The organism is Salinisphaera sp. C84B14, assembly GCF_040361435.1.
In the GTDB taxonomy this organism is placed as follows: Bacteria; Pseudomonadota; Gammaproteobacteria; order Nevskiales; family Salinisphaeraceae; genus Salinisphaera.
Genome location: NZ_APNL01000013.1, coordinates 57,672 through 114,610 on the forward strand (window position 1 = coordinate 57,672; position 56,939 = coordinate 114,610).

The following is a 56,939-nucleotide window of genomic DNA, read 5'->3' on the forward strand; positions in this document are numbered from 1 at the left end:
GTTCGAACTGCCGCTGGAACGCAAGATGGATTACTACATCGGCAAGTCCGATAACCATCGCGGCTATGTGCCGGCCGGTGAGGAAGCGCCCGACCCGTCCAAGGCCGATGCCAAGGAGGCGTTCGACCTGTCCTTCGAACTGCCCGACGATCACCCGGAGGTGCGTGCCGGCACGCCCATGCTCGGCGCCAACGTCTGGCCCGATCTGGACGGCTTCGCCGATGATGTCTATGCCTATTACCAGGACGTGTTCAACGTCGGCCGGGCGCTGATGGGCGGCTTCGAACAGGCGCTTGGCCTTAAGGCCAATACCCTGCTCGGCCAGGTCACCGAGCCGCCGAGCCAGCTGCGCCTGATCCACTACCCGTTCGACCCGAACGCGACCGACGCCCAGGGCATCGGGGCTCATACCGACTACGAGTGCTTCACCCTGCTGCGCCCGACCGCGCCCGGCCTGGAAGTGATGAACGGCGCCGGCGAATGGATCGACGTGCCCTATCGCGAGGATGCGCTGGTGGTGAACATCGGCGACATGCTCGAGATATGGACCAACGGTGCGTTTGTCGCCACCTCACACCGCGTACGCAAGGTCAAGGAGGAGCGCTACAGCTTTCCGCTGTTCTTCGCCGCCGACTACCACAGCCAAGTCGCGCCGCTGCCGCAACTGCTCAAAGACGGGGAAACGCCCAATTACGAACCGCTGTCCGCCGGCGATCACCTCTGGGCACAGACGATCCAGACCTTCAACTATCTCAAGAAACGGCTGGCCAACGGCGACATCGAGCTGCCCGAAGGCGCGCGCGGTGCCGGCACACTGGGCCAGCATGCACGCCATAAGGAGGACACGGCCTCGTGAGTCTCGTGCCGGCTATCTACCACGGCCTGTGGCAACGCACGCTCTACGCCGAACCGGCCGAGGGTGAACCCGAGCATATCGACGACGATACGCAGGTTTTCTGGCTGCAGGCCGGCGACTGGCATGCCGATCTGCGAGTGCCGGCCAACCGGCCCGACTTCGCCGGCATCGATTCGCTCGACGAATGCAGCCGCGATCAACTCGAGTGGCTGGCCGGACAGACCGCGTTTGCCGGCATCACCCGCGTTCAGGGCCCCTTCTGTACCTGGCATAGGCTGGTCGACCTGTCACCGGGGCTGGATAAGGACATCGGCGTGATGCGCTTCATCGACGACGACACGCTGGAAGAATGCCATCCGAGCGGCATCTATCGAGAAGTCTGGCGACGTATCAGCGCCGGTGACAGCCACGAGCCGATCGTTGAACGCGATGCGTCCGGACTGCCCCGATGGCTACAGTACGGCGATCATGCCATGGCAATCGACGCGGGCTCGGCAGGTGAACACGAACCCGATCTGCTGGCTAATCCGTTCGCGCTGAGCACGGCCGCTCTCAAGGCGCGCATGGCGGTCAATATCCGCTATGTGCGGCGCCGCGGCGCGACCTGGCAGGTTCGGCTATCCACCCGGCCCTGGCAGGAGAATCGACCGCTCGTCGCCTGAGCGATCGCCCCGGCATGAAGCGCCTTTCATGCCGAAGCGATCAGCGAGACTTACTGCCTGCTCGCTCGGCTTTCGCCCTTACCCGTCCATTCAGCGATGACATCCGGGTGCTTTTCAATAAACGCCTGCGCCGCCTGTTGGTAGGACGTCTGCTCGGCATTCAACAGCATGGTGTCGATCTGCTCCAGGCTGTAGTGCATGCGTTTCAGCATGGCGTGCACCTCGGGTTCGCTTTCGGCCAGCCCCTGACTTGCAATCGCGTCGACATGTTCGCGCGCGCCCAGTTCGCCTTTCGGATCGTCGAGATAACGCAGATCGAAACGCTCCCACATCCAGTGCGGGCTCCAGGCCGTGACCACGATCCACTCCTTGTCGTCGATGGCACGCTTGAGTGAGGCCGTCATGGCCGCGCTGCTGGCGGTGATCAGGCGATAGTCGTCGTCGAGACCATAGCCCTCGATGGTTTCCCTCGAGACCTGCATCAGACCCGCGCCAGCGGAAATACCCTGAATTTTACCGCCGAGTTTTTCGACCACATCCGGCTTTTTCATGTCGGCGATGCTCGCCAGCTGATCTTCCGGCACATAGGCCGGCACCGCCCAGCCCAGACGTGCGCCGTCGAACAGCTCGCCGAGGTTGTCGACCTTGTCGCCCACCCGATCCATATAGGCCCCGTGCGTACGCGGCAGCCAGGCGACCAGAAACAGCGAGCGCTCGTCGTTGGCCACGCCCAGAAATGCCGGCCCGACGGCCACCATTTTGAGCTCCACCGGGATATCGTATTCCGATTCGATGACACGCTTGGCCACATGGCTCATCACCTGGCCTTCGGCATATTCGTCGACATAGATTCGAATCGGCTCGGACGGTGCGGCCAGCGCGCTACCGCCCACCAGCGTCGAAAACGCGCACACCACGGCAACAAGAATTAAAGACAAACGTTTCACGACAGCGCGACCCCCAGGGTTATTCAGATAACCCCGAGTGTTCGGGATAAGCGCCCTCAGCGCAACAAAGCAGCGCAGGCGTACCGGCCGATCACACGACATCGCCCCGCGTGTGCGGCTGCGGCGTGCTTGATCGCTACCGCGTCAGACAAAGGCCCTTGGCGGGGCTGTTTGAACGCTGTCGCGGCCGGCTGAACCGGCACGCCCGCGCCGTCGTTCAGGCGCGTATCGGCCAGGAAAGCGGCTCATGCCAGGCCGCCTGAACAAAGAACCGGACTCTTGGTTGGGTATTAAACGCAGCGGGCTGTTCTCGATCAGGCAGGTTGTCCGCTAATGAACGCGACGACACGCAAACAAGTCAAAAGACCGATCGCTCGAAGCCCCGATGGGCTTATATTCACGCCGCATGCTGAACTTTGTACGTTCTCGGGCGCGGGCTTATTCAGATCACCCGCGAAAACCGGGCCGGCGTTTCGCGCTGCTTGAGATAGGCGTCGAAGACCATCGCGATCGGGCGTAATAGCAGCCGCCCGCGATCGAGAATGTCGATACCCTCGCCGTCCACGCGAATCAGCGCATCGTCGGCCAGTGTACGCAGGGATTCGAGTTCGTCCGCGAAATGCTCGTTGAAGACGATGCCGTGGCGTGCCTCGATGGGCGCGAAATCGAGCCGGCTGTGGCACATCAGCCCCTGGATGACGTCGCGACGCAGGCGATCGTCGTCGCTGAGCTGCACGCCGCGCTGGACCGGCAGGCGGTCCTCGGCCAGCGCCTGCTGGTAATCCGGAATGCTCTTGCCGTGCTGGCTGTAGCTGTCGGCCACGCTGGAAATGGCGCTCATGCCCATGCCCACGAGATCGCAGCCGCGGTGCGTCGAATAACCCTGGAAATTACGATACAGCCGGCCCTCGCGCTGGGCCACGGCCAGTTCGTCGTCGGGCAGCGCGAAATGATCCATGCCGATATATACATAGCCGGCCGTGGTCAGCCGTTCGATCGCCAGCGCCATGAGCGCGAGCTTGGTTTCGGCGCTGGGCATGTCTTCATCGTGGATCTGGCGCTGGGCGGAGAACAGCTGCGGCATATGGGCATAGCTGTAGAGCGCGATGCGATCGGGCCGGCGCAGAATGACTTCGCTGAGCGTGGCGTTGAAGCCCGTCACCGACTGGCGCGGCAGCCCGTAGATCAGATCGAAGTTGACCGACTGAAAGCCCACGCGGCGCAGTTCGTCGAGCACGCGCGCGACCTGATCCTTCGACTGGATCCGGTTCACGGCCCGCTGCACGTCGATATCGAAATCCTGCACACCCAGGCTGGCGCGATTGAAGCCGAGTTCGGCCATGAGCCCGATCGAGTCGGTATCCACCGTGCGCGGATCGATTTCCATGGTGAATTCACGCCCATCGCTGCTGTCGAGCTCGAAGTGCGTGTCCAGATCGGTCATGAGGGCCGTCATCTGGGCGGGGGTGAGATACGTTGGCGTCCCGCCACCCCAGGCCAGCTGCGACACGCGACGGCCCTCGTCGTATAACCCGCCCTGCAGGGCGATCTCGCGGCGCAGGGCGGTGACATACCGGTCGATGACCTGCGGCTGGCGCGTAATCACTCGCGTGCAGGCGCAATAGAAGCACGGGCTGGAACAGAACGGCAGGTGCAGATAGAGCGATAGCGGCCCGCCGACGGCATTGCTCGCCCCCGCGCGCTCGCGGTAGGCGGCTTCGCCGAACTCGGCCGCGAAATGCGGTGCGGTGGGGTAGGACGTGTAACGCGGCCCGCTACCGCTGTAGCGGCGGATCAGATCCAGGTCGAAAGACAGCGATGAGCCCATGGCGTACGTCCGCGATGATATGAGCTGCGCAGGTTAGCGGTGTCGACGCCGCCACAATTTGATCTCGATCAATTTTCAGACGGTGGCCGCCGGTCGCAGAGGGACATGCTCGGCCGCCTGGACACGATCGCGGCCGGCGTTCTTGCCTGCATAGAGAATGGCATCGGCCCTGCGCAGCACGTCGTCCACAGTCTGATCGTCTGGCTCGAGTTCGGTGACTGCCAGCGTGGCGGTCAGGCGAAGCCCCGGGGCAGCGTCGACGATACCGCGGCGAGCCAGACGAGCGCGGATGGTTTCGGCAACAGCGCAGGCCTGCGCATGATCCGTGCCGGGCAGAATGATCAGGAATTCCTCGCCGCCCAGGCGGCCGAAGATATCGCGTGCGCCGAGGATGTCGCGACACAGGTTGGCGGTGGCTACGAGTGCGGCATCGCCCGTGGCATGGCCATAGGTGTCGTTGACGCGCTTGAAGTGGTCGAGGTCGAGCATCACGAAAGACAATGCACGGCCCGATGCGCGCGACACGGCCATTTCTCGCTCGGCCGCGTCGGCATAGGCACGGCGGTTGCCGGCGCCGGTCAGGGGATCGGTACGGGCCTGCTTCTGGAGCTGAATCTCAAGAGCCGTGCGCCGATCGATTTCTGCTTCGGCCTGTTCCAGCGCCATGAATTCGCGCCGCCGAGTGGTCTCGAATCGCTGCGCGGCAAACCAGCCGGATACGGCGGGGATCAGCAGCAACTCGGCCAGGATGAGCATCCGTAGCGGAGCGGTTTCGCTGATGTTGAGCGCAACGCAAACCAGGGTGCCCACGATCGTATAGCCGGCCACGCCCACCGTGTAGACCACCCGGTTCGGAAAGAGCACGAACAGTTCGATGATCAAGGCCATGGTCACCGCCGCCAGCCAGCGGATATGTTCGTCGGGGCTGACAAAATACAGCCCGAAGAACGAGGTGATGCCCAGCAGCATGGCCGGCGTCATGATCAGCCCCGATGTGGCGAGCGCGGGGCGTCGCCGCACGAGTATCGCTGCACCGAACAGCGCACAGAACAGGCCGATTCGAACCGCCCACGCACAGCCGAGCATGAACGACATGCCGAACTGGTAGTAATCGCTCAGCCCGAAAAACAGCCACAGCACGCCCCAGACCACCAGCGCCCGGCTGACATAGACCGCAACCGACGCTTCGACATGGCCTCGATAGCGCTGCTCGGTCTCGCGGTCGATGAACTCCGCGCGCCAGAACGAAAGCCGATACGGCGCGGTCAGCGTCGCCGGTGCACTGCGCGGGGCAACGGACGCCGCTTGCGATGGTGCATCCGCCGAACGACTCGACGTATCAGGCGGGCGCGTACGGCTCATGTAGGCAGGCGTTCGAGGCAGGTCGATAACTATCGGCGTTACCGCGTCCGGACTTGAGTCATCCGCTCAAACCGCGCCGGCGGCCGCAGACGTTCGACGCAAGAACGACAGCCACGGGTCGCGGTTTTGCCGGCCGCTGGCCAGCGGGCGCACGACATGGCATACAGACGTTCTATGACGGATCTCTCGACCGGCTGTGTTGTGGTGCGCTTGTACAGGCACCGCCTTAAGGAAGCTCTGCATAACCTCTCGCGGTTCGCGTTCGAGTCCTCACAGACTGTGCGGCAAGGCGTCCGAGCGCAGCGCCTGCCTCATTGGCAGGTCAAGCTCGGCAACGCAGTCGCGGCGTCTGTGAGGCCGAACCCCTTCGGGCCGCCGGCTTTGCGCGCGCTTGATCGGCGTCAGTGTTCGCTACCGTGCCACTTGTTTTTGGCTTGGGCACGCTACGCTCTCACTTCCTTGTCAATCGCGCGCAAAGCACGCCGGCGCGACCGCGACAGGTTATGCAGAGCTTCCTTAATAGAATGAAAACGCTCGGCGCATGAAACGCGGGCTGCTCGTTTTCATTGCCGCGGTTGTGCTTGTGGCATCCGGCCCGGTGCTCATGCTGGCCAGCGACGAGCTGCGCATGGGCCAGAACTGGCGCGATGCCGATCGCAGCTCGGCGCAGCTGGCGCCGGCGCCTGCCAGCGAGCCGCGGGCGGTGGTGCAGGTCTACGGCGCCCGGGCATTCAGCTGGCGCGGCATCTTTGCGGTGCATACATGGGTGGCCACCAAGGCCGCGGATGCCGATCACTACACCGTGCACCAGGTCGCCGGCTGGAATCATCCTCCCTTGAGCTCGCGCACCGATATCCCGGACCGGCGCTGGGTCGGCGCCATGCCGCAGCGCCTGCTCGACCTGCGCGGGGCGCAGGCGGCCCAGGCGATCGCCCAGATCGAAACCGCCGTAGCCAACTACCCCTACGACGTCTATCGAATATGGCCGGGCCCCAACAGCAATACCTTCGTTGCTTGGCTGATACGGCATGTGCCGGCGCTCGAGGTCGAGCTGCCGCCCACCGCGATCGGCAAGGACTATCTGCAAGATACGGTCTTTGCGCGGGCGCCGAGCGCAACCGGCTATCAGCTGTCGCTGTTCGGTGCGCTGGGGGTGCTCGCTGCCTGGGACGAAGGCATCGAGATCAACCTGTTCGGTCTGGTCTGGGGCATCGACCCGGCCGACCTGGCGATCAAGTGGCCCGGGCTCGGGCGGATTGGCTGGCACGACCCGGAACCGGACGCGCGCTAGTACGCCCTCTTTCGAATTGCGCTCAAGCGCCCCGGGGTCGGCGTCGCGGCATAGCCTGGGGGCCTAAACCCGGCGCCCGCATGGATGTCGCCCTGGTATCCCGCGCCCGTTGCGCAACTTCGCCTATCACGCCGGTGCTCGATTCTTGCCGAGCTGGCTCGCAGGCCCAGCTCGACCCGCTTCATGCGCTGCTTCCAGACCGCACACCGGAATTCAACGAGCGCTGCTCAACTGGCGCTTACCGACGGCTCGAACTCGCGGTTTGAAAGCCGATCCTGCCCGCGCTAGTCGGCACGGCGCAGGCTGGCCAGCGCCTGCGCACGTAGACGTGCCCGTATCGCCTGGGCGTTCTGGTCGGCCGCGTCGAGATCGTGTTGCTCGCCTGTGCCCGGCAGCACAACGTCGGCAAGCGGCCGATCGCCCGGCTGCTTCATCGCCGCGCGCGCATGCAACGTGGACGCAAAGCCGGCACGCATCGCGCTATCCCCGTGGTTGAGAAACACCGTCGCCGCCGGCGCCGGCTCATCGATTTCGAATACGAACCGGCACAGCGCATCGATATCGCCGTGGCCGGAATAGTAGTCGCCAAAATCCACGAGGCGGGCCTGAATACGGGCCGGGTCGATACGGGCTTTGCCGAGCACAAGCGGCGTATCGCTCGGCCAATCGCCCGCAATCAAGCGTCGCAGTCGCCCCGCACCGGTTTCGGGCGGCGCATAGCCGCAGAGCACGATCGTGGCCGCCGGGCCACCGATCTGATCGGTAATGAAATCCACGATGCGCCCGCCCTCACACATACCGCTGCCCGCCAGGGCAACCACGCGCGACAGCTCGGGGTCATGCATCGCACGCAACGTACCGCCGGGGGCCCGATTGCGGCCCACCCGCGCCCATAGGTCCACGAGATACCGATCGACCGCGGCCTCATCGGCCAGCCCCAGCCGGTCGGCCAACGTCGGATTACGCCAGGGCGATTGCTCGCCCTGTTCGTTGCGCCGCGTCAGCAGCTCGGCATAAACATCGGTCATACGCGCTGCCAGCGGGGCATCCATCGACAGCCAGCGCGGCCGACCGGCCGCATCCGGCGCGCCGGCCGCGGTATGTCGCAGCACCCGATGAAGATCGAACCACAGCTCCTGCGCCCGATGGATCGCAAAACAGGGCACCACCACCGGCCCGCCGCCACGGGCGTCGCTGTCGGCAAACACATCGGCCCACGCCTGCTCGCGACCGGCGGCCGATTTATAGTGCGCCGGTCGCGCCGGCTCGGCGCCGCGGGTGGATTCCACCACCATATAATCCACCGCGCCGGGCGTTTGCTGACCGGCCAGCAGCGATTGATAAGGATTGCCCGGCGTATTACCGCCGATATCTCCGCTGAAACAGATCGAGCGCCGCGTGCTTGTGCGGCTGCGCCAGGCAATCGTAAGCGCCACCGCGCCGAGAATATGCGCGCTGCGATGAAAGGTAACCGCGACGCCGTGCAACCGCATGGGCTGGCCGAACTTGAAATCGGCCCGGCGATCGAGCGGCTGGAAGTCGATCATCTCGACATCGTCCGCGTCATACTCGCGCGAAAATTTGGCGGCATCCATCAACGCGATACGCGTCATCGCCGCCGTGGCTTCGGTGCAGTACACCGGCCCGCGAAACCCGGCCCGATGCAGCTGCGGCAGCCGCCCGCAATGGTCACGATGGGCATGGGTCAAAAACACACAACTCAGCGCCCGCGCATCGAAACCCAGCTGCGGCGCCCCGTCGGGCCGCATCAGCTCGCGCTCGGCATGGGCACCGCAATCCACAAGCGCACGCAGCCCCAGACGCGTATCCGTAAGCAGGCTGGCCGAGCCCGTGACACCGTCCGCGCCGCCAATGAAGGTCAATTCCATTGGGCCAGTATGCGTGCTCGCACAAGTTCGGTTTCAGTGGACGTGCCGCTGGGGCTATGGCGAGCTATGCGCAGCCTACGATTCTTTGCGACTTGTTGGCGTTGCCAGCATCTCTCGGCGCCGATTCACGCTTGCTGATAGGTGCGCGGTTCACATCTGCCTCTCAGCATTGTTAGAGCGTCTGACAAAGACCCTTCAGGCGCAGAACACACCCGTTAAACGCTTTTGAATGCGCATCACAATGCGCATAGCATGTATAAAACCGTAATGCCGCCTGTGGAGACATTTATGCCAGAGCTCTACGATAAAGCCGCCCCGAGAAACGCCACCAACCTATCGGTCAATAGCGACCTGCTGACAAAAAGCCGAGCGTTGAACATCAACCTCTCAGCGACCCTGGAAAAGGCCTTGAAAGAAGAGCTTGCGAAACGCCGGGCGTGTCAATGGGCAGAAGAAAACCAGGCCGCCATTAAAAGCTACAACGAATTCGTTGAGCAACACGGATGCTTCGGCGACGACTTCCGGGCGTTCTAGTGGCCCAGTTCGAGGTCTACGCCACCCAAAGCAAAACGAGCAAATCGTTCTATCCGTACTTGGTGGACTTCCAGAGCCCGCACCTTTCAGAACTGGCACACGCATCGTGATCCCACTCGGCAAGCGTGCGTCGTTTCAAGATAACGCGATGCAAGGCTTGACGCCTGAAATCGACTTCGAGGACGAGAAACTACTGCTGCTGACGCCGCAAATCTCCTCGATACCTGCCATACAGCTCCAAAATCCAGTCGGCTCACTAGCCCATTTTCGAGATCAGATTCAAGGCGCGCTCGATTTCGCGATCACCGGTGTTTAGCACCGATGCTCGTTTAGGATGCCCGCGTACAACACATTCAGCCCCATAGAACGCTAAGCGCTTGCTCCACGGCTTAGAGCCATGCCGAAAGTTCCAAATACTGCCCCCGAATCCGCAACGCCTGAGCTCAGTTGACGCCGGAGCAGCCGGAGGCTGCGAAGGCAACCTAAAGCGCGTCAGCGCTTTAGACGGTCAAATGCAGCGATCGTTAGGTTTGCGGCCGGCTATCATATTTAGCACAAATCTTTTCAATCAAAGGTTTTAAAGCTTGCACCACGCACCACGATAAGTCGGCTAATGCGTGCAAACTGGCATCTATTAACGCGGGTTGAAATGAATCGTCCAACTTCAAAAGTTTTGCCGAAGAACCTGATTTCGGGCTGTCAAAATGAACTCCGCCCTTTGTATTCGCGCACACATCTATCACTTCTCTAACCGTGAAATCGATATCGTCGCCCCGGACTGCAATCAGTGATAAAAATTGGTCCCAGCTCAGCAAACAAACGTCATCTTCAGCAGCGAACAAGGGTGATAGGTTTATGTACGAAAATACCGACTCTACAGGCAGGTTATCGACATGATCGCGAACTGCAGGAAAAGCAAGTCGACATCGATATTGCCTGTTTACACAATGAGCAAGAGGATGCGCATCCAATAAAATTCGACGAAGAATTACCGATGCTTCTAGTATGTGGATACGGTCTGGAAGACTTATTCTTTCTTGGAGTTCAATAACCGATCGAGCGAGCCTTTCTTCTTGTAGGGATAATCCATTTGGAAGCTCGAAGTCTAATTGCTTACGCAACCCCGTAGGCATATGGTTAAGTGATGAAATTTTAATCGGCTCTTGAGACACCAGCCGATCATTAAACAAAGTACCGTTTATTGCCGCTGATGGGCCACATTCTCCGCCCCAACCGAAGGCAACCTTAAGGCTGGCATGATTAGGCATATCGATAACCGGAGTTAACAGCTCGTGAGTCTCTTCATTATGGATAGAGGAAAATTTGAGAGTTGCATCTGGACTGATGACTACGCTGATTCTGGCGCCTTTAAACCTCCCGCGATAAACCAAAATTTCGTGATCCGGAGGCCATGTGCTTGGAACTGTTAATTCGAAAAGGACTGTTCCTGTCGAAGCGGTCATACTGTGAGAACCTAACGCCGAAGCTCAGTTGCCGCCGGAGCGGCCGGAGGCTGCGTAAGGAACCCAAAGCGCCGCGGTGCTTTGGGCGGTCAAATCCAGCGATTCGTTAGGCATCAATCGCCTTCTCCTCACCACGGACCTGACAAGTATGGTTACCGTGCCAAATTTGACCGTAGAGGGTATAAGGAAGAATTACCGTATCCGCCACAAGGCTAAACGGTATATCCCAGAATAAAAAAGCACCAATTTGGCCGCCGCGCGGTAAATCTTTACCCACTGCGTACAAATCTAGAGCCGTGCCGCTATACACACGTGGTAGAGACACACGCTCGTCCTGAGCACAATCTTGTTCCCAAAGTTCAGCGTTCTTTGACATCATCGTGCCGCAGCCGGGAGCCAGCGCACACGTAATAAGAACAAGTGCAAAATTTCTATTCATTATCTAACGCCTAAGCTCAGTTGCCGGCCGAAGCGCGGAAGCGCTTTGGGCGGTCAACTGCAGCGACCTGTTGGGTGCCTTCTTGGCGAAATTGGTGGTCACGCATCTCCAGCCTTATATGCGTGACGGGAACAATATTCAAGCGCTCTACTCGCCGACGGAACTGCCGTTTTCATGTCCCTTGGCGCTTGTGCTGAAAAGTTAGCACCACAAACCTTTATTTCACCGATGAGACTTTCTGCAATATCTCGAAGCGCCGGATCATTAGAATGCGAAGCTACAGCATTGAGCTTGTTCACTATCCGGGGTTTCGGCGCCATCATTCCGAGCGCCTCGATAGTTTCCCTGTACCACTTCTTATTCATTAGACCCAACGCCCAAGCTCAGTTGCCGACCAAAGCGCGGCAGCGCTTTGGCCGGTCAACTGTAGCCGTTTGTTAGCCATCGTCTAATTTTTGCTTCAATTCATCCCAAGCAAAAATTATGATATTTGAGGGCACGGGACTCTGTGAACCTTTATGCATCATCCTATCTATAGTCCGAATCCATCTATCAGCGCCATCACGATTTGGGACGATGAGCATTCCCCAGCGGCCTGCAATAGCTGCGGCGAGAAGGCTACCAAGAAGATATTTGGATGAATTATTTTCAATTTCGACAGCGATGCCGAACAGCGGGTTCGGGTTAGGTGCCTCAGTCCAGCTTTGAATTTGAGACCTACCCGCCGGAAACAAGGAGACTTCAGCTAATTCTCGAATGACTGGATCTATCACTTCAGATCCCGATTCAAATAGCTTTCTGTCCTCACAAATTTGTTCTGGCGCTCGATTGCCTTTAGTTCCACAGGGACCGATTGCCAAATCAATTTCAAATGATCGTTCGGCTGCGTCGTCGGCATGATCAAACGCGTTGAGCTTTCCAAGAGGGTTAAGCCCGCGGTCTTCGAAGAACTGCTTAAGTGCTTGTGAGACTTCCGCTTCAATCATTGGATTTCCCGCTAACGCCAATTCGACGAAATTTGTCTACCTAACACGCAGCCGCTTTGTTACCTAACGCCACGCTGCGCCGATTAATATCAATAGCTTGCGCAATGGTCGCATCATAGGCCGACATATTAGGTCGCACAGATCATCGATAGATCGTCCGTCACGCGCCTGGGTTGCCAATGCCGCCCTGCATTGAATATCGCACGGACGGCGGTCGCGAGAAATCGCTCGATAGTCGAAGCTGGCGACGAGGGCCTCTTGGTTTGTCGCGAGCGTCACAAGCTCATACGCTGCCGATGACAAACCTATCCCCTCTCGCCGATGACACTTACACCAATCGCACTTACCGGCTCACCCGCCGCTATGGGCGCCGCCCACGGCAGACGCTATCGCGACGCCATTCAGCACTTCGCCGGGGAACGCACACGTATGCTCGGCTCGGCTTATTGGGTGGGGCGCGAGTTGGAGCGGGAGGCGGTGCTGGATATGGCCGCACAGTGCCTGCCGGCCCACGAGCGGCTTGATCCGGCGTTGACCGACGAACTCCGGGCCATGGCCGATGCGGCCGGGCTGGATATCGCCGAGCTGCTGGTGGTGAGCGGTTTCACCGATCTGGTGGATACGGTTTACAACAACCCGGCGAACACATTGGCCGCGCCTGCGCCACGGGCCGCCGATCAATGCACGGCGATGCTGGTGCCCGGCCAATGCTGTACCGATGGCAACGCGCTGTTCGCCCAGACCTGGGATATGCACGAAAGCGCGGCCGAGCATGTGGTGATGATCGACGGGCGGCCCGACGATGCCCCGGCCTTTACGGCATTCACCAGCATGGGCTGCCCGGGCATGATCGGGATGAACGAGCACGGCATTACCGTGGGCATCAACAACCTGGTGGCCGTGGACGGCCAGCCGGGCGTGACATGGAATTTCGTGGTGCGCGCGATTTTGCGCCAAAGCAATATCGAGGACGCCCTGGCCTGTATTACCGCTACGCCGCTGGCCGGCGCCCACAACTATCTGATGCTGGATGCGAACGGCCGTGGCTTTAACGTGGAAGCCATGCCGAGCCGGCATGCGATTACCCCGCTCGAAGACCGGCCAGTGGTGCATACCAACCACTGCCTGACCGAGGCGACGCAGGCGGTCGAACGCCAACGCTTGCCAGGCTCTCAGGCATCCAGTGAGAAGCGTCTGGCACGTGCCAAGGCGCTGCTCGACGATACGAGTTCACACGATATCGACACGCTGGCCGCAATCACCCGCGACCCCGAAGCGATCTGTGTACAGGCCACGCCCAAGGTGCGGGAAGCCACCTGCGGTGCGGTGATCGCCGACCCGGCCAAGCGCACGCTATGGGCGCTGCGGGGCCTGCCGTCGGAGCAACAATACGAGCCGTTTCGACTGGCGGACTGACGCGCTGGCCATCGTGCGTTTTAGTTAATCAATCGCGATACGCCGGAAAGGCCGGCAACGACCGAAAGAAGTCGAAGTCGTGGTTGGGCCAGAGCTCGGCGTTTTCGGTTGTGCCCATCTGCTTGATACGACGGATGCTGGCCAGGGCTTCGGCTTCGCGATCCTTCCAGCAGTAACCGGGGGCGATTTCGTCTGCAAGGTTTTCGGTGAGGTCGGCGGCGTCGCCGCATAGAATCACCGGCGGGCCCTTGGGCAGCTCGATGAACAGGGACATATGGCCAGCCGTATGGCCTGGCGTTTCGAAGGCATGCACGCCGGGGGCCACATCGTAATCGCCGTGCTGGATTTTCCAGCGATCGCGATCGGCGATCTCGTCTTCGAAGATACCGCTGACTTCGCCGGTATCGGCGGCCGCGACTTCGGCGTGATGGATATGTACATCGCAACCGGGCACGTCGCACAGCCCGCCGGCGTGGTCGAAATGCAGATGGCTCAGGAACACCAGATCGATATCGGCCACGCTCAGGCCCAGCGCTTGGAGATAGTGCGGGATGCGCTGGGTCTGCGACATCTGGGGCACCTCGAACGTCGGCCGCATGGGCTCGAGATATTGCTCGCGCAGTTCGGGCGTGACGATCTTGTGATAATCGCAGCCCACATCAAAGAGAATGCGCCCGTTCGGCGTTTCGATCAGATACGCCGGAATCGGCGCATCGATATATACGCCGTAGCCGCGATGGCGCGTAGAGACGGTCTTTTCGTAGCGGTGGGTCGCCGTGAGTAATGGATAAATTCGGGTTCGGTTCATAAGCCGGGCCCCGACTTGCGCGGCCGCCGCTCCAGCCGGTGTCGTTCTGGCGGTCTGAAACACGTGGGCTTTCGTTCTCTATCCACGCGCGATATAAAACAATAAACCGGCGACCACCACGCCAAGCACTGCCGACAAGCCCTTCCAGAACCGGTTGGGGTCGCGCTCGATCAGCGGTAGCCGATGGTCGGACACCAGCCCGCCGCGCGGGTGGCGCAGGTCGTAGACGAATTCGGCGACTTCGGCATAGCGCTGGTTCGGATTCGGGTGCAGGGCCTTACGCAGGGCGCCGTCCACCCAGGCGGGCACATCGCTGTTGTAGGCGATCGCGCTGGGGTAATTGAGCCGGTTCAGATCGGCGCTGCTGCGCGCCCGCGATACGTTCGGCCCGTACGGCAGGCGGCCAGTGAGCATTTGATAGGCGATCACGCCCAGCGAATACACGTCGGAGCGGGTCGTGCCCTGCCCGCCGATGAAATATTCCGGCGCGGCGTACTGGCTGGTGCCGAGCACGTCGTCGCTGCCATGGCGCCCGGCGCTTTCGCGGATGCCGGCGACCTCGACGGCGCCGAAATCGATGATCTTAACCGTGCCGAGCCTGTCGATGAGGATATTGTCGGGCCGCAGATCCTGGTGGATCATCTCCTGGCGATGAAAGGCGAGCACGCCCTTGCCGATCTGCTCCACGATGGGGCGCACGCTGGCCATATCGGGGCGGGGATGATCGATCATCCACTGTGTGAGCGTCTGGCCCTCGACATATTCCATGGCCACATAGACATGCGCCGGCTTGCGCCGTGGCGGCGAGGCCTTGAGCACGTGCGGGCTGTCGATACGCCGGGCGATCCATTCCTCGAGCAGAAAGCGCTCCAGCAGCAGCGGGTCGGCCTTGAGGTCGCTGGCCGGCACTTTGAGGGCCACCGCCTGCCCGCTGTCGTTGTCGCAGGCCAGAAACACATGGCTGCGCCCGCTGATATGCAACGTACGCACGATCTCGTAGCCTTCGAAGGTCATGCGGGGTTCGAGCGTGGGCGCGAACGCCAGATCGGTGAGCCGCTCGGCGATATCGTCCGGGTCCTGTTCGTCGAGGCTGTCGACGCGCACGATCTGCACGGTGAGGTTGTCGTGGCTGCCGTGTTCGTAGGCCATGTCCACGATGCGTTGGGCCGCGGTTTCCAGCGCATCGCCGTGGCAGGCCACGGTATCGATAAGGGTGGCATCGTCCGTGTATTCGTAGACGCCGTCGGTGGCGAGGATGAACACGTCGCCCACGTCGATCGCGAGGCGCTGGTAGTCGATTTCCACCTGATTGTTAATGCCCAGCGCCCGGGCCAGATAGCTTTCATGGCGCGACATGCGGATACGATGATCTTCGGTCAGGCGTTCGAGCGCGCCATCGCGCAGGCGATAGATACGCGCATCGCCGACATGAAACAGATAGGCGCTTGCGGCCTTGAACACCACGGCGCTGAAGGTGCACACATAGCCGCGATCCGCATCTTCGCGATACTGGCTCTGGCGCGTCTGGGCATAAAGCCAGGCGTTGATGGCGGTAATGACGCGCTGTGCCGAATTACGAACCGACCAGGCATCCGAGGTGCAGTAGTAGTCTTCGAGAAAACTCGACACCGCGGTTTCGCTGGCGATATGGGCCACATCGCTGCTGCTGATACCGTCGGCGATGGCCAGGGCAATGCCCTTGGACTGCAATGCCGTCCCCTCGGGTAGGCGCAGGCCGTGAAAATCCTGGTTGCGCGGTTTGCGGCCGGCCTGAGTGGCCTGACCGGCGGTGATGGCAAGCGACGTGTTCACGACCGCATCACTCGCTGGCGCAACGCGCTCGATACGGGATCACGGGGCGAACCGGTGGCCCGCCCCGTGAGTTGCCGGCATAAACGCGCGGCGATCAAACGATCTCGCGCCGTGCCTGGGTACGCACGTGGGTGGAATACAGCGTCAACCCGGTGAGCGAAATGCCGCCGACGATATTGCCCAGCACGGTTGGAATCTCGTTCCAGAAGATGTAGTCCCCCAGTGTGTAGCTGCCGCCCAGAATCAGGCCCAGCGGGAACAGGAACATGTTCACCACCGAGTGCTCGAAGCCGAGATAGAAGAACACCATGATCGGCATCCACATGGCTGCGATCTTGCCCGTGGCCGAGGTGGATACCATGGCGCCCACCACGCCCATCGACACCATCCAGTTGCACAGACAGCCGCGGATGAACAGCGTCATCCAGCCGCCGAAGCCGTGCTCCTTGTAACCCAGCGTACGGCCTTCACCGACGTGCGCAATCGTCTGGCCGACTTCGTTGACCGGTACGGAAAAGCCGTAGGTGAAGTTGATCGACATGATCACGGCCACCGTGAGCGCGCCGGCCAGATTGCCGAGAAACACCAGCCCCCAGTTTTCCAGCACCCGGGGGATAGTCACGCCCGGGCGCTTGTCCAGCCAGGCCAGCGGGGTGAGCATGAACACCCCGGTGAGCAGGTCGAACTTCATCAGGTAAAGCATGCAGAAGCCGACCGGGAACAGCACCGCGCCCAGCAGCGGGTTGCCCGTGTTCACGGTGATGGTGACCGCAAAGACCACGGCCAGCGCCAGGATCGCGCCGGCCATATAGGCACGCACGATGGTGTCGCGTCGGCCCATATAGATTTTGGATTCGCCGGAATCGACCATCTTCTTGACGAATTCCGCCGGTTCTAGATACGACATGGGTTCTCCCTGAAACGAGGTGACTGCACCGGAATAGAGCGCTGCATCGCGGTGCTACCAGCGCACATAGGGCAGGAACTTGCCGTTCATGACGATCTTCACGCGATCCCCCTTGGGATGTTCTTCGCGCGCCACGTCGATGGTGAAATCGATGGCGGACATGATGCCGTCGCCAAATTCTTCGTGAATGCACTGCTTAACGCCCGGGCCGAATACCGACAGAATCTCGTAGAAGCGATAGAGCAGCGGATCGCTGGGGATGGTCTTGTCCATCCATTGCCCTTTCAGAGGGCATTCCTGCAGTGCGTCGGCGACGTCGTCGCCCAGGTCGAGCACGGCCGTGATCTTCTGGGCCTGTTCTTCGGTCGCCGAAGCTTCGCCCAGGCAGGCAGTGGCCGTCCATACCGGCGCCATGCCGATCTCGGCGGCGATTTCATCCCAACGCAGCCCCTTGGCTTTCTTGGCATCCAGAATGGCCCGGGTCATGTCTTTCTTTTCCACAGTGTTCCCCTTGATGACGTGAGTTTCTGTCGCCCGGGCGTTGTAACGCGCGCCCCGCCGCGTACCGGTGCGACATTGACAGCGCTCACTGCAAGATACTTGCCATACCCGTCGCGATTGGTCGGCGCGACACCCGGCTGCAAACGACGCAGTCGGCGGGGCGCCGCTGCGCTTGTGGGCCACCGCGCAGGCCGCTACGGTCGTATCATCTGTATGTCATCGGCTTTTTCGGGGTATCGATAACCTGCATGTATAAACGTCTGGGCGCGGGCATCACGGCCCTGCTATTTGTTGCCACCTGCGTTGCGGCTGCGGCTGCCCTGTATGGCTGGTGGCGTACCGATCACTGGAACGGACTGCCGATCCCCCAAATTGCGCTGACGCTGGCCACGGTTCTGCTGGCATGGCTTGCCAGCCGCTGGACCGACCGACTCGCCACCGGCCTCAATGAAGGTCATCGCGTATGGCAGCGCCGTCTGCGGCGCTGGCTCAACGTGGAGGACGGCGAACGCTTTCGCGAAGCCGACCTCGTCGCCGCGATGCTGCATCTGGCGATATGGCTGGCCGTGCCGCTCGCCTTACTGGGTATCTGGGGGCTGTCCCGGGCCAGCTTCGACATGCTCCGGCATCTCGCCTGGACCGGGTTCAACCTCGGCCAGGTCCAGATCGTGCCGGCCCAGCTGATCATGGGTGCCCTGTTGCTGGTACTGCTGGCCACCGTCATCCGCTGGCTGACCGGGCGCATGGAGAACCAGTGGCTGGCGCGCACGCCCATGGAAACCCATACCCGCGAGGCGGTGGCCACGATTACCGGCTACGTGCTGTTCGTGATCGCGGCCCTCGTGGTGCTCAGCTATGTGGGCCTCGACCTCACCAAGCTGGCGTTCATCGCCGGCGCGTTGTCGGTGGGTATCGGCTTCGGGCTGCAGACGATCGTGAACAACTTCGTCTCGGGGCTTATCCTGTTGTTCGAACAGCCGGTGCGGCGCGGCAACTACATCACCGTGGGCGAAACCGAAGGCTTCGTCCGCCGGATTCGTATTCGTGCGACCGAGATCGAGACGCTGCAACGCACGACCGTGGTCGTGCCCAACTCCGAGCTGCTGACCCTGCACCTGAAGAACTGGAACCTGCGTGATCGCTACGGGCGAATCGGCTGCCCGGTCGGCGTGGCTTACGGCAGCGACGTGCGACTGGTGGAACGGCTCCTGATGGAAGTCGCCGACGAGCACAAGGACGTCATCAGCGATGGGCGTGGCGGCGTGCCGAAGCCGGTTGCCCTGTTCCGCGGCTTTGGCAATTCCACCCTCGACTTCGAGCTGCGCTGTTTCATCCGCGATGTGACCCGGCGCTTCTTCGTGGTATCGGACCTGAATTTCGCTATCGACGCCGCTTTTCGCGAACACGATGTCACCATCGCCTTTCCGCAGCTCGACGTTTGGCATCGCAGCCTACCGCCCACCCCACAGCCGCCCGTTGATAGCGGCGACGACGCGCCGGACAACACGCGCCCGGACTGAGCCGGGCCTCGTTCCGTGCCCGGTACCGGCTAGGGGCGACCCTAGGCCGGGCGGCCGAGACGGATCGGCCCGCGCGCGTTGCGAATATCCACCGGCCGGCCGCCCTGCGTGGCAACGATTTCGCCTGTATCGATCAGCCGCGCGGCCGCTGCGCGCACCTCGTCCATATGACCTCGCCACTCGTTCGCCGACCACAGGCCCCGCGCGACTTCGGAAGGACAGATCGTGGCACCGCGCCGACGTGCGTCAACGCCCTCAAGAATCGCAGTTTCGATCGCGTTGTATGCAGAATCGGTCATGCTTAAGGGTCCTGCGCGGCGTCGCCGGCGGGCTCACCCTGGCGTAGACGCAGCAGCAGATCGGCGATCAAACGCTGGTCGTGGCGGCCGGCGAACGTTGTCTCCACGATACGACGCAGCGCCTCGCGCGTTCCACCGTGCCGAGCGACGATCAACGGCAGTTCGGAATCCCGCGCCGAGGGGCTGCCGTGCCAGGAATGATAAAGCGGTGCGAAATAATAACGCTGGGCCGGGTCTTCGCGATCGCCGTTGTGTGCGACCAGAATCAGATCGCCGGCGCGATCACCGTGCGGGCCCACCGTCAGGTCGTGCAGCCTTTGCGGCATATCGACGTAGGTCGGATGCGGATGGGCGGCCAGATAGTCCGCGATCGGCTGGGTCTTGCCGTGCCCGGTATAGACCTCGAAGACCTGTTCGGCGTCGCTGTCGGACGCCGCGGTACGAACCAGGATCATGTCCAGCGTATCCCGCATTTCCGGTACGAGCAGGCCGTCTTCGTTGTTGCGATAGAACGCCTCGGCCGCGGTTTCGATATCCGCGGCGCGCGCGGGCTGGGTCCAGTCGCAGGGCGTATCGCGGGTGGCACAGGTGGTGCGATCGGCCACGTATACATAGGCCAGCGCGCCCTGGTAGGCGATCACGGCATCGAAGAACACGTCGTCATCGACATCCAGCGCATAGGGACGCAGGGTAAAGCCGGCGGCTTCGAGCACGTTGGGCGGCTCGCCCGCACCGTCGGTCGAAAGCGAGTGCGCGTCGTCGTGCAGCACGCCGGTATGGCCATGGTCCGAGGTGATCACGATATAGCGATCGTCGAGCTCGCCGGCCTCTTCCAGCGCTTCGTAGAGGTCGGCCATCATCGGCTCGAGGCCTTTCTTGAGGTAGTCGCGGCGCGAAACGTCCGGATCCGCGTCGGTGATATGGGCATAGTGATCCAGCCCGGGCAGATAGATCGTGATGACATCGGCGGCCAGTTCGTCCTCGATGAGGTCGTCCATGTTCTCGATGACCTCGGCGTCCAGCTCCTCGAACAGCGATAGCGACTGCGCGCCGGTGAGCTGGCCGGCCACATGTTCGGCAAACAGGCTCTGAAAGGCATCCAGCATGGCCGTACGGTCGGTGAGGATCAGACGATCAGCACCGCGATAGAACTGATGCATGCCCACCCAGATACGCGCACCCGGGTCGGTTTCGCGCAGGCGTTCATAGATGGTCGGCACTTCCAGCAGATCGTTCGCATAGCCGTCGGTATAGATCTTGAATACCTGCGTGGCTTCGGGAATCGTCACCGGCACGGGCGCGGCATACTCGCCGGTCGCACGAATGAAGTACTCGTTGCCGGCCACGCCGTGCTCGGCCGGATTGGCGCCGGTGACCGTGGTGGCCCAGGACACGGCGGTCGATGAGGGCAGCACGCTGACGATCGAGTCCTCGAACCAGGCATGGGCGAACTCGTGGCTGCCCTCGTCGCCCAGCAGGCGCGCCATCTCGGGCAGCTCGCCGGCGCGCAGCATGTCGTAGAGCAGGGGCCGATCGATGCCGTCGATGGCCACCAGCAGCAGCTTGGGCGCCTCGCGGGCGGCCGGTCGTGCGTCGGCATCTGTGTCGCGTAGTTCGACCTGTTCGCCCGCCACCCAGAACTGGGCGGCCTGCCAGGCGCAGCCGCTGGCCAACACGGCCGCGCAAGCACCCAGTACCAAGCCCGCGGCACGTGCCCGCCGACTGTTTGCTATTCCCACGCTCTGACTCCTTGTTCGCGTTGCTCGCGGCGACGCGGCTTTGCCCACGCGCAGCGGGCCACGCCCATTTTCGCGCGCAAAAAATAAACGAAACGGCGCCGCACCGCCTGCGTTTACTCCCAGATCGCCGCGCTGTCGGCCCACGCGGTCATTGGCCTGTACATGCTTGACGCCGCACTAACACCGGCCGTCGCAAAGTAGCGGCTCGTACGAGGCAAGTGGTCGACCGGGACATATCGCAGGCCACGAAAAAGGAGTTGTTATGCCCTTATTGTGGATGTTTGCGGGGCTGTTGGTCTTTGTGACCGGCTCCATGTTCTATGTGTACCGCCTTCGCGGCAACGTACGATACGACAGCTTCAAACAGTATCTGCGCAAGGGCTGGCCGATTTTCAGCCCGCTCAACTGCCTGTTGTATCTGTTTACCGAGCCCCGGGCACAAAAGCCGATCGCCGATACGGCGCGCTTTCCCGAGCTGGACGTGATTGAGCGTAACTGGCCGGTGATTCGCGAAGAAGCCCTCGCCCTGTATCGCAGCAACGCCTTCGAAGACACCCAGTCCACCGAGTCGGCGGCCTATTACGACATCGGCTTTCGTACCTTCTACAAGTACGGCTGGCGCAAGTTCTATCTGCGCTGGTATGGCACCACCCACAACTCGGCCCAGCGTCTGTGCCCACGGACCACGCGCCTGCTCGAAGGCGTGTCCTGCGTGAATGGCGCCATGTTCTCGGTGTTACCGGCCGGTTCCAAACTCACGCGTCATGCCGACCCGGCGGCCTGTTCGTTGCGGTATCACCTGGGCCTGGCCACGCCCAACGACGACGCCTGCTATATCAATATCGACGGCGAGGATTATTCCTGGCGCGACGGCGAGACGCTGCTGTTCGACGAAACCTATCTGCATTACGCCCATAACGATGCCGAACAGGATCGCGTCATCCTGATGTGCGATGTCGAGCGGCCGACGCGCGTGGTCGGCCCGGTCGTGAATTTCTTCTACAAGGCCATCATGCGCGCCACGCTCGTGCCCAACACCGCCGAGGACAAGCGCGGCCTGGCCAATCGGGTATTCGCAGGCCTCGCACCCGTGTTGGCGAACACGCGCGAACTCAAGCACACGCATCCAGCGCGTTACACCACCATCAAGTACTGCGTAAACGCGACACTGGTCATGCTGGCCGGCGGCCTGCTGCTGGGCGCCTGCATGGCCGTGTATTCGCTGGGCACCGCGCTTGCCTGATCGCCGCGCCGGTACCGGCCGGGGCCGGCCGGGCGCGCCCGACATCGACGAGGGCTGAAATCCTGCGTCGATGCGCGAACGAATACGGGCCGGCGCGTGCTCGTTCGAGCCACGCTGCGGTCATAATGGGCGATACCCCCCTTCGCAGGGGCGAACGTCACATGCGGGAGACGCCTGGCACGGATTTCGCTAACTGACAGCTGTCGTGAGTGAAAACCGGATCGGGCGCTTCAAGCATCGCGGCGCCCGTACCGTTACCGCGGAGTCCGCGTACGTGAAACGTATCGAATGCTAGAAAGTCTGGATACCCCGGCCGGGCGCTGGGCGCTGGCGCTGTGTACGGGCGCCGCCTCGGCAATCGTCGTGACCATCGTCTATGTCCTGCTGATCAAGGTGGCCTATCGGCTGACCCTGCGGCATACCGTCGCCCGGGAATTCCTGCGCCAGTGCGACAAGCCCGGCGCGGTGGTGGTGTTCTTCCTGACCCTGCAGGCGGTCTGGCATGCCAGCCCGGACGATATCCCCTGGATCGCGGCCATTCGGCATATGAACAGCCTATGCCTGATCCTGGCACTGACCTGGGCCGCGCTCTGTGCGATCACGGCCATCGGCGATCTCATCGTCAGCCTTAACCCGGCCGTGGAAGGCCGGCACCACTCGGCGCGCAAGCTCGAGACCCAGGCGCGTTTTCTCACCCGCGGCCTGACGGTGCTGGTGGCGATCATCGGCATCTCCACCGCGCTGATGACCTTTCCCTCGATTCGCCAGCTGGGCACCAGCCTGCTCGCCTCGGCCGGTATCGGCGGCCTGATCATCGGTTTTGCCGCGCGGCCGGTGCTGTCGAACCTGCTGGCGGGCTTGCAGATCGCGTTATCGCAGCCCTTTCGGATCGAAGACGTACTCAAGTTCAAGGACGAATGGTGCTGGGTCGAGGAAGTGACCATCACCTATGTCGTGCTGCGCACCTGGGATTTGCGCCGCTTGGTGGTGCCTTTGCAGTGGTTTATCGAAAACCCCTTCGAGAACTGGACGCGCCGGCCCACGAGCCTGATGGGCTCGGTATTCATGTGGCTGGACTACCGCATGCCGGTGCCGCCGCTGCGCGCCGAGTTCGAACGCCTGCTCAAGGCCGACAGCGCCTGGGACGAACTCATCGGCACCACTCAGGTGGTGGAGGCCGGCGAGCACGCCATGCAAATACGCTTTTTGATGAGCTCGAACGATTCCATCGCGCTGTGGCATCTGCGCTGTCGCATGCGCGAGGCGCTGCTGGATTTCGTACAGCGCGACTATCCGGACTATCTGCCGAACGTGCGGGCCCGTATCAACGAAGACGAAGTGCCCGAGCCGTCACGCCCACCCGACCCGACGCCCGATCAGGCCTGATCAGCCCTGGTCAGCCCTGTTCGACCTGCTCGGCCGCGATCTGGCGCAGGGCATCGGCCAATGTCTCGGGCGGCTGGGCGCCGGCCAGCAGATACTTCTGGGCGACGATGAACGACGGCACCGAAGATACGCCCAGCGACTGCCAGTAGCCGATTTCGTGTTCCACCTGCTCGGCATAGGCATCGCCGGCAACGATTTCGCGGATGCGCCCGCCATCGAGCCCCAGCGATTCGCCGATCGTGGCCAGCAGCGCTGGGTCCGTGGGGTTTTGCGCGCGACCGAAGTAGGCCTCGAACAGCGCCCGGTTGAACCCGGCGTCGCAGCCCTGCTCCTTGGCGTACGCCAGCACGCGATGCGTTGCGAACGTGTTCCACGAACGGCGCTCGAGCGCCTTTTCGAAATTCAGCCCCAGTTCGTGTGCCGCGGCGGTGATCTCATGCTGGGAGGCTTTCATCTCGGCCTCGCTACGGCCGTATTTGGCGCTCAGATGCTCGAGAATATCGCGGCCTTCGGCCGGCACGTCCGGGTTGAGCAGAAACGGATGCCATTCAACTTCCACCGCGAGTTCATCAGTCAGCAGCGCCAGCGCCTGCTGCAGGCGCGCATCGCCGATGGCACACCAAGGGCAGACCACATCGGACACCAGATCGATCTTGAGCGTTTGCATCGCTCGGCTCGTGACAGGATTTATGTACGGATAGTGCCGTTGCTTACGCCGGTTTCAAGCCGGTAACCGCCGCCATAGCCGCAGCTAGCCGCGGCGTCTACCGGCGGTGTCGTCGTCCGTGCCGCGCGACGCCGTGCTCTGCTGGAACTGCACCGCCATCGTGAGCGCACTCTCGCAAAACGCCATGACCCGCTCGAAATCGGCCTGGGGCAGCTGGCGCGCGGCTTCGTTGCCGCGATAAATATTCATCCACTGGCGATCGCGTTCGACCATGCCGGGCAACCGGCCCACGCCCCAGTCCTCGGCCAGAGCCCACAGACGCGGGTTGAAACCACGCACCAGCTGGATGAGAAACGGAATCGGATCGTTGCGGGCCAGCAGCGATGTCAGCCGCAGGATGAGATCGAACGACACCGTCGCCGAGCCCTGCTCCATGGCCTGCAGCACGGTCTTGTCCTCGAGGTCCAAAGCGTTGGCAAGTTCGTCGAGCGACAGCCCCGCGGTCTGGCGGGCATCCTGAATTGCCTCGCCGGCGCGTTTCATCCAGGCGCGCTGCTCGTCGGACAACAGCCGCCGCTGGGCGCGATCGAGAATGATGGTGCGCCCGATATCCAGCGTCAGCCCGCCCACGCGGCGGGTGAGCGCGCCCAGCGCCTTCTTCGACAGGCTGCCGCTGAGGCTCGCGAACTGCCCCAACAGATTGCTGCGTGCGCTTTCGCCTTTGTCTGCCATACGATTCGACCATCCGCGGCTGTATTGCAGCGCTGATCATGCACGCCCGGCGTGCGGTGCGCGAGTCGAACCGAGCGCGTTGTCGATTCGTCGGGCATGCGGTCGCGCCAGTCGAGGTCCAGGCGCTCACTACAAACGGCGGGACTTTCGATCCTCGAATCAGACCCAATCGACGGCCATTGCCAGATCGGCAACGAAACGCGCGTATTCGCTATGGTTCGCCGCAGCCGCGCCGCGGCGCAGCAGATAGGACGGATGCACGGTCAGCAGATAGCGCCGACCGTCGTGGTCGATGAACCGGCCGCGATCACGGCTGACGCGCACGTCGGCACCGAGCAGCGAGCGCCCGGCGGTGGCGCCCAGGCAAATCACGAGCTCCGGCGCCACCAGGCCGATCTCGGTGTCCAGCCAGGGGCGACAGGCCATGACTTCGGTTTCACTCGGGGTGGCATGCAGGCGCGTCTTGCCGCGTGGACTGAATTTGAAATGTTTGACGGCGTTGGTCAGATACACCCGCTCACGCGCGATCCCGGCCGCTGCCAGCGCGCGATCGAGCAGCTGGCCGGCCGGGCCGACGAATGGCCGGCCGGCAAGATCTTCGCGATCGCCGGGCTGTTCGCCTACGAGCATCACGCGCGCATGGGCCGGGCCTTCCCCGAACACGGTCTGGGTGGCGGGCTGCCAGAGCGGGCAGCTGCGACAGGTCGTCGCCTGCAGGGCGAGGCGTTCCAGCGAGGCGGGCGCGCTGGCTTCAACCGCCGCGGCATTGTCGGTGTCCGGGCTCGCCGGGCGCGGCCCGCAGCGCAGTTCGTCGCTGTGCCTGCGGTTGGCCTCCATGGCCTGCACGCGCCGGTCGGCATCGCGCAGAAGCGATGGAATGAGATGCGCCTCGGGCATGTTCTTCCAGTACTTCTGCGGCATTTCCGACTGCATCGCGCGAATCTTGACCCGTGCGGGGTTGAATATGCTGCGGTAATAGGTCTGCCAGGCAGCCTCCAGCCGATCGCCCTCGGGCGCGGCCGACTTGTCGGTGCCGGGCGAGAACCAGACATCGCCCTCGCCTTCCCAGTGCGCGCAGCCGAACGGGGTGAGAATTGACCAACGCATGTTGGCGAATCGGCGTTTGAAAAAGCCGCTGACGTACTCGACGATGAAATGCTCGGGCTCGAACCAGGCGACATAGCGCGGCTCGGCATCGGCAGCGCCCGGCTCATCGACTTCGCGAAAACGAACGAACGCCTTCATCTTGTGCACGTCGCGCCGTACGGCCTTGGCATAGGCCGTGAGGCGCACCACGTCGCGATCGCCGCTGAGCTGCAACAGATGGCGTTCGCCGTGGGTCAGCCGCCACAGCAGCCGATACAAAAGCGCCCAGCGATCATCGTCAACATGGCAGGCCACCGCGCGGGCCTGGTCGACGAAGGCCCTGGGCACCCGCCCCGCCGGCCGCGCTGGCGGCTTGTCGGCAGGCAGCGAGACTTTCGTATCCTGTGATTGCGCGCTCGGCTGCCACCAGACGCGCTCCGGCGGCGTATCGTCGGCCAGCAGCTGGCGCGCCCGGCCCTGCCAGCCGGCGAAATCCGGCGTAAAGCGTGCGACGACCTGATCCTTGGCGGTGGATGCGGCGTCGAATAGCGAAACCTGGAAACTCATCTAGAAATCGAAGGCCTGTTGCGCGGCCCGGGCGGGCGCAAAACGGGCTCGCAGCACGGCACTGGGTGCTTCGGACAAGGCCGGCTGGTGATTGGCGCAGACCACGAACGGCATGGCTTTCTTGACCCCGGCCTTCAACGCGACCAGATCTTCGAGGCGTATCTTCTGCCAGCGTCGAATCTTGAGCAGCTTTTGTACCGATTTGACGCCGAGACCGGGAACTCGCAGTAGCTGTTCGCGTGGGGCTCGGTTGAGATCCACCGGAAAATAACCGCGGTTGCGCAACGCCCAGGCCAGCTTCGGATCGACATCGAGATCGAGCATGCCGGCGGCCGCGAGATCGTCACTGCCGGCCGTTATTTCGTCGTGGCCATAGCCATAGAAGCGGATCAGCCAGTCCGACTGGTACAGCCGGTGTTCGCGCATGAGCGGCGTACGCCGGGCCGGCAGCTTGGCCGAGGCATCGGCAATAGGCGAAAAGGCAGAGAAATACACCCGCTTGAGCTTGTAGGCGGAGTACAGATTCGCCGTGGTGGACAGGATCTGGGCATCGGTGGACGGCTCGGCACCCACGATCATCTGCGTGGACTGACCGGCGGGCGCGAACCGGGGCGCGGCGATTCGCCGCGGCGACAGACTCGACGTTCGACGCGCCTCGCGCCGGCTGTCGGCATATTCGTCCTGGCGCGCCCGGATACGCGCCATCGACAGCTTGATGGTTCGATGGTCCTTTTCCGGCGCGAGATCGGCAAGCGCGATCCGCGTGGGCAGTTCGACGTTGATCGACAGCCGGTCGGCATAGGTGCCAGCATCGGCGAGCAGCTGGCCGTCGGCGTCCGGAATGGTCTTGAGGTGGATATAGCCACGAAAATCGTGGTCGATACGCAGCCGGCGCGCGACTTCCACCAGCTGGCCCATGGTGTAGTCCGGGCTCTGGATCACCCCCGAACTCAGGAACAGGCCTTCGATATAGTTGCGCTTGTAGAAGTCCAGCGTCAGGCGCACCACTTCGTCGACCGTGAAGCGCGCCCGTGCCACATTCGACGAATTACGATTGATGCAGTAGCTGCATTCGTAGACGCAGAAGTTGGTCAGCAGGATCTTGAGCAACGAAATACAGCGCCCGTCCGGCGCATAGGCATGGCAGATGCCCGAGCCTTCGCTCGAACCAACGCCCTTGCCGTCCAGCGAGTGTCGCCGGCGGGTGCCACTCGACGCACAGGAGGCATCGTATTTCGCGGCATCCGCCAGGATTTCGAGTTTCTTGAGCAGCTCCATAAGTGTAACTATATACAGCTACACGCGGTTTGGATTCACCTACCGGTGATTTTCGCCAGCATACACGGCGCGCAGTCGAGCCTGCTTCAAGCGATCGCCTTGTACCGGGCGGACGACTCGCCGCACACGCGCTCCTGCGCCGGCGCGGCACCGCCCAGCAGCTGTGCGGCGAGCGATTCCAGGCAGAACAGCGACAGAAACTGTTTCCTCTCGCCTTCACCGACCGACGTCAGCCGATACTGGCGCTCGGCCAACGTCGGATTGGGCTTGTTCACGCCATAGCGATGCACGTGCAGGCTATCGGCCGGCGCTTCGATGTATTCGATATCGCTGGCGATATCCACCATGAAGCCAATACGCCCGCCGGGCGCGGCCACCACGAGCACCTGGCTGGCGGCTCCTGCCGGTGCCTTGTCACCGATCAGCCGACGCAGATCCACGAGGGTTACGAGCTCGTCGAGGTGGCGGAATACGCCCTCGAATACCCCCGAACCACCCAACGGCGCATAGTGTTCCGGCATCGGCAGAACGGCGTCGAGTTGATCCATGAAAACCACGAATTTTCCGCCGGCTTGGAAGTGCAGGAAAGCAAAACGCCGCCACACGACGCTGCTTCGCTCGCGCTGTTCCGTGTCGGCGTTGAGTTCGGCGTGCACGCGCGCAATGTTGGCCAGCTCTTCACGAGCGAAAAGCGCGGTATGCGATACCAGCAGTGCATCGGCCGTGCCGGGGCGAGACAACAACCCGGTAACGCAATTGTCGGTCGATTGATCGGAAGGCATGGCCAGGGTCAGGCAATCCTGCGGCTGGTATTCGACCATGCTCATGATGTGCTCGACGGCCAGCGCCAGATTGCCCTGCCCCGTATCCAGCACCACCATCTGTTCAAGTCGACTCGCCGACGGCGCCTGGCCAAGCAGCACCCGCGCGTCGAACACCGGCACGATGTTCTTACGCAGGCGATGATTGCCCAGATAGCCGGGTAGCGCCAAAGCCGGCTCGATCAACGTATGGCAATCCGCGATTTCGCGCACCACGTCGGCATCGATAGCGAGCGTCAACGCCCCCGAACTCGCGATCACCGCACGCTGGCGGGCAGCCCCGCGCGCGTACCAGCCGGTACGGGCGGCGCGGGCGCCACGCCCGGCTTCGTCACCGACATGCACCATGCCTTTGATATCCAGCATGGCGTCGATATCGAGAACATAGACCGGGCTGTCACTCCCCGAACGGCAGAACACGCGATTCGCAAACAGCTCGATCGCGTCGTTTTCCTGATCGATCGCACTCACCTGCGACTCGTCCAGGGTCACCACGTCTTCCACCCGATCGACGACCACGCCGAAGCGACGTCCGCGCCCGGCCAGAACCGCCACGGTATGACCGTGTTCGACCGGTGCCGGCTCTCGACGCAGACCGAGCATGCGAGCCAGGTCCACGGCGGGTATCTGCGTCCCGCGCAGCGCGAAACTGCCGACCAGCCAATCCGCGACCCGGGGCATCGGCGCCGGCGGCTGTGCCAATGACACGACCTCGCGCAGCGAACCGACCTCGAAGGCAATTTCGCTATCGCCAACGCCGAGAATTCCGAACTTGTGCGTGCCCATCAGCCTTCGTTGGCTGCCTTGAGCCGGGCAGGCGCCGAACGACTTGGCGTGTTGGAACGCTCGTCCTTGCGCGTGGAATCGGTCAGTTCACGGATCAGACGGTCCACCTGATCGGCGGTACTGAGCTGTTCTTCGGTCGTGGTCGCGATTTCTTCGACCGACGATGTCGTCTGCTCAACGCCTTCGGCGATACGGCCGAAGGCATCGTGCGCGACGTGGATCACCTCGTTGCCGCTGTCGATACGCTTGAGCGACTGGCTGATCAGGCGGTTGATCTGGCGTGTGGCGTCGGCTGATTTCTCGGCGAGCTTGCGCACCTCGTCGGCCACCACCGAAAACCCCAGACCATGCTCGCCGGCACGCGCGGCTTCGATGGCCGCATTAAAGGCCAGCAGGTTGGTCTGCGAGGCGATTTCGCCGATCACTTTGACGATTTCGTCGATATCTTCGGCCGATTTCTGAATCGCTGCCATGGCCTCGGTCGAGTTTTCCAGCGCCTTTACGCCCTGGGCCGCTTCGCGCTGGGTCGTACGCGCCATTTCCCGCGTCAGCCGAGTGTTCTCCACGATCGAGGCAATCGAGGCATGCAGTTCCTCCACAGCGGCACGCATCGCTTGCGACTGCTGCTGGATATGCTCTTCGCGCTCAACCTGTTCGGTGATGTCGGTAGCGAACTTGACCACCTTGTAGGGCTCACCGTCGGCGTCGAAGATCGGATTGTAGGTCGCCTGAATCCAGATCCGCTGTCCGAAACGGCCGATACGCATGAAGCGGTCGCTTACATACTCGCCGCGGCCGAGCGTCTGCCAGAAATCGCGATAGGCACCGCTGGCGACATAGGACGGATCACACAGCAGACGATGATGCTGGCCGATGAGTTCGTCGCGCTGATAGCCCAGCGTATGCAGGAAGTTGTCGTTGGCGGTCAGGATATAGCCCTTGAGATCGAACTCGATCACCGCCTGCGAACGGGCAATGGCGTTGACCTTGCCTTCGAACTCGGTGTTGCGATGCTTGTCGTCGGTGATATCCGTGGCGAACTTGACCACCTTGTAGGGGCGGCCATGCAGATCGAAAATCGGGTTGTAGCTGGCCTGCAGCCAGATTTCGCGCCCGCCCCGGGCCACGCGTTTGAACTGGGCGGCGATGTATTCACCGGCCGCGAGCTTCTTCCAGAGCAGCTTGTAATCCTCGCTGTCGGCGTAGTCCTCTTCGCAGAACATGCGGTGATGCTTGCCCACTATTTCGTCGAGCCGATAGCCGACCACGTCGCGGAAGTTCTTGTTGGCCGTGATGATCGTGCCGTCGAGGTTGAACTCGATCACGCCCTGGGCGCGGTCGATCGCGGCGAACTTGCCATCGGCCTCGGCCTGCGCCCGGCGCTCGTCGGTGATATCGCTGGCGAACTTGACGATCTTGGTCGGCCGTCCGCGCGCGTCGAGAATCGGGTTGTAGATCGCCTGCAACCAGATCTCGTGGCCGTCCCGCGTGAAGCGTTGAAATTCGCCGGACACGAATTCGCCGCGGGCAAGACGTGCCCACAGATTGCGGTAGTCCTCGCTTTGCGCATATTCCAGATCGCACAGCCGGCGGTGGTGCTCGCCGACGAGTTCGGCTTCGCTGTAACCCATCAGGGCAAGGAAGTTGGCGTTGGCCTTGAGCACGTTGCCATCGAGATCGAACTCGATCACCGCACGCGAACGATCGATGGCCCGCAACAGGCTATGGGACTCGGCTTCCTGCATCTTCTGTGCCGTGATATCGGCCGCGAACTTGACCACCTTGTACGGCCGGCCATCGGCGTCCAGCACCGGGTTGTAGCTGGCCTGCAGCCAGATTTCACGCCCGTACTTATCGAGCCGGCAATATTCGCCGCTCATGAACTCGCCGCGCGCAAGCGCGCGCCAGAATTCGCGATAGGCCTCGCTCTCGACATAGGCGTTTTCGCAAAACAGCCGATGATGACGACCGCGAATCTCGTCCAGCGTATAGCCGGTGACGGCCAGGAAATTCCGATTGGCGTCCAGGATGATCCCGTCGAGGTCGAACTCGATCGCTGCCTGCGAACGATCCAGCGCGCTGAGCTTGCTGGCATGCTCCGCGCTGATCTGTTTTTCGCGCGTAATATCGGTGGCCAGCTTGATGATCTTGATGACATCGCCGGCCTCGTCGCGGATCGGGTTGTAGGTGGCACTCAGCCAGACTTCCCGGCCGTCCTTGGCCACCCGCCGGTATTCACCGCTATCGAAATGGCCGCTGCCGAGCCGCTCCCAGAATTCGGCATACTCGGGCTGCTCGACGTCTTCGGCCGTGCAGAACATACGATGATGCTGCCCCACGATTTCATCGAAGCTATAGCCCAACGTTTCCAGGAAATTGGCGTTGGCGTTGAGCACGAGTCCTTGTGGATCGAACTCGATCACGGCGCTGGCCTGACCGATTGCGTGACGGAGCGCCTCAAGTTCGGCTGTCGCGACGGTAGAAGAATCAGTCATGTAAGTCCGCCTGTGTTGATAGGGCAGTAAAGTGTTCTGACGACGTACAAGCCGATCAAAAACCGCTCGATCGCGCTACGACACCGTTGGCGTACAAATCGGCGCGTCGGCCCAAAACTTTATTGCCGGGCGGCACCGTGGCGAGGTCGCGATAACGACCGCTGCAGTGACTTACGGCGGCCGCTTGCGCGGCTGTTCTGGCCACGTCCAGCCAATACACCGGCGCTCGACATGCGCTAGCATTCGGGCATGGCAATGAATGCAGAAGCCGCTGCGGCCCCCACCAGCCTCGACGAGGTCGTGGCTTCGGTACACGACACCGTTGTCGCCACCTGGGGCGACTTCGTCGCACACCTGCCGTTCATCGGAATATCGCTCGCGATCATCGTGCTGACCTGGCTCGGGGCCTGGCTGAGCACGCTGTTCGCAGCGCGTCTGGCCGGCAAACGAACCCGCCCTTCCCTGCGCCGCCTGATCGATCGACTGCTGTCGCTGGGGATCTGGGCGCTGGGGCTGACGCTTGCCGCCGTCGTGGTGTTTCCCGGCCTGTCGCCGGCGAAGGCGCTCGGCGGTCTGGGGCTGCTGTCGGTGGCCGTGGGCTTTGCCTTCAAGGACACCTTCGAGAATTTCTTTGCCGGCATGCTCATGCTCTGGAAATACCCCTTCGAAAGCGGGGATTTCATCGAAAGCGGCGAGATCATGGGCCGGGTGGAACGGGTCAACGTCCGGGTGACCCATATCCGCCAGGTCACTGGCGAACTGCTGATCGTCCCCAATGCGAGCCTGTTCAAGAACTCGGTGCTCGTACTCACCAATCAGCCGGTACGCCGTATACATGTCGCCACCGGCGTGGCCTACGACGAGGACCTGGGTGTCGCACTCGAGTTGATCGAGACCGCCGTGCGCGCCTGCGAGAGCCGGGTCAAGGATTACCCCGTACAGGTCTTTGCCACCGGCTTTGGCAGCAGCAGCATGGATATCGACGTGAGCTGGTGGTGCGATTCGACGCCGCTGGGTACGCGCAAATCGCGTAACGAAGTCGTGGTGGCGATCAAGGCGGCCCTGGATCAGGCCGGTATCGAAATTCCCTACCCCTATCGAACGCTGCATTTCCGCGCGCCGATTCCGGTCGCAAACGAGCCTTCAACGCCCGGCTGAAGCTTCGGCGCAAGCGCCGATACAGAAAAGTGCCACCGGTCGCAGCGGCGCCGGCAGTGCCAGCAGATCGGCAAGACGGCGGTCGTCGAAGCCGGCCACGATAACGCCATCCAGCCTTTCGGCCAGCGTGGCCAGATGCATGTTCTGCAACACTGCGCCCGCTTCGATATGCACGTAGCGTTCACCGCGTCGGCCGTCGGGCTGCTGATCCACAAAATGCGCGTTCGCCGCATCATAATCAGCGGCCACGACCAGCACCGCCGCCGCGTGTTCCAGCCAGGCATCGTCGGCCAGCGAAGTCTCCCTTAGTGCTTCGGGCGAAATCGCTTTCAGCCATTCGCCAAGCCGCGCGTCGGGCGTATCGAGCGCGTACAAACCGGATTTCGAGGCTTCCAGCCGCTGGACGACCGCAAACAGACGTAGCGGATAGAGCCCATGCGCCGACGGCGCGTTGCGTTTGCCCGAGCTCGAGCGCCCCTGTGCGCAGTGGACGATACGCTCGAGCGCTGCCCGGCTGATGGGGGCATCGCTGTATTCACGGACGCTGTGCCGGCACGCGATCAGCGTGTTCAAGACAGCCCGTGGGTCCGACGGTCGAGTGGTCACTGCTTGCGAAAACGGGGCCGACGACCGGCCCCGTTTGTTGCGCTCTGCGTTCTGCGCTCTAGGCGAGGAAGCCGATGAGCGCTTCGTTGAACTCGTCGGCGTGCGTGGCGTTGATGCCGTGCGGGCCGCCTTCGATGAGCTTCAGCGAACTGTCGGCGATGGCGTCCACCGAACGCTTGCCGCTGACTTCGAACGGCACGATGCCGTCCGAATCGCCGTGGATGATCAGCGTGGGCACATCGAATTTCGCCAAATCGTCGCGAAAATCCGTGCGTCCGAATGCGGCGATGCAGTCCAGTGTGCCCTTGGGCGAGGCGAACCAGGCGATATTCCGGTGATACTGGCGATTGGCGTCGCTCACGAGCAGACCGCCCTGTTCGGTGGAGAAGAAGTTGCCGGAGAAGTCTTCGAAGAAGGCCGGCCGGTCGCTCTTAACCCCGTTCTCGAAGTCGGCGATGGTGGCATCGTCCAGACCACCGTCGGGATTATCGTCGGCCTTGTAGAGATAAGGCGGCACCGCGGCGGCGAGTACGGCCTTGGCCACGCGATCGCTGCCATAGGTACCGATATAGCGGGCGACTTCGCCACCGCCCATGGAGAAGCCGACCAGCGTCATGTCGGACAGGTCCAGATGCTCGACCAGCCTGTTCAGATCGCGGGCGAGCGTGTCGTAGTCGTAACCGCCGAACGGCTGCGACGATTTGCCGAACCCGCGCCGATCGTAGGTGATGACTCGATAGCCGGCGTCGACGAGCGCCGGCGCCTGGTTCTCCCAGGAGCGCCCGGACAAGGGCCAACCGTGGATGAGCACCACCGGCTTGCCGCTGCCCACGTCCTCGTAATACAGCTCTACCGGCGCATCGTTTTCGCGATCGACTTCAATAAATGCCATAACGCGTTCTCTTGTCGAATAGTCATTCAAGAACATGGGTCGACTCAGGCCCGAGACAAGTGGCGCCCGGGTTGGCCACAGCGGCTAACGTAGCCACGTGTCCCGTACTCACCCATTCGGCCACCATGGCCAACCCGGCATAAAGACAGCTGCCTGCGTCAGCTGTTTCCATCGCCATCGAAGGCTAAACGTCGGCAGCTGTGCGTTTTTATTTTCAATGGCTTCGCGGCCGCCGGCCGTGGCGCGCGTACGTTCGCACACGCGCATCATCAGCCCGAAAAATTATCCATCGTCAGGCCGGGTTGATAGTCTTGCCCGCCGTCTCGATTGCCTTGCGCACAATTCAATGCCCGATTCACAGCCGCGTCCCATTCCCAACGCGCGCGTTTCTGCCCGCGCGATCTACCAGACCATTCGCCGCGACGGCGAAGAAGAAATGGCCCGGCCCATGGGCTCGTTGTGGTGGTCCGGCGTGGCGGCCGGCATCGCGATTTCCACATCGGTAATCGCCGAGGGCCTGCTGCAAACCAGCCTGCCTGACAGCCCCTGGCGGGAACCGCTGGCGGCGTTCGGTTACTGCGTAGGGTTCGTGCTGGTGGTGCTCGGGCGCATGCAGCTGTTCACCGAGAACACGATCACCGCCGTGCTGCCGCTCATGGCCCGCACCAACCGCGAAGCGCTGGCGTGCATCGCGCGGCTATGGAGCGTGGTGTTCATCGCCAACATGTGCGGTACGCTCGTTGCGGCGACCTTTACCGATGTGGTGGGTTTTGCCACGCCCGAGCAGCTTGCCGCATTTCACGAGGTATCGCGGCCGCTGCTGGATAAGAACTGGCTGGATACGCTGCTGCACGGTATTCCGGCAGGCTTTTTCGTTGCCGCCATGGTGTGGATGCTGCCCAATGCCCGCGGCTCCGAGATCGGCGTAATCGTGATCGCGACCTATATCATCGCCATCGGCGGCTTCGCCCATGTGGTGGTGGGTTCGATGGAGGCATTCCTGCTGGTGCTGGCCGGCGAAATCGCGATCTTCGATGCGCTCTGGGGCTGCCTGCTGCCGGCGCTGATCGGCAACGTGCTCGGCGGCACGGTTCTGTTTTCGCTGCTGGCTTATGGCCAGGTTCGCCTCGAACTCGACTAGGGTCTGTGAACACTCGTGCCAATCGCTGCGTTGCTATACAACGCGCACCGCGCCTTGTCTTACGATAGGGCGCGGGGCGACGATTTCATTCGCATTAACAGGTCCTAGATCGCATGGCCCTTACGATTTCCAACCGCGTTACGATCGCTGATTCGGATATCGAATGGCATGCCGTACGTGCTTCCGGCGCCGGCGGGCAGAACGTCAACAAGGTGGCCACGGCCGTACACCTGCGCTTCGATATTCGTGCGTCTGCGTTGCCCGATATCTACAAGGAGCGACTGCTGCAACGCCGCGATCGCCGTATCACACGCGACGGCGTGATCGTCATCAAGGCACAGCAGTTTCGAAGCCAGGACAAGAACCGCGAGGATGCGCTCGCCCGTCTGCAATCGATCGTGGCTGGGGCCACCGCGGTAGCGCGCAGGCGTAAGGCAACGAAACCCTCGCGCCGCGCCAAGCGCAAACGCGTGGATGACAAGACACGACGCGGGCGGACCAAGGCGCTGCGTACGCCGCCCTCACGCCACGATTGAGGCACGGGCTTGCAGACCTGTTAATCCGCCACCAAAGCTGCCGACTGCGCCAGCTGCCTTCGAATGTTTTCAAACGCCATCAAAAGATAACCGTTGGCCCCTGTCCGTCGTTTCTTTCAATGGCCTCACGGCCGTTCACCGTGGCGCCTGCGTTCGCACACCCGCGTTATCGCCCGGGACCTTCTCTGCTTCCACGCCGGGTAATGATGTAGGGTGGCCGGTTATTATTTTGCACCGCACCATGCGGCCATGGAGTCTGTAGGCGAGCGCCCCCGGTGATGCCGTGGGGTCAATCGATACTGCCTCGTGCCGATAGCGGACATGTTGACAACGATATATCGACTCAATGAATCAATCATCAACGGCGCCGGGCGCCGCGCACGCATCGCGCTGGGGCGATCCGATCACGCTGATTCTCAGCCTGGGTTTCGTGGCCGTGTTTCTCGGCCTGTCCCTTTACGATCTGGACGGCGTGGCGAACGCCATTTCGACCGGCTTTGCCTGGACCGCGGCTTCGCTGGGCACGTATTTCGAATGGCTGCTTCTGGCCACGTTCTTCATCGGTATGGGCGTAGCCTGCACACCGGCCGCGCGGGCCCGCATCGGCGCGGTCGATACGCCGGAACTGAGCACCTTCAAGTGGCTATCGATCATCATGTGCACGCTGCTGGCCGGCGGCGGCGTGTTCTTCGCGGCCGGCGAGCCCGTCTATCACTTTCTGACCACGCCGCCGGCGTTCGATAGCGAGGCCGGCACGGCCGCCGCAGTATCCGACGCTCTGGCGCAGTCGTTCATGCACTGGGGGTTTCTGGCCTGGGCGGTGCTGGGGTCGCTGACTGCGATCGTGCTCGCCCATGCCCATTACGACAACGGCGAGCCCCTGCGCCCGCGCAGCCTGCTGCTGCCGGTGCTCGGCCGGCGTGTCGTCCATGGACCCATCGGCAGCGTGATCGACGCGGTCTGCATTATCGCCGTGGTCGCAGGCACGGTCGGGCCGATCGGTTTTCTGGCCACCCAGGTCAGCTACGGGCTGCATGAAATCTTCGGTCTCGCCGAGGGCCTGCCCAGCCAGCTGTCGATTCTGGTCGTACTCGGCGTGGTCTATGTGACATCGGCGGTCACCGGCATTAACCGTGGCATTCAGCTGATGAGCCGCTTCAACGTATTTCTCGCGCTGGGCATCGCCGCCGTCATCTTCGTGTTCGGGCCGACGCTGTTTCTGGTCAACGCCTATAGCCAGGCCTTCGGCGACTACATCAGTTCGTTCATGACCATGGCCACGATGAACGCCCAGACCGCACCGGCCTGGTGGATGAAATGGTGGACGATCTTCTTCTTTGCCTGGTTCATCGGCTACGGCCCGCTGATGGCGATTTTCGTCGCACGTATTTCCCGCGGGCGCACCATCCGGCAGATGATCATATCGGTGGCCATTCTGGCCCCGATCGCGACCACGGTCTGGTTTACCCTGCTGGGCGGATCGGGCATTCATTATCAGATGAGCGGCGTGTTCGATCTAAGCGATGCGCTGGCGGATTTCAAATTCGATGTCGCTACCCTCACCGTGGCCCAGGCGCTGCCGGGGGGCGCTGCCATGGCATTGGCGATCATGGTGCTTACCTCGATCTTCGTCGCCACGACCGGCGACTCCATGAGCTATGCCATTGCCGTGGTGGCAGCCGGCCATGACGAGCCCGCCCCGCTCATGCGCGCGCTGTGCGGCATCATCATGGCGGTGATGGCCGGCGTACTCCTGACCATGGGCAGCGGCCAGATCGGCGCGTTGCAGCAGCTGATCGTGATCACCGCCATTCCGGTATCGCTGGTACTGCTGCCTTCCCTCTGGACGGGGCCAAAAACCGCGTATGCCATGGCGCGCGCGCAGGGTATCGTGGCGGATCCGACGTAATCGAACCAAAACGAGGTCGACGGGATCGGGCCGGTTGAAAATGGGCCTGCTCAAGCCATCCCCGGCGTGGCCGGAGATTGGCTACGTCTTTGAAAACAAAAGAGGGATGCTCGGCGCGCCAAGTTTTCGGACGCCAACGGGCCCGCCGGATCGTGGCTGCCCTTGCGAGCGGTTACATTCGTAGAGCCCGCTGATTGCAACCGACTAACGTGATAAAAGGCCCGTTCGCCCAGACCACACAGGTTCTGCCTTGACCCAGCCGCGCGCGACAACCAAGCCGGGTGCGATCGATCGACGGCTGATCGAGCGCTGCCTGAACGATCGCAGTGGCGGACTGGGATTTCCGCCGGTATTGGAGCGATCCTACGAAAGCTACCGCCGGGAATATCGCGCACGCGTGATGAGCAGCACGATTGTCCCATCGCTGCTCATCTACAACCTGTTCCTGGTGATCGACTACCTGCTGTTGCCCAGCACGTTCGCAATCGCCCTGTTCTGCCACCTGCTCGTAGTCACACCGCTGTTGCTTGTCGCCGACCTCGTCGTGCGTCAGCGCCCCGGTTTGTGGGTGCGTGAATGCCTGTCGGCCAGCATGCCGCTGGCGATGGCGGCCCAGCTGCTGTTCATCTTCTATCTCAACCGGGGTGTCGATAACGCCGAGCATTATCAGTACGCCATTTCCGGCATCCTGACCTATGCCAACGTCAATCAGAAGCCGCCGTTTCGTTTTGCCCTGGTCAGCACCCTCATCCTGGTGGCCGGATACTGCAGCGTGCTGGTCGCCGCGCATACCGATTTCCCGACCTTGCTGGTCGGTATGTCGCTGGTGAGCGGTGTGGGCTATGTGACCCTGGTAGCCAATTACCGCATGGAACGCGATGCCCGGTACGCTTTTCTACGCCGCACGCATGACCGCCTGGAATACGAAATTTCCGAGCATGCGGCGACCCATGACCCGTTGACCGGACTGGCCAACCGGCATGAATTCGATCGGCGCAGTGCCCGACTGCAGGCCGATCGACGCCTGTCGAACACGAGCATTGGCGTTCTCATGCTCGATGTCGACAACTTCAAGGCCTACAACGACCACTTTGGACATCCGGCCGGCGATGCCTGTTTGAAGCGAATCGCCGCTGCGATTTCAGCCCAGCTGCGTAACGACGACGATCTGGCCGTTCGCTACGGCGGCGAAGAGTTTCTGGTCCTGCTGTTCGACACCACCCTGGCCGACACGGCAGTGATCGCTGAACGACTGCGCCACACTATCGAGACGTTTCGAATGCCGCATGTGCAAAGCCACACGCACGTGACCCTGAGCATCGGCGCGGCTGCCGGGCGTCTGGCCGATCAGCCCCTGGCCGAACTCATCACGCGCGCGGATGCGGCGCTTTACGACGCCAAACGCGCCGGGCGAAACCAGGTCTCGCCGTGTGTCGAGGCTGCGCATGACGCCTCTGCAAACGCGCCGAGATAACGGGCAGCGCGGCATCCATGCTGGCGCCGTGTGTAATCGATGGCACGACGTTACACAGGCACATGTGCAGGCGACTTAAGGCTCTCTGACCTCAGCCGCTGCGTACTCGCTTTGCGCCTTCGACGGCCGGCTGGGCCTGCATTCGCGCCGACGCCGAGGTCTGTGCGGTGGTGCTCGCACCGAGCAACTCGGCGAACAGCGTCGCCGCGGTCGGGCGGCTGAAATAAAAACCCTGCATGCTGTCGCAGGCCTCGGCCCGCAGGAACGCTTCCTGTTCTGCCGTTTCCACGCCCTCCGCAATCACGTTCAGGCTCAGGTTCTTGCCCATGGTGATGATCGCCCGGGCGATGGATTGATCGGTCCGGTTCGTGGCCAGCTCGCTCACGAATGAGCGATCGATTTTGAGCGTATCGACGGGCAATTCGCGCAGCTGGGTCAGCGACGAATAACCAGTGCCGAAATCGTCGATCGCGATCATGACGCCCAGTTTCTTCATCTCCGCCAACAGGGCGAGCGCTCTGGCGATATCCCGCATCACCGCGGTTTCGGTAATTTCCAGCTCGAGCAGGTTCGGCGCCATACCGGTGCGCTCGAGAACAGCGCGTACATGTGAAACCAGGGTCTGATCGCTGAGCTGGACCGCCGAGATGTTCACGGCGATTGGAACCGGCGGCAGGCCGGCGCGCTGCCAGGCCATGTTCTGTTCGCAGGCGGTTTCCAGTACCCATCGACCGATGGGCACGATCAGCCCAAGCTCTTCGGCCAGCGGCAGGAACTGACCCGGCATCACCGTGCCCAATTCCTCGCAGTGCCACCGCAGCAACGCCTCCACGCCGACGATCCGGCTGTCCGCCAGGCTGATCTTGGCCTGATAAGCCAGTTCGAACTGGTCTTTCTCCAGCGCACAGCGCAGGTTGTTTTCCAGGCGCATGCGAACCAGCGATCGATGCTCGAGCTCCGCGGCATAGAATTGATAGTTGTTCTTGCCCTCGTCCTTGGCACAGTACATGGCCATATCGGCCTGTTTGAGAAGGCTCGATGCGTCGCGGGCATCCTGCGGATAGATCGAGATGCCGACACTCGCCGTGACCCGGTAGTCGTGGCCGTTCAAACAGACGGGCTGCAGAATGGTATCCAGGATCGTGTCGGCGACCGCCTCGAGCGCGCCGGCGCGCTCGTCCTGCTCTATGAGTACGACGAACTCATCGCCGCCCAGGCGTGCCACCATATTCGTCGGCGATGTACAGGCACGCAATCGTGAGGCCACCGTCTGCAACAGCTGGTCACCGGCCTCGTGGCCCAGCGAATCGTTGATGAACTTGAAACGGTCCAGATCGATGAAGAGCACGGCAAAGCGATGCTCGGCGGCGATCGCCATGGTCAACGACTGGTTGAACAAGGTTCGGTTGGGCAACCGGGTCAACGCATCGTGGGTGGCTAGAAATTCGATATGCTTTTCGCTTTCCCGACGCCAGGCTTCGCGCTCGAGGTTTTCCAGCGCGAAAACCACGTTCGCGACCATGCGTTCGATCAGCCGGACGCCGTCCCGACCATAAGCACCCTTGTGTGTGGCCACAAACAACATCACGCCGATGGTCGTGCCCGCCTTGATCACCGGCACAGCCGCGGCCGATTTCAACCCCATGCGCCTGCCAAAGCGACGCCAGGGCAGAAGCCGGCCGTCGTGGACATAGTCATCGGCGACCTGGGTACGCGCACTGTGATAACACCGCGCAACCAACCCGTCGCCCAGCCGGCTATGCGGGTCCAGGGGTATGATCAGCTCGCGAACATCGGCCGAGATTGAACTCGCCGCGCCCACCACGCACAACGCCTGTTTCTCCGCGTCGACCCGCAGCACGGCCGCGATCACGACGTCGTCGTTGGCCACGGCCGCCTCACACACCTGTTGATACAGCTCCTCCGGCGTATCGGCCCGCAGCAACGCCTCGTTCGTGGCGCTGAGCGTGGCATACATCCGGCTGAGCCGATCGCGTGCCTGTTCGGCCAGCTTGCGATCGGTAATATCGTGCACGATGCTCACGATCACCCAGCGCCCCTCGACAAACAGCGCACAGCGCCGGCGCTCGACGATCATGGAGCCGCCGCGGCCGAGCCGGCTGCGGTCCTCGACGGTAAGCCGCCCGACCGCGATGACGCGGTCGTATTCGGCCTCGAGCATGCCCCGGTCAACGCCCAACATCTGATCGGGAGTCGACGCCATGAACGTTTCCCGCGGGTGGCCGGTCAATTCGCAGGCAATATCGTTAACGTAGAGAAAACGCATGGTCTCGCGATCGACCACGAAGATCATGTCGTGGGAGGCATCGATGGCCGTGCGCAGCTGCTCGAGCTCGCGGTAGCCGCGATGCTGCCGCGTGACATCGCGGGCCAGGCCCTGCCAACCGCGAACGACCCCGTTTTCGTCCCGTTCGCATTGCGCGGCGATGCTCAGGTGCCGAATCGAACCGTCTGCCCGTATCCAGCTCACCGAGGCATCGGCTACGGCCTGTTCAGGCAGCGGCCAGCCGGCCCGGTCGACAACGCCGAGGCCGACCTCGGCCGGCAGACGCCCCTGCCACGCCTGTACATCGATATCTCCACGCTCGACCGCTGCGCCTTGTAACGCGACGAAGCGACCGGCCTGATCGCAGCGCCAGTAAAAGTCCGACACGAGCGCTACCAGGTGCCCGAGATCAGCGGGTTGCGGGTTATTGTTATCCGTCATCGCCGCCTCTGGTCCGGATTGCGGCACGCACACACGTGGTCGCGGCTGCGAGGGGTCTGAAAACCCCGAACTATCGTCACAACGATATCGGCGCGTTCCGGATAAACTTCAACATTAGCGAATGTTATTGATTTGGCTGCGATGTGCCAACGAGCCGGGGCACTCGCCAGGCGCGATGGCCGTCAGCCGGCTAGCCGCTGCGGCCGCTGGCCTGAACTCGAGCTATATGTTCGGCGCCAAGACAGCCGAGCCAGTTGGCCGTTTGCTAGGGCTTCACGGCCGACCACCGCCGCACGTATGCCTCACGCGTACGCCCGGCATCGACCCGAAACATCATCAACTTCTTACCGCGTTGACGGCGCGGTGCGGCTGGGCCCATGCAAGGCCACGGGCGAGTCGATGGCGCAGACGCTGCCAGGACAGGGGCCGACGGGTCGCACACCCGTTTATTCATCCTTAACCTGTGCGCATGCGTGACTCCGACGACCTGTTCGCTCAGCTTGCCCGTTCGCGTTTTCGTAGTCGCTTCCGACTTGGCGCGCGCGAACTTAATTACCTGGAACGGCGTGGGCTCGATACCGTGCTCGACCACGCCGAAACGTTTGTTGCCGAGCGGCTGGCACCGGCCCAACCGAAAAACGATGGCCGCCAGACGCCCATGCGCAACCACCCGGTATTCATCGCCCAGCACGCCACCGCCACCTGTTGTCGCAGCTGTCTGGAAAAATGGCACCGACTACCGAAGAACACCGCTCTGAATGCGGCCCAGCAGTCCTATGTGGTCGGCGTGATCCGGCGCTGGCTGGAACGCCAGCGCTGATCTAACGCGCTGATTCGTCGGCGCTATTCGCCGCGGTTCGCGATCGTCTGTAGTTGATCGATGCGCTCGGACGCCTGGGCCTTGGTCAGGTTGGGGTCAAAGCTTTCGTTGGCTTCCTCGCACAGCGTCTGCAGATAGGACTTCTGCGCGCCGGTCATCGCTTCGTTACCGGTCGTCCAGTTGGACGGATCCTTTTCGGTATTGCTGTGGTCCGGCTGGGCCTGTGGTTTGTTGTCATCGGTCATGGCATTTACCTGTCGATAGTAGATCGTCTTTTTACTGTACGCATATACACACTGCACGGATGCAGCGGGACGCGTTCGCCACCTGACCTGAGTCCGTACCGGACTCGGCAGGCCGCTCCACCGCCGCGTCGCGTTCGACGCGCGCTTGCGCCCGGCATGCGACAGTAAACTTCCACAACCCAATACCGGACCATTCAATCACTGCATCGGAGGGACCATGCGACTAGACGACGACCTGCAAGCACTGATCGAAAAAATCGACCTCGAAGCCCCGGATGGCGACGGCTCGCGTTTCGACGCCGGCGAACGCCAGCTCATGCGGGAGGCGGTGCAGGCATCCCAGACCCGCCGTGACCACGGCGATCAGGCCAGTGCAAGCCATTTTCGCCGCGAACTCGATTTCTTCGTCGTGTGTCTGGGGTACGGTCTGGTCGCATTCGCTGTACTGGTGATGATGCGCTGGTCGGCGGCCGAGCCGCTCGGTGCACCGGGGGTGTTCGGACTCGCCTTTCTGACCGGGGTCAGCGGTGCCGTGTTCCGCCATTTCTATCTTCGTCCGAGCGCCGATAATCGCAGCCTGGTGCTGGCGGCGGCCGCCCTGGTGATGCTGATCTGCCTGGTCGCGCTCGTGGCCGCCCACGCCATCGGCGGACTGCTGGGGATTGTGCTCGGCGCCGTATTCTTCCGTGCGCTGGTGCGTCGGCGCGGCAGACATCCCGAACCGAGCCGTACCGCTACGAATTGAACCGGGAGCGCGGTTCGTCTGTCTTGCCTGGACTAAAGACGATCCATCCCAGACGCGCATAAAAAAAGCGGGGCCGAAGCCCCGCTTTTTTAGTGGACGATCGCGGGCGAGCCCGCGATGTCACGATGCCGCCGGCGTTTAGCCGAACTGGTTCATCGTGTTGTCCTTGCCACCGGCCTTCAGCGCGCTTTCACGCGAGAAGAATTCCTTGTGGTCATCGCCGATGTTGGAACCGGCCATGTCCTGATGCTTGACGGTGGCGATACCTTCGCGGATTTCCTTGCGCTGCACGCCTTCCACGTAGGCCAGCATGCCCAGATCGCCGAAGTAGCCCTTGGCGAGCTGATCGGTCGACAGTGCGGCCGTGTGGTAGGTCGGCAGCGTGATCAGATGATGGAAGATACCGGCCTTAGCCGAGCCTTCCTTCTGGAAATCACGCGTCCATTCGTCGGCGACCTTGCCCAGCTCGGTTTCGTCGTACTTGACGTCCATGAGGCTGTCGCGGTCGTAGGCCGACAGGTCCTTGCCTTCCTCGGCCCAGGCGTCGTACACCTGCTGACGGAAGTTCAGCGTCCAGTTGAACGACGGGCTGTTGTTGTAGACCAGCTTGGCGTCCGGCACTTCCTTGCGGATACGATCGACCATGCCGCCAATCTGCTTGACGTGCGGCTTCTCGGTCTCGATCCAGAGCAGATCGGCGCCGTTCTTGAGGCTGGCGATACAGTCCATGACCACGCGGTCTTCGCCGGTGCCCTTGCGGAACTCGAACAGGCCCGAGGCCAGGCGCTGCAGACGCACGAGCTTGCCGCCCTGCTTGATCACGACGTCGTTCGGGTTGATTTCCGAGGCGTCCTTGATCTCTTCGCCGGCGATGAAGCTGTTGTACTGGTCGCCCAGGTCGCCCGGCTCGTTGGAGACGGCGATCTGCTGGGTCAGGCCCGCGCCCAGGCTGTCGGTACGGGCGACGATGATGCCGTCGTCCACACCCAGCTCGAGGAACGCATAGCGCACGGCGTTGATCTTGGCCAGGAACTGCGAATGCGGCACGGTGACCTTGCCGTCCTGATGACCGCACTGCTTGACGTCGGAGACCTGGTTTTCGATCTGGATGGCGCAGGCGCCCGCCTCGATCATCTTCTTGGCCAGCAGGTAGGTGGCCTCTTCGTTACCGAAACCGGCATCGATATCGGCGATGATCGGAATCACGTGGGTTTCGAAGTTGTCGATCTTTTCCTGAGCCTTCTTGGCCGCGGCGTCGTCGCCGGCTTCCTTGGCCTGTTCCAGATCGCGGAAATAGTGGTTGAGCTCCCAGGCGTCGGCCTGCTTGAGGAACGTGTAGAGCTCTTCGATGAGCATCGGCACGGTGGTCTTTTCGTGCATGGACTGATCCGGCAGCGGGCCGAATTCGCTACGCAGGGCCGCGACCATCCAGCCCGACAGATACAGATAGTTGCGCTTCAGGCTGCCGAAATGCTTTTTGATCGAGATCGCTTTCTGCTGCCCGATGAAACCGTGCCAGCAACCCAGCGACTGGGTGTACTTGGAGCTGTCCTTATCGTAGGCCGCCATGTCTTCGCGCATGATCTTCGCGGTGTACTTGGCGATATCCAGGCCCGTATGGAAACGGTTCTGGGCGCGCATACGCGCAGCGTGCTCGGGATTGATGGCCGACCAGGCGCTGCCCTGGGCGTCGCGCAGCGACGCGATCGCATCAACGTCCTTCGAATACTGTGACATGTTCATTCCTCAACAATTGACGAGTAGAAGCGAGCGCAGCCGATGGTAACAACCTGAGGATCGAGCCGATCGGCCGCTGACGGAGCGCATTCTAAGGTCGTTCGCCCGATGCGAACAGTAAATGCGCTCAATATTCGCCATTCATAATATGAATATAGCAACCGCTCCGAGACCGGCCCGGCAGCCGGTTTTCGATACCTCGCGATCACCTTGCGTGGCCAGCGGCGCCGACCGGATTACTATTGATCCGGCACGAAAACCGCCCGCCAGCTCGGCGCTTCGGGCGCCGGATCGATACTCGTCGGGCCGTTCCGTGAACCTCAGGCAAGCGAGTCCGGCGGCGCGCGGGCTAGTCGCCGTCAGAAGCGCCGGCGCAATGGGCTTCGGCGTCGATTAGCCGACGCTTGCGCTCGATGCCCCAGCGGTACCCGGACAGGCCGCCGTCGCTGCGCACCACGCGATGGCAGGGAATGGCGAGCGCCAGCTTATTGGCCGCACAGGCGCCGGCGACCGCCCGTACCGCGCGCGGCGAGCCGAGTCGGGCTGCGATCTCGGCATAGCTGGTCGTCTGGCCGGGCGGAATATGCATTAACGCCTGCCATACCCGCTGCTGAAACACCGTGCCACGAATATCCAGGGGCAGCCGAGCGAGCTGGGACCCGGGCGCGGTGACGAACCCGACCACCTGCGCGACATAGCTAGCGAACATGCTGTCGTCACCAATCAGCCGCGCCTGTCCAAAGCGCGCCTCGAGTTCGCTGAGCAGCTGTTCCGGCGTATCCCCGAGGCTGATGGCACAGATACCGCGTTCACTGCCGGCCACCAGCACGGTACCCAGACAGCATTCACCCAGCGCGAAGCGGATGACCTGATCCGGCGCACCGGCGCGGAATGCCCCCGGCGTCATGCCCAGCGCTGACTGTGACTGGGCATGCAAATGCTCGGCGGACCCATAGCCGGCCGCGAGCGCGGAAGAGGTCACCGTTTCGCCGGCCGCCAGATGGGCGTGCAGACGTCGACGGCGCTCGGCGTTCGCATAGGCGGCCGGGGTAACGCCGAGCTCACGTTTGAAAAGCCGCTGAAAATGAAACGGCGTCAGGCACACCGCCGCCGCGATCTCGTCTAGGCGCGGCGGGTCCTGACGCGCCGCGATATAGCGACAGGCCTTGATCACGCGTGCGTCAACGCTGTCGCTGCCCTGCACACGATCCGGCCGACACCGCTTGCAGGGCCGAAAACCGGCCGCGAGGGCCGCTGCCGAATCCTCGAAATAGCACACGTTCTCGCGGCGCGGCGTGCGCGATCGACAGCTTGGTCGACAATAAATGCCGGTGGTACGTACGCCGTAGAGGAAAGCGCCATCGGCGGCGGCGTTGTTTGTGCTGACCGCCTGCCAGCGCCGGCTGTCCTGCATCACGCGATCATCCTGTTTCACCATACGCTCCTGGCTGGAATGAAGGTCGCACCACGGGCTACCCCGAAGCCTATCCAACAAAAGCGATCTGCGCCTGCAGATTCTTGCGGTGCGATTCGCCGCGTACGGCGGCGCCTGGCCGGCAGGAACAATCGGCGATACCCGTCTGCGCCTTAAGCTGCGTGCATCGGGGCCGATTAATGAAAGTTGAGGCCCGTGAAACGCTGCGGCAGCCCCTCTGCGAACTCTAACCGCGACTAAGCCGCTGCTTTCGCCCACATAAGTATCGAATGATCGATTCGCGCCCCCAACTCGAGCACGAAAGCGAGCGCCTTGCCGCGCTCGATCGTACGCCGTGGTTTCAGGACGCCTACGAGCCGATGTTCGGGCAGATCACCGAACTGGCGCGCCAGCTTCTGGACACGACGAGCGCCAGCGTGACCATCGTCGGCGCACGCCACCAGTGGTTCAAATCGTCCACGCGCAACGCCGACTATCGCGTCGAACGCGAGCATTCGTTCTGTTCGTATACCATCGCCAGCGACGAGGCGTTTGTAGTCCACGATACGCTTAAGGATCCGCGTTTCGCCCACAACCCGTACGTTATCGGGTCGCCGTTCATCCGTTTCTATGCGGGCATACCGCTGACGTTCGAGGGCTACAACGTGGGCGCGCTTTGCGTGCTGGATAGCGCGCCACGACCGGATATCGGCGAACGCGAAATCAATCTGCTGCGGCAACTAGCCACGTTTCTGGAGCGCTGTCTGCCGGCGGCGAGCGACCCGAGCTATCGCGATCCCAGCACCGGCATCTTCACGCGCCAGCGCATGCTGAGCGTGCTTGAACAGGAACTGGCCAAACCGCCGGCCGAAGGCAACCTGCAGATGCGCCTGATCGGTATCGCGGATATCACCGTGCCCAAGCAGATGCACGAACTGACGCTGGTCATGGGCCACGACCAGACCGAACGTTTCATCGTCGAATGCGTCGACCGCCTATCCAACAAGATCGGCGCGCATCGCGCACTCTATCGTATCGGCCTGTATCGATTCGGTTTCTTGATGAAGGAGCAGCTCGGCATGGGCGTTCAGCGCCGGCTCGATGCGCTCGTTGCGGCGCTGCGTGAGCCCTTCGATTCGCGTGTGGGGTTGCTGCTTCGGCCCAGCGTGAAGCTCGGCGTCACGATGCTGCGCGAACACGACAGCGCCGGCGCGGAAGAACTGCTGCGCCAGGCCTCGGTGGCCGCCGACGATGCCTGGCAGCACTGTCGTTGCTGGACGTTCTACAAACCCGACAGCGACGTGTTGCGCCAGCGCAAGCTCCAGCTGCTCACCGAGCTGCCGGCCGCGCTGGCGTCGCAGGAACAGCTGTATCTGGTGTATCAGCCCCAGATCGACCTGCGCACCCGCAGCTGTGTCGGTGTCGAAGCACTGCTACGCTGGCAACATCCGACGCTTGGCTTTGTGTCCCCGGTGGAACTCGTCGAAGCGGCCGAAAAGACCGCGCTCATTCAGCGCTTGACCGACTGGGTGCTCGACGCGGCCATGTCTCAATGCGCGCGCTGGCGCAACATGGGCCTTGATCTGCGCGTAGCCGTTAATCTGTCGGCTCACGATCTGGCCGACGACCATATCGTGGAACGGGTCGCCCAGCGTCTACGACGCCACGACTTGCCGGGCGAAAACCTGGAGTTGGAATTCACCGAAAGTACGCTCATCGACGATCTCGATGCCAGCCTGCCCAAATTGCGGCATCTGCACATGCTCGGTGTATCCACGGCAATCGACGACTTCGGAACCGGCTACTGCAACCTGTCGTATCTGCAAAAGCTCAACGCCAGCCGGGTGAAGATCGATCGCCGTTTCGTACAGAACCTCGAATTCGACACGCGCGGGCAGACACTCACGCGTGCGATCGTCAATCTCGCCCACGATCTGGGCTACGAGCTGGTTGCCGAGGGGATCGAAAACCGGACCACGCTGGCGATGATGTCGCAATGGGGCTGCGAGCAGGCCCAGGGCTTTCTGTTCAGCCGCCCGCTTGCCCCGGACGACCTCGCCACATGGATTGCCGATAACGGCGTCCAGCAGGTGCTTGCACGCCAGGTCGCCGATCACTGCGGCGAATAGCGCCGCGGCATCGCGGCCGATCAATCCTCGGCTTCAATCCGCCAGCGCCTCGCGACGGTGTTTTTCGATGATGCGGGCCAGCGCCGGCACCGCCGATCGCACCTCCGTGATCGCGCGGGCACGCATGCGCGCATAGGCCGAGCGTATTGGCCGGCTCCCGATACGTTCGGCCCGGCGATCGGCCACCTGCAGTACGGCTTCGGCCACGCGCTCATCGCGCGCTGCCAGATAGGCGCCAAAATCACTGCCATCGGTGGCCTTGAACTCGGCATGGCAAGGCTCGAGCTCGGCGAGGAACTGCGGCATGAGCTCGCGCACCGTGCGCTGCACGATCTCGGGCTTGATCTTTTTAACCATGCGCACCGCCGTGCGTACGGTCATCCCCTTGCGATCGATTTCGGTTTCGACGAGCCGCTGGCCGTCGGCCACCAGGCCATCAAAATGCGGCTGTGCGAGCAGCATATCCGCGAGTGTGGGGTCGCTCATACGGGCATCCGTTGAAAATATAGGGCAAATATCGCGCACTCTAGTCAATGCATGACCGCCGGGCCAGCGCGGCCTGTCGTGCGGCTATTCGAACCGACCGTGCAACACGTGCGGCGGCCGCGCGGGTTGCGCCCAAAGTCCTGCCATACGGCGTTGCGCGGCTTGGCTGTGGAATAACCAGGGCCGGCGCCACGCGCGTTGTCCGGCACGATTTTGCGCAGCAACGCGGCGATTGGCATTAGCGTTTAGAAATCCAGCAAGGCTTTTTCGATGAGCTCGCGGCGCGGCTCGTACTGCGGCGGAAGCTTAAGCGAGCTGCCGAGCTCATGCGCCGGCTCGTCCACGGTGAATCCCGGCCCGTCGGTGGCAATCTCGAACAACACGCCGCCGGGCTCGCGAAAATAGACCGACTGAAAATACTGCCGATCGATCTGGGGCGTTGCATGCAGCCCGTGGCCGGCGAGCCGTTCACGCAGCTCGAGCTGGTGCGCCGTATCGCGGGCACGAAACGCCACATGATGAATACTGCCCACGCCCTCACGCGCCGAGGCAAACGCGGGGTCGATATGTAGATCCACCACCGAACCGGGCCCGTCGCCGTCCGCGGCCCGCAGGCGCAGGCGATCGCCTTCGTGCGCTATGCGCTGAAAACCCAGGACCTGTTCGAGCACGGCCGCGCTCGGTTCGAGCTCCGCGAGCGCGAGCGTAACCCCGTGAAAGCCGCGAATGGCGTATTCGTCTGCAACCGGCGCGCCGGCCCACGCCGGCATGCGAGCCGCCCAGTCGCAGGCCACCAGAGCCAGCCTGTTGCCGTGCGGGCCCTCGAAGCAGAGCGCCTGTTCGCCAAGGCGGCGTTCGCGACGCGTCTGGATACCGTGATCGGCCAGCCGCATCTGCCAGAAATCCATCGCATGGGCCGGCACGGCGAAGGCAATCTCGAGCGCCGCGCCCAGACCGGGCTGGCCTCGGGGTGCGCCGGCAAATGCGAAGAAGGTCAGCGCGCTTCCGGGACGGCCCAGCTCGTCGCCGTAGTACAGATGATAAGTGCCCGGGTCGTCGAAATTGACCGTCTTCTTGACCAGGCGCAGCCCAAGCACGTCGACGAAGAATTGCCGGTTTTCGGCCGGGTCGCCGCATATGGCGGTGATATGGTGCAAACCCTGAGTGGATGACGTCATCGCAAAACCCTCGCCGCATCGCGGCATGGCAAAGTCTGTGCGGTGGATGTACGGGCGGCGTGATGATATTGCAACTCGCCGCGCGTCTGGGTCGTATTCTGTCCGGGTCGTTCTGTTAAGGAAGTTCTGCATAACCTGCACTGTTACAGCCGGTTCGAATCATGGCCAAGAATCCCAATCCCCAGGGCAAGGGCGGATCGCTGGTACTCAACACCCTCGATGCGCATCGTGACCTGGCCGCTACGCTGCCGGCCAAGCCGGTGGATCAGGTCAGCGCCGAGCTATTTACGTCGCTGTTCGTGCTCGAGAGCCGCTTCCGTTTCAAGCCGGTACCTGGCCAGCGCTATTTTCTCTATCGGCGCGACGCATCCGGCTACTGGCTGAGTCTTACGCCGCCGCGCATGCTTGGCGAGGCGGTCGCCGGGCGTTTTATCGGCGACTGTATGCTCCAGGCCGACATGACCTGGACACTCGCGCTCAGCGACGAGGCCAGGAACGATACGGTCTTCCTGGACGAACTCGAGGCAAAGCGTCGCGACTTCGAGCAGCGGCTGCGATCGGCGACGCGAATCGAGGATGTGTTACCGATCTACGAACGCGGCTTCGATTTCTACCGGCGTGCGTCGGCGTTCGCGCTGGCCTATTCGCTATCCCATTCGATGAAACGCGCCGGCATCCACGGGCTGTCCTACGATCAAGCACGCGGCCTGCTTGGCAAGCCGGAGGACCCTAGCGGCTGAGCCGGCGGGATCGGCTCAGTCTCAACGGCGTTCGATAACGCAACGGCAACCGGCATGGGCGCGGAATCGGGCTGCCCGACCCCGGCATTGGCTACGCCCGTCTTCGCTGGCCTGCCTTGACGAGATAAAGAGCCCGGTCGGCGTACTCGACAAGCCCGGTGGCGTCTTGCGCGTTGGTGGGAAATATGGCCGTGCCCATGCTCGCGGAAATATCGAGTCGATGCTCGCCGAACGTGACCGGTTCGTTGATGACCTCGACGATACGCTTCGCCTGAGCTTCGGCATCCTCGTCGTGCGCCACATGCCATTCGATGATCGCGAACTCGTCGCCCCCGAGTCGGGCGACGATGTCCTCGCGGCGGGCGACCGTTTTCATGCGCTCGCCCACTTTCTTCAGCAACTCGTCGCCGGCGACGTGGCCATAGGTATCGTTGATCGGCTTGAAGCGGTCGAGATCCAGCATATGCAACGCGAACCGCTCGCCGCTACGGCGACAGTGGCTGATGCGATCGGACATGGCCTGTTCGAACGCATAGCGGTTGGCAAGGCCAGTCAACGGATCGAGATAGGCCAGTTCCTTGTGTCGCGCGGCCTGACGGTATTCGTCCAGCGCATCGCGCAGCTCTTCGGCTATTTCCAGCGTCGCCTCGCCCCAGCGCTTGGCACGGTAACGCACGTTCTGTGCCCAGGCCTGGAAGGAACTGCGCGGGGTCAACGCCGGCGGCGGATCGGCATCGGGCGACGCCTGCTTGCCCGCCCAGGTAACCTTTTGAATCTGCTCCTTGCGTACCGCGAGCAGCTCGCATTTCGGACTGATATGCAGGTTTAGCACACCGGCCGCGTTGAAGCGCAGCGTATCGTGGTGGCGCAGCGGTTTTGGCAGTTCGTCAAAATGCGAACTGACACCGGGTTTGGTCTGAAGCAACCAGTCGTCGAGCGCGGCCAGGCCGTCTGCGTTCGGCAGCTCGCCCTGACAGTATTCCTCGCTGCCCCAGCGCAAGCGCACGCCATCGGCTTCGAGCATGTTCTGCAACCCGGCGAGCTGGCCCACCAGCAGCTGCTTGGGCTGCTCGGCGGCCGGATCGAGCGCCCGGCTCATCACCGCCAGCCGCTCGCGCAACACCGAACGCAGCGACTCGGTTTCAAGACGACAGATATTGGTCAGATGCAGGCAGGCCAGCCGTGCCATCTCCTCGAACGCCAGCCGTTCAACGCTGTTGAGCGCCTTGCCCGAGTAGTCGTGGCAGGTCACCAGTCCCCAGAGCTGACCTTCGACCAGCAGCGACACGCTGAAAGAACCGCGAATGCCCATATTGCGCAGATACTGGATGTGCACCGGATGTACGGCACGCAGCATGGCAAAGGTCAGATCCAGCGGCTCGTGGATATCGGCCGCGGCATAAAGCTCGACGTTGGTGCTTTCCGTGTCAGCGATAATGCGCTGCCAGTTGAGCGTATACAGACGCCGTGCGTTTGCCGGAATATCGTGGGCAGGGAAGCGCAGCCCCAGAAACCCCTCCACGCCGGGCTTGCAGCACTGGTCTATGACCTCGCCGTCCCAGTCCTCGAGAAAACGATAGACCATGACGCGGTCGTAGCCGGTGCAGTCGGCAATGGTCGCGGTGAGCACGCCCGCCACGTCTTTGGGCGTGTAGGCGTGCGACAGACGATTGATGAAGTCGATACGCGCCGCTTCGTCCCACCAGTCGGGCGCAGGGATAGCAGCCGGCTCGAACTCCAGCACGTAATACTCACCGCGACGATGGGCCACGGCCGTGACCGGTGCGGCGAGTTCGATCTGGCCGATACGGTTGCTGCCTGCGCCTTCGGCCAGTCTTTCGAGTTCTGGCCAGGCCGCGCCGAACACCGCCGGCGCCGAACGACCGAGCACCGCATCCGGCGTATCGCCGAGCCATTCCGCAATATTAGCCGAACAGTAGTTCACCCGGCCGGTGTCGATATGCACCGCCACGAGAGCACCCAGCGGCTGCAACGCGCCGATCAGATGCAGATCGCCCTCTTTACAGTCGGCGACCACCGAGGGGTTCATGCCGACCTCGGCAAACGTGGCTGCAACTCGCAAGAGAAAAGTTCGAAGGTCTGTCGCGCAGCGCGGGCAGCCGCCGCCGCCTCGTCACGCGAACCCAGGCAGCGCAACGCCGCGCATAAACGCCGCCACTCGGCGGGCGATACGAACGAAGTGGACCAGAAACCCGGCCGCTGTGCGACCACCACCGCCGCGGGCGAACGCGCCAACGAGGCGGCAATGACCCGATGTCCGAACTGGGCTCCGTCGATGACATATCGAACGCCAAGATAGGCTGCTACCCCATCCAACTTCGGCGCGTGGGCCGGCGCCTTCGCGGCGACATCGCACCAGCGCTCCGTTTCAAGCTGCAGCAGAGGCGAACGTCGCCGGTAAGGGGCAACGGTACGGGGGCGCCAGCACTGACCCGCGGTCAGCTTACGGTCAAGCGCTGTATAGATGCGCGTCAGCGGGCGTAGTACGGCGCAATAGTCTCCGAGCGTGCAGTCGGGCGCGACCAGGCGCGCCATGGGCGTACCGTGCTCGACGAAAGCATGCAGGCGCTGGGTGCTTCGACGAACCAGACCGAGCGGGTCCGGATGCACCGTATCGCAGCAATCGAGGACGCTAGGAACCTGCATGACTTGGGGTACTCTTCAGTTCCACGATCCCGCATTGGAATAACGCGCGGAGATAAAACCGGCCAGGCTGACACAGCCAACGACCGACGGTGCAGAATTACCAGGATATAATATACCGCCGGACGTTTAATATACGTTCTGAAATAACTGCATACAATTTAATAGGTCGCAACATTACGGCTGGAGTGGCGACGGCTACGGTACCGCCAGACAACCCGTCGTGTTCCGCCTAGCCTTGCCCGCCGGTAACGGCACCTTGGGCGTCGTTGCTGACACGCGCAGCGGGCAATTCTGCGTCTACCGCAGTATCGGCATGCGACCAGGTACCCACCGCCACGATCGCGCAACCGAGTGCAAGACAGGCCAGCGAAGCGTTGCGGCCTACCCGTGTATAGCTATGGCGTTCGTTGAACCAGCGCAGGGCAAACACCGCGCCGGCCACAACGCAGAGCGCCATCGGTACCCAAACCAGCGGCGAAGCCAAGGCGCCGTGCAGCATCTGTTGCAGATACTCCATGTCGGCCATGACCCTTGCCCATTGTGTGTCGGTCATACGGGTTCGAATCCACTATTTGAATGACGGTGAACTTATCGGCCGAAATCGTATTGGCTTGAAAACACGCAATCCGGCCTTGTGCCGGGGCATGCCGCCAAGCGCAGGCCGGCGTTGCCGAGTTCAAGACACCTCGGGCGCCGTTGTGCGATAGGATCGGGCATGGCTTTGAACCGCTGGCCCGTTTTGCCGGCATTGACGACTCATGAATCGCGAACGAACTCTCTGGCTTGCCCTCGGCGCGGGTACCGCGATTGCGGCCGGCATGCTCGCACGCCGCGGCGTGGCGTCGGCCTGGCGCCATACGCTCTCGGAAGAGCCGCCGGTCAATATCGAGGATCAGGATCCCGGCTGGCCGCGGATTCTGGCCTGGGCCGCCCTGAGCGGCTTCTGCGTGGCCTTTGCGAGGGTCGCCGGCCGCGGCGTCGCCAGTCGTGTATGGCAACGCCGACTGGGACAGCGGCCGCCCGGTTACTGAAGCACCGCTTGGCCGCCTGACGGTCGTTCAGCGGCGCAGATTGTCGAGGCGGGCGTCCAGTTGCTCCAGGCGCAGGCGCAGCAGGTCGGGAAAGCGTTTGTACCAGGTCGCATTCAAGGGCGACGGGTGCGGCAGCGGGCGAATATCGAATAGGGCCTTGCGCCCGGTCGGACTCGTGAGTTCGACTTCGATGGCGCTTTCGAAGCGGTCCTCGCGTGCCCAGAATGCCTCGATGCGGGCCCGCTCGTCCTTCGATTGGCCGATACCGAACCACAGAAACGCCTCGCGTCCGAGCGTAATCAAGGATCGCCCCTGCCAGGCCTCGACCAGCAAGGAAATCATGGTGGGCTGAAAAAGCCGTTTGATCTTCATCGACCAGGCTTTGTTGCCGACCGGCTTGTACGGCACCGTGTTGATCCAGAAAAAATCGTCGCCCAGCGCCCGCGAGGTGTCGAAATCCGGCAGCGGCACGCCGTGAAGATGCTGATACACCGTCTTGCGTACCAGCTGACCACCGGCGCCGATGAACGGTTCGCCGTATTTGACCTCGTCGGTCCCCGGGTCACGGCCGAAAAAGCCGATTCGTGTATCGGCATCGCCCAGGCCGATGATCGGCTCCAAGGGATCCTTGTCGAAGCGCGCATAAACGGCGCGGTCGATGCCGTCGATACGCCCGGCGATATCGCGCAGGGTCTGTTGTTGTTCCGGGCTCAGGGGCATGGCAGTAAACTCGAGATGCGAACGCAGCCGGCGAGCCTATCGATGCGTGCGCGCTCCGGCAACGCACACGCGGCTGCCATCAGCGGCGCCGCAGATTCACCACCACGAGGATCACGCCGGCCACCAGCGCCATGAGAAACCACTGCGAGGCATAGGCATAGTGGCCGAATGGACGCAGGCCGACCCTGTCCTTTTCATCCGCCCAGTCGCGTACGAAGCCGTACGGCACGTTGGGATCCAGCAACAGCAGACCGTCGAGCACC

At 62.6% G+C, this 56,939-nt stretch carries 51 protein-coding genes (2 of these 51 cut by a window edge); 19 read left to right on the forward strand and 32 right to left on the reverse strand.

Translation table 11 applies throughout. From position 1 onward, the window contains the following. Together C84B14_RS12265 and C84B14_RS12270 are read left to right on the forward strand one after the other, a co-directional pair. A protein-coding gene (locus tag C84B14_RS12265; protein WP_353224444.1) for an isopenicillin N synthase family dioxygenase crosses the window boundary here: on the forward strand, positions 1-856 show its 3' portion. 200 nt of this gene lie to the left of the window's left edge; 856 of the gene's 1,056 nt are visible here — the last part of the coding sequence; its start codon lies off the left edge, out of view; its stop codon occupies positions 854-856. After that, positions 853-1,518: a hypothetical protein gene (locus C84B14_RS12270; protein WP_353224446.1), complete on the forward strand. Its 666-nt coding sequence runs from the start codon at positions 853-855 to the stop codon at positions 1,516-1,518. The genes C84B14_RS12265 and C84B14_RS12270 overlap by 4 nt, the downstream gene beginning before the upstream one ends. Before the next feature lie 50 nt (positions 1,519-1,568). On the opposite strand, the gene C84B14_RS12275 is transcribed toward C84B14_RS12270, so the two are convergent. From C84B14_RS12275 to C84B14_RS12285, 3 genes are all read right to left on the reverse strand, one after another. Next, on the reverse strand, positions 1,569-2,465 hold the full coding sequence (locus C84B14_RS12275) for a glycine betaine ABC transporter substrate-binding protein (RefSeq protein ID WP_353224448.1): 897 nt from the start codon (positions 2,463-2,465) through the stop codon (positions 1,569-1,571). A gap of 442 nt (positions 2,466-2,907) precedes the next feature. After that, complete coding sequence (hemN, locus tag C84B14_RS12280; RefSeq protein ID WP_353224450.1) at positions 2,908-4,293, reverse strand: oxygen-independent coproporphyrinogen III oxidase; 1,386 nt, start codon at positions 4,291-4,293, stop codon at positions 2,908-2,910. 75 nt (positions 4,294-4,368) lie between these two features. After that, positions 4,369-5,655, reverse strand: a complete 1,287-nt coding sequence (locus tag C84B14_RS12285) for a GGDEF domain-containing protein (RefSeq protein WP_353224452.1) — start codon at positions 5,653-5,655, stop codon at positions 4,369-4,371. 541 nt (positions 5,656-6,196) lie between these two features. On the opposite strand from C84B14_RS12285, the gene C84B14_RS12290 reads away from it, so the two are divergent. Beyond that, positions 6,197-6,946, forward strand: a complete 750-nt coding sequence (locus tag C84B14_RS12290; protein WP_353224454.1) for a DUF3750 domain-containing protein — start codon at positions 6,197-6,199, stop codon at positions 6,944-6,946. A gap of 284 nt (positions 6,947-7,230) precedes the next feature. Here C84B14_RS12290 and C84B14_RS12295 read toward each other — a convergent pair whose 3' ends face one another. Then, positions 7,231-8,835: an MBL fold metallo-hydrolase gene (locus C84B14_RS12295; RefSeq protein WP_353224456.1), complete on the reverse strand. Its 1,605-nt coding sequence runs from the start codon at positions 8,833-8,835 to the stop codon at positions 7,231-7,233. A gap of 288 nt (positions 8,836-9,123) precedes the next feature. Between C84B14_RS12295 and C84B14_RS12300 the strand changes: the two genes are divergently transcribed. Beyond that, positions 9,124-9,369, forward strand: coding sequence for a type II toxin-antitoxin system CcdA family antitoxin (locus C84B14_RS12300; RefSeq protein WP_353224553.1), 246 nt, complete (start codon positions 9,124-9,126; stop codon positions 9,367-9,369). Between the two features lie 148 nt (positions 9,370-9,517). Beyond that, on the forward strand, positions 9,518-9,685 hold the full coding sequence (locus C84B14_RS12305) for a CcdB family protein (RefSeq protein WP_353224458.1): 168 nt from the start codon (positions 9,518-9,520) through the stop codon (positions 9,683-9,685). 208 nt (positions 9,686-9,893) lie between these two features. On the opposite strand, the gene C84B14_RS12310 is transcribed toward C84B14_RS12305, so the two are convergent. The 3 genes from C84B14_RS12310 to C84B14_RS12320 form a co-directional block, all read right to left on the reverse strand. After that, complete coding sequence (locus C84B14_RS12310) at positions 9,894-10,832, reverse strand: hypothetical protein (RefSeq protein WP_353224460.1); 939 nt, start codon at positions 10,830-10,832, stop codon at positions 9,894-9,896. Positions 10,833-10,938: 106 nt separating this feature from the next. Next, positions 10,939-11,271, reverse strand: coding sequence for a YceK/YidQ family lipoprotein (locus C84B14_RS12315; RefSeq protein WP_353224462.1), 333 nt, complete (start codon positions 11,269-11,271; stop codon positions 10,939-10,941). Between the two features lie 437 nt (positions 11,272-11,708). Next, the gene (locus tag C84B14_RS12320) at positions 11,709-12,257 is read right to left on the reverse strand and encodes a hypothetical protein (RefSeq protein ID WP_353224464.1); all 549 of its coding nucleotides are present in this window, start codon (positions 12,255-12,257) and stop codon (positions 11,709-11,711) included. Between the two features lie 321 nt (positions 12,258-12,578). Between C84B14_RS12320 and C84B14_RS12325 the strand changes: the two genes are divergently transcribed. Beyond that, positions 12,579-13,673 carry a C45 family autoproteolytic acyltransferase/hydrolase gene (locus C84B14_RS12325; RefSeq protein ID WP_353224466.1) on the forward strand — a complete coding sequence of 365 codons (1,095 nt, stop codon included), beginning with the start codon at positions 12,579-12,581 and terminating at the stop codon, positions 13,671-13,673. A 28-nt stretch (positions 13,674-13,701) separates the two neighbouring features. Here C84B14_RS12325 and C84B14_RS12330 read toward each other — a convergent pair whose 3' ends face one another. The 4 genes from C84B14_RS12330 to cynS all read right to left on the reverse strand — a co-directional run bounded on the left by C84B14_RS12330 (position 13,702) and on the right by cynS (position 17,701). Then, on the reverse strand, positions 13,702-14,481 hold the full coding sequence (locus C84B14_RS12330) for an N-acyl homoserine lactonase family protein (protein WP_353224467.1): 780 nt from the start codon (positions 14,479-14,481) through the stop codon (positions 13,702-13,704). A gap of 78 nt (positions 14,482-14,559) precedes the next feature. After that, positions 14,560-16,293, reverse strand: a complete 1,734-nt coding sequence (locus C84B14_RS12335; protein ID WP_353224469.1) for a bifunctional protein-serine/threonine kinase/phosphatase — start codon at positions 16,291-16,293, stop codon at positions 14,560-14,562. Between the two features lie 94 nt (positions 16,294-16,387). Next, entirely contained in the window at positions 16,388-17,200 is an 813-nt protein-coding gene (locus tag C84B14_RS12340) for a formate/nitrite transporter family protein (protein WP_353224471.1), read from the reverse strand. Positions 17,201-17,254: 54 nt separating this feature from the next. Next, positions 17,255-17,701 (reverse strand): cyanase, encoded by a 447-nt coding sequence (gene cynS, locus C84B14_RS12345; protein WP_348765473.1) that lies wholly within the window; start codon positions 17,699-17,701, stop codon positions 17,255-17,257. Positions 17,702-17,949: 248 nt separating this feature from the next. On the opposite strand from cynS, the gene C84B14_RS12350 reads away from it, so the two are divergent. Further along, a complete protein-coding gene (locus C84B14_RS12350; protein WP_353224473.1) occupies positions 17,950-19,221 on the forward strand; it encodes a mechanosensitive ion channel family protein in 1,272 nt (423 codons plus the stop codon). A gap of 41 nt (positions 19,222-19,262) precedes the next feature. Here C84B14_RS12350 and C84B14_RS12355 read toward each other — a convergent pair whose 3' ends face one another. Beyond that, positions 19,263-19,520 carry a DUF3253 domain-containing protein gene (locus C84B14_RS12355; RefSeq protein WP_353224475.1) on the reverse strand — a complete coding sequence of 86 codons (258 nt, stop codon included), beginning with the start codon at positions 19,518-19,520 and terminating at the stop codon, positions 19,263-19,265. A gap of 2 nt (positions 19,521-19,522) precedes the next feature. Next, positions 19,523-21,259, reverse strand: coding sequence for an alkaline phosphatase family protein (locus tag C84B14_RS12360; RefSeq protein ID WP_353224477.1), 1,737 nt, complete (start codon positions 21,257-21,259; stop codon positions 19,523-19,525). Positions 21,260-21,521: 262 nt separating this feature from the next. On the opposite strand from C84B14_RS12360, the gene C84B14_RS12365 reads away from it, so the two are divergent. Further along, positions 21,522-22,502 carry an aspartyl/asparaginyl beta-hydroxylase domain-containing protein gene (locus C84B14_RS12365; RefSeq protein ID WP_353224479.1) on the forward strand — a complete coding sequence of 327 codons (981 nt, stop codon included), beginning with the start codon at positions 21,522-21,524 and terminating at the stop codon, positions 22,500-22,502. Between the two features lie 288 nt (positions 22,503-22,790). After that, on the forward strand, positions 22,791-23,888 hold the full coding sequence (locus tag C84B14_RS12370; protein WP_353224481.1) for a mechanosensitive ion channel family protein: 1,098 nt from the start codon (positions 22,791-22,793) through the stop codon (positions 23,886-23,888). Positions 23,889-23,898: 10 nt separating this feature from the next. Here C84B14_RS12370 and C84B14_RS12375 read toward each other — a convergent pair whose 3' ends face one another. The 6 genes from C84B14_RS12375 to C84B14_RS12400 all read right to left on the reverse strand — a co-directional run bounded on the left by C84B14_RS12375 (position 23,899) and on the right by C84B14_RS12400 (position 32,320). Then, complete coding sequence (locus tag C84B14_RS12375) at positions 23,899-24,555, reverse strand: DsbA family oxidoreductase (RefSeq protein ID WP_353224483.1); 657 nt, start codon at positions 24,553-24,555, stop codon at positions 23,899-23,901. 84 nt (positions 24,556-24,639) lie between these two features. Further along, a complete protein-coding gene (locus C84B14_RS12380; RefSeq protein WP_353224485.1) occupies positions 24,640-25,287 on the reverse strand; it encodes a helix-turn-helix domain-containing protein in 648 nt (215 codons plus the stop codon). Between the two features lie 159 nt (positions 25,288-25,446). Further along, positions 25,447-26,940: a UdgX family uracil-DNA binding protein gene (locus C84B14_RS12385; protein WP_353224487.1), complete on the reverse strand. Its 1,494-nt coding sequence runs from the start codon at positions 26,938-26,940 to the stop codon at positions 25,447-25,449. Next, complete coding sequence (locus C84B14_RS12390) at positions 26,941-28,218, reverse strand: putative DNA modification/repair radical SAM protein (RefSeq protein WP_353224489.1); 1,278 nt, start codon at positions 28,216-28,218, stop codon at positions 26,941-26,943. It abuts the gene before it with no gap. A gap of 86 nt (positions 28,219-28,304) precedes the next feature. Next, complete coding sequence (locus tag C84B14_RS12395) at positions 28,305-29,825, reverse strand: chemotaxis protein CheW (RefSeq protein WP_353224491.1); 1,521 nt, start codon at positions 29,823-29,825, stop codon at positions 28,305-28,307. Continuing rightward, positions 29,825-32,320 (reverse strand): methyl-accepting chemotaxis protein, encoded by a 2,496-nt coding sequence (locus C84B14_RS12400; protein WP_353224493.1) that lies wholly within the window; start codon positions 32,318-32,320, stop codon positions 29,825-29,827. Before C84B14_RS12400 ends, C84B14_RS12395 begins: the two co-directional genes overlap by 1 nt. Positions 32,321-32,569: 249 nt before the next feature. Here C84B14_RS12400 and C84B14_RS12405 point away from each other — a divergent pair, with 249 nt between their 5' ends. After that, a complete protein-coding gene (locus C84B14_RS12405; protein WP_353224494.1) occupies positions 32,570-33,478 on the forward strand; it encodes a mechanosensitive ion channel family protein in 909 nt (302 codons plus the stop codon). Here the strand turns inward: C84B14_RS12405 and C84B14_RS12410 are convergent. Both C84B14_RS12410 and C84B14_RS12415 read right to left on the reverse strand, forming a co-directional pair. Continuing rightward, positions 33,464-34,051 carry a nitroreductase family protein gene (locus tag C84B14_RS12410; RefSeq protein WP_353224496.1) on the reverse strand — a complete coding sequence of 196 codons (588 nt, stop codon included), beginning with the start codon at positions 34,049-34,051 and terminating at the stop codon, positions 33,464-33,466. The two genes, C84B14_RS12405 and C84B14_RS12410, sit on opposite strands and share 15 nt — an antisense overlap. A 91-nt stretch (positions 34,052-34,142) precedes the next feature. Then, the gene (locus C84B14_RS12415; protein WP_353224497.1) at positions 34,143-34,976 is read right to left on the reverse strand and encodes an alpha/beta fold hydrolase; all 834 of its coding nucleotides are present in this window, start codon (positions 34,974-34,976) and stop codon (positions 34,143-34,145) included. 346 nt (positions 34,977-35,322) lie between these two features. Between C84B14_RS12415 and C84B14_RS12420 the strand changes: the two genes are divergently transcribed. The 4 genes from C84B14_RS12420 (at position 35,323) to C84B14_RS12435 (ending at position 40,036) form a co-directional block, all read left to right on the forward strand. Beyond that, a complete protein-coding gene (locus C84B14_RS12420) occupies positions 35,323-36,117 on the forward strand; it encodes a formate/nitrite transporter family protein (RefSeq protein ID WP_353224499.1) in 795 nt (264 codons plus the stop codon). 113 nt (positions 36,118-36,230) lie between these two features. Beyond that, positions 36,231-36,653 carry an alternative ribosome rescue aminoacyl-tRNA hydrolase ArfB gene (arfB, locus tag C84B14_RS12425; RefSeq protein ID WP_348765457.1) on the forward strand — a complete coding sequence of 141 codons (423 nt, stop codon included), beginning with the start codon at positions 36,231-36,233 and terminating at the stop codon, positions 36,651-36,653. A 346-nt stretch (positions 36,654-36,999) separates the two neighbouring features. Then, the gene (locus C84B14_RS12430; RefSeq protein WP_353224502.1) at positions 37,000-38,562 is read left to right on the forward strand and encodes a BCCT family transporter; all 1,563 of its coding nucleotides are present in this window, start codon (positions 37,000-37,002) and stop codon (positions 38,560-38,562) included. A gap of 250 nt (positions 38,563-38,812) precedes the next feature. Beyond that, complete coding sequence (locus tag C84B14_RS12435) at positions 38,813-40,036, forward strand: GGDEF domain-containing protein (RefSeq protein WP_353224504.1); 1,224 nt, start codon at positions 38,813-38,815, stop codon at positions 40,034-40,036. A gap of 91 nt (positions 40,037-40,127) precedes the next feature. Here the strand turns inward: C84B14_RS12435 and C84B14_RS12440 are convergent, their stop codons facing one another. After that, positions 40,128-42,764 carry a sensor domain-containing protein gene (locus tag C84B14_RS12440; RefSeq protein WP_353224506.1) on the reverse strand — a complete coding sequence of 879 codons (2,637 nt, stop codon included), beginning with the start codon at positions 42,762-42,764 and terminating at the stop codon, positions 40,128-40,130. 469 nt (positions 42,765-43,233) lie between these two features. Between C84B14_RS12440 and C84B14_RS12445 the strand changes: the two genes are divergently transcribed. After that, positions 43,234-43,584 carry a DUF4186 domain-containing protein gene (locus tag C84B14_RS12445; RefSeq protein WP_353224508.1) on the forward strand — a complete coding sequence of 117 codons (351 nt, stop codon included), beginning with the start codon at positions 43,234-43,236 and terminating at the stop codon, positions 43,582-43,584. A gap of 23 nt (positions 43,585-43,607) precedes the next feature. Here the strand turns inward: C84B14_RS12445 and C84B14_RS12450 are convergent, their stop codons facing one another. Next, entirely contained in the window at positions 43,608-43,829 is a 222-nt protein-coding gene (locus tag C84B14_RS12450) for a DUF3072 domain-containing protein (RefSeq protein ID WP_353224510.1), read from the reverse strand. A 217-nt stretch (positions 43,830-44,046) separates the two neighbouring features. Between C84B14_RS12450 and C84B14_RS12455 the strand changes: the two genes are divergently transcribed. Beyond that, entirely contained in the window at positions 44,047-44,574 is a 528-nt protein-coding gene (locus C84B14_RS12455) for a hypothetical protein (protein WP_353224512.1), read from the forward strand. Between the two features lie 138 nt (positions 44,575-44,712). Here C84B14_RS12455 and C84B14_RS12460 read toward each other — a convergent pair whose 3' ends face one another. Both C84B14_RS12460 and ada read right to left on the reverse strand, forming a co-directional pair. Continuing rightward, a complete protein-coding gene (locus C84B14_RS12460; RefSeq protein WP_348765450.1) occupies positions 44,713-46,311 on the reverse strand; it encodes an isocitrate lyase in 1,599 nt (532 codons plus the stop codon). A 349-nt stretch (positions 46,312-46,660) separates the two neighbouring features. Next, positions 46,661-47,749, reverse strand: a complete 1,089-nt coding sequence (ada, locus tag C84B14_RS12465; protein WP_502949907.1) for a bifunctional DNA-binding transcriptional regulator/O6-methylguanine-DNA methyltransferase Ada — start codon at positions 47,747-47,749, stop codon at positions 46,661-46,663. A 266-nt stretch (positions 47,750-48,015) separates the two neighbouring features. Here ada and C84B14_RS12470 point away from each other — a divergent pair, with 266 nt between their 5' ends. Beyond that, on the forward strand, positions 48,016-49,854 hold the full coding sequence (locus C84B14_RS12470; RefSeq protein WP_353224516.1) for a sensor domain-containing phosphodiesterase: 1,839 nt from the start codon (positions 48,016-48,018) through the stop codon (positions 49,852-49,854). 33 nt (positions 49,855-49,887) lie between these two features. Here C84B14_RS12470 and C84B14_RS12475 read toward each other — a convergent pair whose 3' ends face one another. Then, complete coding sequence (locus tag C84B14_RS12475) at positions 49,888-50,340, reverse strand: DUF6918 family protein (protein WP_353224518.1); 453 nt, start codon at positions 50,338-50,340, stop codon at positions 49,888-49,890. A 245-nt stretch (positions 50,341-50,585) separates the two neighbouring features. Continuing rightward, on the reverse strand, positions 50,586-51,518 hold the full coding sequence (locus tag C84B14_RS12480) for a ring-cleaving dioxygenase (protein WP_353224520.1): 933 nt from the start codon (positions 51,516-51,518) through the stop codon (positions 50,586-50,588). Positions 51,519-51,679: 161 nt separating this feature from the next. Between C84B14_RS12480 and C84B14_RS12485 the strand changes: the two genes are divergently transcribed. After that, on the forward strand, positions 51,680-52,258 hold the full coding sequence (locus C84B14_RS12485) for a DUF2452 domain-containing protein (RefSeq protein ID WP_353224522.1): 579 nt from the start codon (positions 51,680-51,682) through the stop codon (positions 52,256-52,258). 91 nt (positions 52,259-52,349) lie between these two features. On the opposite strand, the gene C84B14_RS12490 is transcribed toward C84B14_RS12485, so the two are convergent. From C84B14_RS12490 to C84B14_RS12500, 3 genes are all read right to left on the reverse strand, one after another. Further along, positions 52,350-54,341, reverse strand: coding sequence for a diguanylate cyclase domain-containing protein (locus tag C84B14_RS12490; protein ID WP_353224524.1), 1,992 nt, complete (start codon positions 54,339-54,341; stop codon positions 52,350-52,352). Then, the gene (locus tag C84B14_RS12495) at positions 54,305-54,925 is read right to left on the reverse strand and encodes a heme oxygenase-like domain-containing protein (RefSeq protein ID WP_353224526.1); all 621 of its coding nucleotides are present in this window, start codon (positions 54,923-54,925) and stop codon (positions 54,305-54,307) included. The genes C84B14_RS12490 and C84B14_RS12495 overlap by 37 nt, the downstream gene beginning before the upstream one ends. A 229-nt stretch (positions 54,926-55,154) precedes the next feature. Next, positions 55,155-55,478 carry a hypothetical protein gene (locus C84B14_RS12500; RefSeq protein WP_353224528.1) on the reverse strand — a complete coding sequence of 108 codons (324 nt, stop codon included), beginning with the start codon at positions 55,476-55,478 and terminating at the stop codon, positions 55,155-55,157. 205 nt (positions 55,479-55,683) lie between these two features. Between C84B14_RS12500 and C84B14_RS12505 the strand changes: the two genes are divergently transcribed. Continuing rightward, on the forward strand, positions 55,684-55,956 hold the full coding sequence (locus C84B14_RS12505) for a DUF4235 domain-containing protein (protein WP_353224530.1): 273 nt from the start codon (positions 55,684-55,686) through the stop codon (positions 55,954-55,956). Between the two features lie 27 nt (positions 55,957-55,983). Here the strand turns inward: C84B14_RS12505 and C84B14_RS12510 are convergent, their stop codons facing one another. Both C84B14_RS12510 and C84B14_RS12515 read right to left on the reverse strand, forming a co-directional pair. Beyond that, on the reverse strand, positions 55,984-56,676 hold the full coding sequence (locus C84B14_RS12510) for a uracil-DNA glycosylase family protein (protein WP_353224532.1): 693 nt from the start codon (positions 56,674-56,676) through the stop codon (positions 55,984-55,986). A 79-nt stretch (positions 56,677-56,755) separates the two neighbouring features. Further along, positions 56,756-56,939, reverse strand: partial view of an SURF1 family protein gene (locus tag C84B14_RS12515; RefSeq protein ID WP_353224534.1) — the end only. It continues 548 nt past the right edge of the window; the window shows 184 of its 732 coding nt (coding positions 549-732); its start codon lies off the right edge, out of view; its stop codon occupies positions 56,756-56,758.

What these genes read in the sequence shown, in the direction of transcription:
- C84B14_RS12470 (WP_353224516.1), top strand. Translation starts at nt 48,016, where the DNA reads ATGATCGATTCGCGCCCCCAACTCGAGCACGAAAGCGAGCGCCTTGCC.
- C84B14_RS12445 (WP_353224508.1), top strand. Translation starts at nt 43,234, where the DNA reads ATGCGTGACTCCGACGACCTGTTCGCTCAGCTTGCCCGTTCGCGTTTT.
- C84B14_RS12285 (WP_353224452.1), bottom strand. Translation starts at nt 5,655, where the DNA reads ATGAGCCGTACGCGCCCGCCTGATACGTCGAGTCGTTCGGCGGATGCA.
- C84B14_RS12315 (WP_353224462.1), bottom strand. Translation starts at nt 11,271, where the DNA reads ATGAATAGAAATTTTGCACTTGTTCTTATTACGTGTGCGCTGGCTCCC.
- C84B14_RS12380 (WP_353224485.1), bottom strand. Translation starts at nt 25,287, where the DNA reads ATGGCAGACAAAGGCGAAAGCGCACGCAGCAATCTGTTGGGGCAGTTC.
- C84B14_RS12430 (WP_353224502.1), top strand. Translation starts at nt 37,000, where the DNA reads ATGAATCAATCATCAACGGCGCCGGGCGCCGCGCACGCATCGCGCTGG.
- C84B14_RS12355 (WP_353224475.1), bottom strand. Translation starts at nt 19,520, where the DNA reads ATGACCGATTCTGCATACAACGCGATCGAAACTGCGATTCTTGAGGGC.
- C84B14_RS12415 (WP_353224497.1), bottom strand. Translation starts at nt 34,976, where the DNA reads ATGGCATTTATTGAAGTCGATCGCGAAAACGATGCGCCGGTAGAGCTG.
- C84B14_RS12400 (WP_353224493.1), bottom strand. Translation starts at nt 32,320, where the DNA reads ATGACTGATTCTTCTACCGTCGCGACAGCCGAACTTGAGGCGCTCCGT.
- C84B14_RS12395 (WP_353224491.1), bottom strand. Translation starts at nt 29,825, where the DNA reads ATGGGCACGCACAAGTTCGGAATTCTCGGCGTTGGCGATAGCGAAATT.
- C84B14_RS12500 (WP_353224528.1), bottom strand. Translation starts at nt 55,478, where the DNA reads ATGACCGACACACAATGGGCAAGGGTCATGGCCGACATGGAGTATCTG.
- C84B14_RS12385 (WP_353224487.1), bottom strand. Translation starts at nt 26,940, where the DNA reads ATGAGTTTCCAGGTTTCGCTATTCGACGCCGCATCCACCGCCAAGGAT.
- C84B14_RS12365 (WP_353224479.1), top strand. Translation starts at nt 21,522, where the DNA reads ATGCCCTTATTGTGGATGTTTGCGGGGCTGTTGGTCTTTGTGACCGGC.
- C84B14_RS12495 (WP_353224526.1), bottom strand. Translation starts at nt 54,925, where the DNA reads ATGCAGGTTCCTAGCGTCCTCGATTGCTGCGATACGGTGCATCCGGAC.
- arfB (WP_348765457.1), top strand. Translation starts at nt 36,231, where the DNA reads ATGGCCCTTACGATTTCCAACCGCGTTACGATCGCTGATTCGGATATC.
- C84B14_RS12310 (WP_353224460.1), bottom strand. Translation starts at nt 10,832, where the DNA reads ATGACCGCTTCGACAGGAACAGTCCTTTTCGAATTAACAGTTCCAAGC.
- C84B14_RS12505 (WP_353224530.1), top strand. Translation starts at nt 55,684, where the DNA reads ATGAATCGCGAACGAACTCTCTGGCTTGCCCTCGGCGCGGGTACCGCG.
- C84B14_RS12440 (WP_353224506.1), bottom strand. Translation starts at nt 42,764, where the DNA reads ATGACGGATAACAATAACCCGCAACCCGCTGATCTCGGGCACCTGGTA.
- C84B14_RS12350 (WP_353224473.1), top strand. Translation starts at nt 17,950, where the DNA reads ATGTATAAACGTCTGGGCGCGGGCATCACGGCCCTGCTATTTGTTGCC.
- C84B14_RS12330 (WP_353224467.1), bottom strand. Translation starts at nt 14,481, where the DNA reads ATGAACCGAACCCGAATTTATCCATTACTCACGGCGACCCACCGCTAC.
- C84B14_RS12475 (WP_353224518.1), bottom strand. Translation starts at nt 50,340, where the DNA reads ATGAGCGACCCCACACTCGCGGATATGCTGCTCGCACAGCCGCATTTT.
- C84B14_RS12450 (WP_353224510.1), bottom strand. Translation starts at nt 43,829, where the DNA reads ATGACCGATGACAACAAACCACAGGCCCAGCCGGACCACAGCAATACC.
- C84B14_RS12300 (WP_353224553.1), top strand. Translation starts at nt 9,124, where the DNA reads ATGCCAGAGCTCTACGATAAAGCCGCCCCGAGAAACGCCACCAACCTA.
- C84B14_RS12340 (WP_353224471.1), bottom strand. Translation starts at nt 17,200, where the DNA reads ATGTCGTATCTAGAACCGGCGGAATTCGTCAAGAAGATGGTCGATTCC.
- C84B14_RS12485 (WP_353224522.1), top strand. Translation starts at nt 51,680, where the DNA reads ATGGCCAAGAATCCCAATCCCCAGGGCAAGGGCGGATCGCTGGTACTC.
- C84B14_RS12405 (WP_353224494.1), top strand. Translation starts at nt 32,570, where the DNA reads ATGGCAATGAATGCAGAAGCCGCTGCGGCCCCCACCAGCCTCGACGAG.
- C84B14_RS12510 (WP_353224532.1), bottom strand. Translation starts at nt 56,676, where the DNA reads ATGCCCCTGAGCCCGGAACAACAACAGACCCTGCGCGATATCGCCGGG.
- C84B14_RS12480 (WP_353224520.1), bottom strand. Translation starts at nt 51,518, where the DNA reads ATGACGTCATCCACTCAGGGTTTGCACCATATCACCGCCATATGCGGC.
- C84B14_RS12325 (WP_353224466.1), top strand. Translation starts at nt 12,579, where the DNA reads ATGACACTTACACCAATCGCACTTACCGGCTCACCCGCCGCTATGGGC.
- C84B14_RS12420 (WP_353224499.1), top strand. Translation starts at nt 35,323, where the DNA reads ATGCCCGATTCACAGCCGCGTCCCATTCCCAACGCGCGCGTTTCTGCC.
- hemN (WP_353224450.1), bottom strand. Translation starts at nt 4,293, where the DNA reads ATGGGCTCATCGCTGTCTTTCGACCTGGATCTGATCCGCCGCTACAGC.
- C84B14_RS12290 (WP_353224454.1), top strand. Translation starts at nt 6,197, where the DNA reads ATGAAACGCGGGCTGCTCGTTTTCATTGCCGCGGTTGTGCTTGTGGCA.
- C84B14_RS12295 (WP_353224456.1), bottom strand. Translation starts at nt 8,835, where the DNA reads ATGGAATTGACCTTCATTGGCGGCGCGGACGGTGTCACGGGCTCGGCC.
- C84B14_RS12390 (WP_353224489.1), bottom strand. Translation starts at nt 28,218, where the DNA reads ATGGAGCTGCTCAAGAAACTCGAAATCCTGGCGGATGCCGCGAAATAC.
- C84B14_RS12455 (WP_353224512.1), top strand. Translation starts at nt 44,047, where the DNA reads ATGCGACTAGACGACGACCTGCAAGCACTGATCGAAAAAATCGACCTC.
- C84B14_RS12375 (WP_353224483.1), bottom strand. Translation starts at nt 24,555, where the DNA reads ATGCAAACGCTCAAGATCGATCTGGTGTCCGATGTGGTCTGCCCTTGG.
- C84B14_RS12370 (WP_353224481.1), top strand. Translation starts at nt 22,791, where the DNA reads ATGCTAGAAAGTCTGGATACCCCGGCCGGGCGCTGGGCGCTGGCGCTG.
- C84B14_RS12460 (WP_348765450.1), bottom strand. Translation starts at nt 46,311, where the DNA reads ATGTCACAGTATTCGAAGGACGTTGATGCGATCGCGTCGCTGCGCGAC.
- C84B14_RS12305 (WP_353224458.1), top strand. Translation starts at nt 9,518, where the DNA reads ATGCAAGGCTTGACGCCTGAAATCGACTTCGAGGACGAGAAACTACTG.
- C84B14_RS12320 (WP_353224464.1), bottom strand. Translation starts at nt 12,257, where the DNA reads ATGATTGAAGCGGAAGTCTCACAAGCACTTAAGCAGTTCTTCGAAGAC.
- ada (WP_502949907.1), bottom strand. Translation starts at nt 47,749, where the DNA reads ATGGTGAAACAGGATGATCGCGTGATGCAGGACAGCCGGCGCTGGCAG.